General features: G+C 42.1%; 51 protein-coding genes (2 of these 51 running past the window's edge). 22 read left to right on the forward strand and 29 right to left on the reverse strand.

The annotated features are described in order from the left end of the window. From NAF19_RS17760 to sppA, 8 genes are all read right to left on the reverse strand, one after another. Nucleotides 1-34 carry the 5' end (the start) of a SixA phosphatase family protein gene (locus NAF19_RS17760; protein ID WP_252791637.1) on the reverse strand. Its footprint begins 443 nt before the window's first position, so only the first 34 of its 477 coding nucleotides appear in the window; the start codon lies at nt 32-34; its stop codon lies off the left edge, out of view. Nucleotides 35-186: 152 nt separating this feature from the next. After that, nucleotides 187-1,218 carry a glycosyltransferase family 9 protein gene (locus NAF19_RS17765; protein WP_252791639.1) on the reverse strand — a complete coding sequence of 344 codons (1,032 nt, stop codon included), beginning with the start codon at nt 1,216-1,218 and terminating at the stop codon, nt 187-189. Continuing rightward, entirely contained in the window at nt 1,219-1,824 is a 606-nt protein-coding gene (locus NAF19_RS17770; protein WP_252791641.1) for a DUF4254 domain-containing protein, read from the reverse strand. Between the two features lies 1 nt (nt 1,825). Next, complete coding sequence (gene rfaE2, locus NAF19_RS17775; RefSeq protein ID WP_252791642.1) at nt 1,826-2,329, reverse strand: D-glycero-beta-D-manno-heptose 1-phosphate adenylyltransferase; 504 nt, start codon at nt 2,327-2,329, stop codon at nt 1,826-1,828. 3 nt (nt 2,330-2,332) lie between these two features. After that, the gene (gene gmhA, locus NAF19_RS17780) at nt 2,333-2,887 is read right to left on the reverse strand and encodes a D-sedoheptulose 7-phosphate isomerase (RefSeq protein WP_252791644.1); all 555 of its coding nucleotides are present in this window, start codon (nt 2,885-2,887) and stop codon (nt 2,333-2,335) included. A gap of 96 nt (nt 2,888-2,983) precedes the next feature. After that, nucleotides 2,984-3,964, reverse strand: coding sequence for a D-glycero-beta-D-manno-heptose-7-phosphate kinase (gene rfaE1 / locus NAF19_RS17785; RefSeq protein WP_252791646.1), 981 nt, complete (start codon nt 3,962-3,964; stop codon nt 2,984-2,986). Nucleotides 3,965-4,041: 77 nt separating this feature from the next. Beyond that, the gene (locus NAF19_RS17790) at nt 4,042-5,727 is read right to left on the reverse strand and encodes a DNA polymerase/3'-5' exonuclease PolX (protein ID WP_252791648.1); all 1,686 of its coding nucleotides are present in this window, start codon (nt 5,725-5,727) and stop codon (nt 4,042-4,044) included. 74 nt (nt 5,728-5,801) lie between these two features. Then, nucleotides 5,802-7,577, reverse strand: a complete 1,776-nt coding sequence (gene sppA, locus NAF19_RS17795; RefSeq protein ID WP_252791651.1) for a signal peptide peptidase SppA — start codon at nt 7,575-7,577, stop codon at nt 5,802-5,804. Nucleotides 7,578-7,664: 87 nt separating this feature from the next. Between sppA and folK the strand changes: the two genes are divergently transcribed. Then, entirely contained in the window at nt 7,665-8,144 is a 480-nt protein-coding gene (folK, locus tag NAF19_RS17800; RefSeq protein WP_252791653.1) for a 2-amino-4-hydroxy-6-hydroxymethyldihydropteridine diphosphokinase, read from the forward strand. Nucleotides 8,145-8,167: 23 nt separating this feature from the next. Continuing rightward, complete coding sequence (locus tag NAF19_RS17805) at nt 8,168-8,536, forward strand: Hpt domain-containing protein (RefSeq protein WP_252791654.1); 369 nt, start codon at nt 8,168-8,170, stop codon at nt 8,534-8,536. 119 nt (nt 8,537-8,655) lie between these two features. On the opposite strand, the gene purS is transcribed toward NAF19_RS17805, so the two are convergent. From purS to rho, 3 genes are all read right to left on the reverse strand, one after another. After that, nucleotides 8,656-8,910 (reverse strand): phosphoribosylformylglycinamidine synthase subunit PurS, encoded by a 255-nt coding sequence (gene purS / locus NAF19_RS17810; protein ID WP_252791657.1) that lies wholly within the window; start codon nt 8,908-8,910, stop codon nt 8,656-8,658. 33 nt (nt 8,911-8,943) lie between these two features. After that, complete coding sequence (pssA, locus tag NAF19_RS17815) at nt 8,944-9,687, reverse strand: CDP-diacylglycerol--serine O-phosphatidyltransferase (RefSeq protein ID WP_252791659.1); 744 nt, start codon at nt 9,685-9,687, stop codon at nt 8,944-8,946. An 88-nt stretch (nt 9,688-9,775) separates the two neighbouring features. Beyond that, nucleotides 9,776-11,401 carry a transcription termination factor Rho gene (rho, locus tag NAF19_RS17820; protein ID WP_252791661.1) on the reverse strand — a complete coding sequence of 542 codons (1,626 nt, stop codon included), beginning with the start codon at nt 11,399-11,401 and terminating at the stop codon, nt 9,776-9,778. A gap of 408 nt (nt 11,402-11,809) precedes the next feature. On the opposite strand from rho, the gene pyrF reads away from it, so the two are divergent. After that, entirely contained in the window at nt 11,810-12,640 is an 831-nt protein-coding gene (pyrF, locus tag NAF19_RS17825; protein WP_252791729.1) for an orotidine-5'-phosphate decarboxylase, read from the forward strand. A gap of 81 nt (nt 12,641-12,721) precedes the next feature. Here the strand turns inward: pyrF and NAF19_RS17830 are convergent, their stop codons facing one another. The 8 genes from NAF19_RS17830 to trpS form a co-directional block, all read right to left on the reverse strand. Next, the gene (locus NAF19_RS17830) at nt 12,722-13,258 is read right to left on the reverse strand and encodes a pyridoxamine 5'-phosphate oxidase family protein (RefSeq protein ID WP_252791662.1); all 537 of its coding nucleotides are present in this window, start codon (nt 13,256-13,258) and stop codon (nt 12,722-12,724) included. A gap of 228 nt (nt 13,259-13,486) precedes the next feature. Next, complete coding sequence (locus NAF19_RS17835; RefSeq protein ID WP_252791664.1) at nt 13,487-13,672, reverse strand: hypothetical protein; 186 nt, start codon at nt 13,670-13,672, stop codon at nt 13,487-13,489. 279 nt (nt 13,673-13,951) lie between these two features. After that, entirely contained in the window at nt 13,952-15,319 is a 1,368-nt protein-coding gene (locus NAF19_RS17840; RefSeq protein ID WP_252791667.1) for an exonuclease domain-containing protein, read from the reverse strand. A 195-nt stretch (nt 15,320-15,514) separates the two neighbouring features. Beyond that, on the reverse strand, nt 15,515-17,374 hold the full coding sequence (gene yidC, locus NAF19_RS17845) for a membrane protein insertase YidC (protein ID WP_252791669.1): 1,860 nt from the start codon (nt 17,372-17,374) through the stop codon (nt 15,515-15,517). A 21-nt stretch (nt 17,375-17,395) separates the two neighbouring features. Continuing rightward, nucleotides 17,396-19,006, reverse strand: a complete 1,611-nt coding sequence (gene pyrG / locus NAF19_RS17850; RefSeq protein ID WP_252791671.1) for a CTP synthase — start codon at nt 19,004-19,006, stop codon at nt 17,396-17,398. Between the two features lie 182 nt (nt 19,007-19,188). Continuing rightward, nucleotides 19,189-19,920 carry a 3-deoxy-manno-octulosonate cytidylyltransferase gene (kdsB, locus tag NAF19_RS17855; RefSeq protein WP_252791672.1) on the reverse strand — a complete coding sequence of 244 codons (732 nt, stop codon included), beginning with the start codon at nt 19,918-19,920 and terminating at the stop codon, nt 19,189-19,191. A 78-nt stretch (nt 19,921-19,998) separates the two neighbouring features. Next, nucleotides 19,999-20,613, reverse strand: coding sequence for a deoxynucleoside kinase (locus tag NAF19_RS17860; RefSeq protein WP_252791673.1), 615 nt, complete (start codon nt 20,611-20,613; stop codon nt 19,999-20,001). 221 nt (nt 20,614-20,834) lie between these two features. Beyond that, entirely contained in the window at nt 20,835-21,830 is a 996-nt protein-coding gene (trpS, locus tag NAF19_RS17865; protein WP_252791675.1) for a tryptophan--tRNA ligase, read from the reverse strand. Between the two features lie 37 nt (nt 21,831-21,867). On the opposite strand from trpS, the gene NAF19_RS17870 reads away from it, so the two are divergent. The 7 genes from NAF19_RS17870 to NAF19_RS17900 all read left to right on the forward strand — a co-directional run bounded on the left by NAF19_RS17870 (nt 21,868) and on the right by NAF19_RS17900 (nt 26,294). Continuing rightward, nucleotides 21,868-22,620: a lysophospholipid acyltransferase family protein gene (locus NAF19_RS17870; RefSeq protein WP_252791677.1), complete on the forward strand. Its 753-nt coding sequence runs from the start codon at nt 21,868-21,870 to the stop codon at nt 22,618-22,620. Beyond that, complete coding sequence (locus tag NAF19_RS17875) at nt 22,617-22,988, forward strand: hypothetical protein (protein ID WP_252791679.1); 372 nt, start codon at nt 22,617-22,619, stop codon at nt 22,986-22,988. The genes NAF19_RS17870 and NAF19_RS17875 overlap by 4 nt, the downstream gene beginning before the upstream one ends. After that, on the forward strand, nt 22,989-23,177 hold the full coding sequence (locus NAF19_RS17880) for a hypothetical protein (RefSeq protein ID WP_252791682.1): 189 nt from the start codon (nt 22,989-22,991) through the stop codon (nt 23,175-23,177). A 132-nt stretch (nt 23,178-23,309) separates the two neighbouring features. Next, nucleotides 23,310-24,299 carry a hypothetical protein gene (locus tag NAF19_RS17885; RefSeq protein WP_252791684.1) on the forward strand — a complete coding sequence of 330 codons (990 nt, stop codon included), beginning with the start codon at nt 23,310-23,312 and terminating at the stop codon, nt 24,297-24,299. Nucleotides 24,300-24,359: 60 nt separating this feature from the next. Further along, nucleotides 24,360-25,091, forward strand: a complete 732-nt coding sequence (locus NAF19_RS17890) for a lysophospholipid acyltransferase family protein (protein ID WP_252791686.1) — start codon at nt 24,360-24,362, stop codon at nt 25,089-25,091. Next, nucleotides 25,088-25,378: an Asp-tRNA(Asn)/Glu-tRNA(Gln) amidotransferase subunit GatC gene (gene gatC / locus NAF19_RS17895; RefSeq protein WP_252791689.1), complete on the forward strand. Its 291-nt coding sequence runs from the start codon at nt 25,088-25,090 to the stop codon at nt 25,376-25,378. The genes NAF19_RS17890 and gatC overlap by 4 nt, the downstream gene beginning before the upstream one ends. A gap of 190 nt (nt 25,379-25,568) precedes the next feature. Further along, complete coding sequence (locus NAF19_RS17900; RefSeq protein ID WP_252791691.1) at nt 25,569-26,294, forward strand: ABC transporter ATP-binding protein; 726 nt, start codon at nt 25,569-25,571, stop codon at nt 26,292-26,294. A gap of 4 nt (nt 26,295-26,298) precedes the next feature. Here the strand turns inward: NAF19_RS17900 and NAF19_RS17905 are convergent, their stop codons facing one another. Both NAF19_RS17905 and NAF19_RS17910 read right to left on the reverse strand, forming a co-directional pair. Next, a complete protein-coding gene (locus tag NAF19_RS17905) occupies nt 26,299-26,916 on the reverse strand; it encodes a hypothetical protein (RefSeq protein ID WP_252791693.1) in 618 nt (205 codons plus the stop codon). 34 nt (nt 26,917-26,950) lie between these two features. Continuing rightward, entirely contained in the window at nt 26,951-27,574 is a 624-nt protein-coding gene (locus tag NAF19_RS17910; RefSeq protein ID WP_252791695.1) for a hypothetical protein, read from the reverse strand. 198 nt (nt 27,575-27,772) lie between these two features. Here NAF19_RS17910 and NAF19_RS17915 point away from each other — a divergent pair, with 198 nt between their 5' ends. Then, entirely contained in the window at nt 27,773-29,125 is a 1,353-nt protein-coding gene (locus tag NAF19_RS17915) for a M48 family metallopeptidase (RefSeq protein ID WP_252791697.1), read from the forward strand. Nucleotides 29,126-29,143: 18 nt separating this feature from the next. Then, the gene (locus NAF19_RS17920; RefSeq protein WP_252791699.1) at nt 29,144-30,685 is read left to right on the forward strand and encodes a DUF6770 family protein; all 1,542 of its coding nucleotides are present in this window, start codon (nt 29,144-29,146) and stop codon (nt 30,683-30,685) included. Nucleotides 30,686-30,803: 118 nt separating this feature from the next. Here NAF19_RS17920 and NAF19_RS17925 read toward each other — a convergent pair whose 3' ends face one another. Further along, nucleotides 30,804-31,787 carry a chitinase gene (locus NAF19_RS17925; protein ID WP_252791700.1) on the reverse strand — a complete coding sequence of 328 codons (984 nt, stop codon included), beginning with the start codon at nt 31,785-31,787 and terminating at the stop codon, nt 30,804-30,806. A 197-nt stretch (nt 31,788-31,984) separates the two neighbouring features. Here NAF19_RS17925 and NAF19_RS17930 point away from each other — a divergent pair, with 197 nt between their 5' ends. The 3 genes from NAF19_RS17930 (at nt 31,985) to NAF19_RS17940 (ending at nt 33,264) form a co-directional block, all read left to right on the forward strand. Continuing rightward, a complete protein-coding gene (locus NAF19_RS17930; protein WP_252791701.1) occupies nt 31,985-32,533 on the forward strand; it encodes a cob(I)yrinic acid a,c-diamide adenosyltransferase in 549 nt (182 codons plus the stop codon). 245 nt (nt 32,534-32,778) lie between these two features. Further along, nucleotides 32,779-33,000: a DUF2795 domain-containing protein gene (locus NAF19_RS17935; RefSeq protein WP_002996718.1), complete on the forward strand. Its 222-nt coding sequence runs from the start codon at nt 32,779-32,781 to the stop codon at nt 32,998-33,000. A 117-nt stretch (nt 33,001-33,117) separates the two neighbouring features. Beyond that, nucleotides 33,118-33,264, forward strand: a complete 147-nt coding sequence (locus NAF19_RS17940) for a lmo0937 family membrane protein (protein ID WP_252791702.1) — start codon at nt 33,118-33,120, stop codon at nt 33,262-33,264. 131 nt (nt 33,265-33,395) lie between these two features. On the opposite strand, the gene NAF19_RS17945 is transcribed toward NAF19_RS17940, so the two are convergent. Together NAF19_RS17945 and queA are read right to left on the reverse strand one after the other, a co-directional pair. Beyond that, the gene (locus NAF19_RS17945; protein WP_252791703.1) at nt 33,396-34,085 is read right to left on the reverse strand and encodes a 2-C-methyl-D-erythritol 4-phosphate cytidylyltransferase; all 690 of its coding nucleotides are present in this window, start codon (nt 34,083-34,085) and stop codon (nt 33,396-33,398) included. 106 nt (nt 34,086-34,191) lie between these two features. After that, on the reverse strand, nt 34,192-35,241 hold the full coding sequence (gene queA, locus NAF19_RS17950) for a tRNA preQ1(34) S-adenosylmethionine ribosyltransferase-isomerase QueA (protein WP_252791704.1): 1,050 nt from the start codon (nt 35,239-35,241) through the stop codon (nt 34,192-34,194). 306 nt (nt 35,242-35,547) lie between these two features. On the opposite strand from queA, the gene NAF19_RS17955 reads away from it, so the two are divergent. Next, complete coding sequence (locus NAF19_RS17955) at nt 35,548-36,795, forward strand: ABC transporter permease (RefSeq protein WP_252791705.1); 1,248 nt, start codon at nt 35,548-35,550, stop codon at nt 36,793-36,795. 122 nt (nt 36,796-36,917) lie between these two features. Here NAF19_RS17955 and NAF19_RS17960 read toward each other — a convergent pair whose 3' ends face one another. Next, nucleotides 36,918-40,184 carry a PAS domain S-box protein gene (locus NAF19_RS17960; protein ID WP_252791706.1) on the reverse strand — a complete coding sequence of 1,089 codons (3,267 nt, stop codon included), beginning with the start codon at nt 40,182-40,184 and terminating at the stop codon, nt 36,918-36,920. Between the two features lie 152 nt (nt 40,185-40,336). Here NAF19_RS17960 and NAF19_RS17965 point away from each other — a divergent pair, with 152 nt between their 5' ends. Then, entirely contained in the window at nt 40,337-41,626 is a 1,290-nt protein-coding gene (locus NAF19_RS17965; RefSeq protein ID WP_252791707.1) for a citrate synthase, read from the forward strand. A 254-nt stretch (nt 41,627-41,880) separates the two neighbouring features. On the opposite strand, the gene NAF19_RS17970 is transcribed toward NAF19_RS17965, so the two are convergent. The 3 genes from NAF19_RS17970 to NAF19_RS17980 all read right to left on the reverse strand — a co-directional run bounded on the left by NAF19_RS17970 (nt 41,881) and on the right by NAF19_RS17980 (nt 47,708). After that, nucleotides 41,881-42,924: a SusE domain-containing protein gene (locus tag NAF19_RS17970; RefSeq protein ID WP_252791708.1), complete on the reverse strand. Its 1,044-nt coding sequence runs from the start codon at nt 42,922-42,924 to the stop codon at nt 41,881-41,883. A 73-nt stretch (nt 42,925-42,997) separates the two neighbouring features. Beyond that, nucleotides 42,998-44,602, reverse strand: coding sequence for a RagB/SusD family nutrient uptake outer membrane protein (locus NAF19_RS17975; protein WP_252791709.1), 1,605 nt, complete (start codon nt 44,600-44,602; stop codon nt 42,998-43,000). A 31-nt stretch (nt 44,603-44,633) separates the two neighbouring features. Then, nucleotides 44,634-47,708, reverse strand: a complete 3,075-nt coding sequence (locus tag NAF19_RS17980) for a SusC/RagA family TonB-linked outer membrane protein (protein WP_252791710.1) — start codon at nt 47,706-47,708, stop codon at nt 44,634-44,636. 349 nt (nt 47,709-48,057) lie between these two features. Between NAF19_RS17980 and NAF19_RS17985 the strand changes: the two genes are divergently transcribed. Then, nucleotides 48,058-49,191, forward strand: coding sequence for an alpha/beta hydrolase (locus tag NAF19_RS17985; protein ID WP_252791711.1), 1,134 nt, complete (start codon nt 48,058-48,060; stop codon nt 49,189-49,191). Between the two features lie 72 nt (nt 49,192-49,263). Here NAF19_RS17985 and NAF19_RS17990 read toward each other — a convergent pair whose 3' ends face one another. Then, nucleotides 49,264-52,500, reverse strand: coding sequence for an amidohydrolase family protein (locus tag NAF19_RS17990; RefSeq protein WP_252791712.1), 3,237 nt, complete (start codon nt 52,498-52,500; stop codon nt 49,264-49,266). A gap of 214 nt (nt 52,501-52,714) precedes the next feature. Here NAF19_RS17990 and NAF19_RS17995 point away from each other — a divergent pair, with 214 nt between their 5' ends. From NAF19_RS17995 to NAF19_RS18010, 4 genes are all read left to right on the forward strand, one after another. Continuing rightward, nucleotides 52,715-54,610 carry a RecQ family ATP-dependent DNA helicase gene (locus NAF19_RS17995; protein WP_252791713.1) on the forward strand — a complete coding sequence of 632 codons (1,896 nt, stop codon included), beginning with the start codon at nt 52,715-52,717 and terminating at the stop codon, nt 54,608-54,610. Between the two features lie 198 nt (nt 54,611-54,808). Next, entirely contained in the window at nt 54,809-55,525 is a 717-nt protein-coding gene (locus tag NAF19_RS18000) for a DUF4290 domain-containing protein (protein ID WP_252791714.1), read from the forward strand. Nucleotides 55,526-55,617: 92 nt separating this feature from the next. Further along, nucleotides 55,618-56,925 (forward strand): UDP-N-acetylglucosamine 1-carboxyvinyltransferase, encoded by a 1,308-nt coding sequence (murA, locus tag NAF19_RS18005; RefSeq protein WP_252791715.1) that lies wholly within the window; start codon nt 55,618-55,620, stop codon nt 56,923-56,925. A 112-nt stretch (nt 56,926-57,037) separates the two neighbouring features. Further along, nucleotides 57,038-57,671 carry the 5' portion of a glycosyltransferase family 39 protein gene (locus NAF19_RS18010; protein ID WP_252791716.1) on the forward strand. The gene runs 926 nt beyond the window's last position, so 634 of the gene's 1,560 nt are visible here — the first part of the coding sequence; it begins with the start codon at nt 57,038-57,040; its stop codon lies off the right edge, out of view.

The raw sequence follows: 57,671 nt of genomic DNA on the forward strand, positions 1-57,671 counted from the left end.
CCTTTGCATGTCTTACCAATAGTAATTTTTTCATGGCGATTTCAATTTAACCAGCCTTGCGGCCCATCCACTTGTATCTAATAAAAACGCTGCAAATTAACGTTTAATTGATATTTAAATGAAGGTTATTTTGATATAAATTGTTTTAATAAAAATATACCGGTGCAGAATTAGCAACGGCTGCATTTAGTTTATAAATCCGCTTAGTTTGGCAACAATAGTTTCGGGTTCAATGTTATAGAGGCAGGCATAATCCTTCCTGAAACAGGGCTTATTGCCATAAACAGAGCATGGTCGGCATTCAATATCGTCTGCAATTATGTTGTTTTCCGATTGCCCGTAGCCTAAAAAACCTGCATAATGGTGTGTTGCCCCCCAAACCGAAACTACCGGCACGCCCTCAAGCGAAGCCAGGTGCATTCCCGCCGAATCCATACTCATCATCACATCAAGGTTGCTGATCAAAGAAAGTTCCTGTTCTATAGTTAAGCGGCGTACCAGCGAGGTAGCGGCCGGATATTTTTGCTCCCATTGCAGGCAAATCTCTTCTTCCAGCAACGAGCCGCCAAATAAAAACAGTTTTACATTTTTATTATCTAACTGCTTAATAACTTCTTCCGTTCGCTCCAGCGGATAAATTTTGCCTTTATGTTTGGCAAAAGGGGCAATGCCGATCCAGATATTTGCCTTGTCGCCGGTTAGTTTTATAATCTCGCCGGTTAGTGGTTGTGGATTTTTTTTAAGCTGATGCTGAAGTTCTGTTTGCAATCCTAACCCTCTGAAAACATCGGCATAACGTTCTGTAGTCAGCTTAAGTGGTTTTAAAACCTTGTTTGGAAAGCGGGTCAAAAGCTTTTTTTCTTCCCTTCCTTTATCGATGTATGCATAAGGTAAGCCCGAAACCCGGAACATTTTTCTTAATATTTTCGAACGTAAATTGTCATGCAAATCGACAACGGCGTCAAAATTTGAAGTTTTTTTCAACGCCCGAAACAGCTTAAGCAGGCCGGTGAACCCTTTATACTCCAAATTTAAATCGGCCGCGAAATAGTTTAGTCGGGGGATACCCTTAAAACAACCTTCAAAATCAGGTCGCGAAACAAATGTTATTTCTAGTTCGGGATTTTGACTTAGCACCGCTTTTATAACCGGCACCGTCATAGCCACATCGCCCATGGCCGAAAAACGGAATACCAGTATATGCTTTGCTGCCGGCATTTATTTTTTGCTGTTGTACAAAACAGGATTAAGTTCCGGGTCGTTATACATTTTCATCTGGCGGTAAACCTTCATGTATTTTTCGCCACGTTGTATATCGTCAATCAGTTCGTCAATAGCTATTGAAAGGTCTGTTTGCTGCTGCAAAAGAATCCCAAGTTTTGCTTTACGCTGAGCTGAATCCGCATCGCTAATGTTTTTTCTCAGGCTTTCCTCGTGCATGTGATAAATCTTTAGCGCCAGTATTGAAAGCCTGTCGATAGCCCAGGCAGGGCTTTCTGTATTTATTCGCGCTGTAGGCAGGGGCTTAACATCTTTGTACTTATCTAAAAAATAGCTGTCAATTTCTTCCACTAAATCCGTGCGCTCCTGGTTGGATTTATCGATGCGGCGTTTCCATTTCAGGGCAACCACAGGGTCAATGGATGGATTTCGAATTTCATCCTCCATATGCCATTGGGCTGTGTCTATCCAGCATTTGGTGAATAACAGATTTTCAAACGAGCCCACCTCGTAAGGGTTTTCATGCCTCGCGTTGATATCATCATATAAATGATAATCATATATCGCCTTTAAAAATGCCTTGTTACAAAGTCCGCTTATCATTTTACTGTGCTTGTGCCTTTATTTTGTTAATAATAGATGTTGAGGAATAGCCCTCAACAAAAGTAATAGTTTTAACCTCGCCGCCGTTAGCAATAACTTCTTTGGCGCCAACAATATTATCTATAGTATAATCTGCGCCTTTAACCAGTATGTCGGGTAGTAAAGTACTTATCAAATTAAGCGGTGTATCTTCTTCAAATAATACCACACCATCTACAAAAAACAGCGAGGCCAACAAGGCTGCGCGGTTATTTTGGTCGTTTATTGGCCGGTCTTCGCCTTTTATCCGCTTTACAGAACTATCTGCATTTAAGCCGATTATCAGTTTGTCGCCCAATTCGGCGGCCTTCGCTAAATAAGTAACATGGCCTAAGTGTAATAAATCAAAAACACCATTTGTAAATACTACCTTTTTGCCTTCTTTCTGCCAGGTAGTAGTCGTGGCTTTCAACCGGGCTAAAGGCTGAATTTTATCTAAAAGCGTTTTTTCTAAGTCGGCTCTCATTTGTTAAAATAAATCGTCAACGGCTTTACACAATATGTGCCCAATCAAAATGTGCATTTCCTGTATGCGGGCAGTGATATCTGATGGTATTATCACATTTAAATCGCAAATACCGTTCATTTTTCCGCCATCCCGACCCGAAAGACCCAGTGTTTTGCAGCCAAATTTTGTAGCAGTGTCAAAGGCATTTAAAATTCCCTGGCTGTTGCCGCTTGTTGAAATACCTATAAATAAATCACCGGGCCGCGCCAATGCCTCAACTTGGCGCGAAAATACATGGTCATACCCGTAATCATTGGCAATGGCTGTTAGGGCCGATGTATCAGTTGTCAACGCAATTCCGGGTAAGGCTTTGCGGTGTTTCACAAAGCGCCCGCTTAACTCGGCAGCAATATGCTGGGCATCGGCAGCGCTGCCGCCATTGCCCGCTGTTAAAACCTTGTTGCCGTTTTGTATAGCAGTAATAATCATTTCGCAGGCTTTTTCAATATCGCCGCTAAGCTGTTCAATTACCTTGTTTATAAGCTGCTGATGATCTTTAAGTTCTTCAATAACCATTCTGTTAAATTTCGGAAGTCGGAATTTCGATTTCGGATTTATATTTAATTCGCCTGCAAATATACCAATGAACTAATGAACAAGTGAACCAATGAACTAAATCTCCATATCTTTAATAATTTCATCAATAGTTGTTGTGGCACTACCTACATGCCGTATCACTATGGCGGCGGCATGGTTAGCCAGGTCGCAGGCTTCTTCAACCGTAAAACCAAGGGCTAAAAAATAAGTAATGGCTGCTATTACCGTATCGCCGGCACCAGTAACATCGAATACCTCGGTAGCCTTTACCGATAATAATTTACTGCTTTCCGGAGTCAATATCGCCATTCCTTCTTCAGAAAGAGTAACCACCAGGTACGCAGTTTCGGTTTGCGCAAACACGGTTTTGGCCGCTTCCTGCAACTCGTCAATATTTTTTATCGATTCGGTTTTAGCTGCCTCAGCCAACTCTTTGCGGTTGGGTTTTATTAAAAAGGCGCCTTTGTATTTTTCGTAATTAAAACCTTTAGGGTCAACAATTACTTGCTTATGATGCACGGCTGCAATCTTTATTAGGCGTTGTGTAAGGGCCGGGGCAAACAAACCTTTGTTATAATCGGAAAATATAATGATATCTGCCTTATCAATGACCGAAGTAAGTTTCTCGGCCAGTTCGTTTTCCAAGTCCGCCGACAAGGGATCGGTGATTTCACGATCAACTCTAACTAATTGGTGCCGTCCGGCTAAAACCCGGGTTTTAATGGTCGTAGGCCGTGCACTATCTTTAATAATAGTATTGGTTTTTACGCCTTCGTTTTCCAGTATTTCAATAAGCTGAAGGCCGGTTGCATCATCGCCAATAACCCCGGCAACAGTAACAGTTGCACCCAGGGCAACCAGGTTTTGAACAACATTACCTGCGCCGCCAAGCGTAGACGACTCATTTTTTACGTTCACGATCGGCACCGGCGCCTCTGGCGACAACCGTGTGGCATTTCCCCAAATGTAATGGTCAATCATCAAATCGCCAATAACCAATATAGCAGGTTGTTTTTTGGTTGATTGTATGGAACGTACTTTATCCTTTAAGTTCATTAGTTCACTTGTTCATTAGTTCATTAGTTCATTTGGGGAAAGTTCACAGCCAAATTTTTCCATCTAACCTCTGATCTCTAACCTCTAACCACTGAAGTTTTTTGAGAAAAAAACTTCCCGATTTCCTGCAATGATAACGCATTTAAACATCTTTCTTTGTATAGGCCCCCTTTACGGGCGACCAATATACCGTAGTACATATCTAAAAAGCCTTCTTTGCGGTGAGCATCGGGGTTAATGGAGAGCCAAACGCCCTTTTCCAGCGCGTATTGATGCCAGCGCCAATCCAAATCGAGGCGTAGTGGGTTGGCATTTATTTCAATCACCACATTGTTGGCAGCACAGGCATCTATCACTTTTTTGTAGTTAATAGGGTAACCATTACGGCTTAATAATAAGCGGCCGGTAGGATGGCCCAATATGGTGGTATATGGGTTTTCAATTGCTTTTATCAGCCTTGATGTTGCCTTTTCTTCATCCATTTTCAGGATAGAGTGCACCGAGGCCACGATAAAATCAAATTTTTTCAAAATCTCATCCGGGTAATCCAGCGAGCCATCGTACAAAATATCCGATTCGATACCTTTAAATATATGGAAGCCATCCAGCTTTTTATTCAGATGGTCAATTTCTTCCTGTTGTTGTAAAACACGCTCGATGGTAAGACCCTTGGCGTAAAATGCGCTTTTGCTGTGGTCGCACATACCCAGGTATTCCAGCTTTAATTCATCGCGGCAGTATAACGCCATTTCTTCAACGGTGTTTATACCATCGCTCCAGGTACTATGGTTGTGCAACGTGCCTTTTAAATCGGCATGGTTTACCAGCTGCGGAAGTTTATTTGTTTCGGCCCGTTCAATAAACGTCGTGCCTTCGCGTAATTCAGGCTGTACATATTCAAGGCCCGATTTCCGGTAAATTAAATCTTCACTTTCAGGCTGATCAATCGGTTCAACGGTTTTGCTTAAAACGTCTTTAACATGCTCGTCGTCGCCGGTTTGTTCAAAAAGCTTTTTATAAAAATATCGCTTCTCCACACACACCACTTCAACCTTTAAACCATTAGCCAGTTTGCCTTTTACGTGATTTTTGTCCGGCTCCACCTCTCTCATTACTTCTGATTGCACCAGCGTGGTAAACGCAATTTCCTGGTCGCGGCAGCCCAATACAACTATAAGCTTATCTATAATCTCGCAGTACCGGCGAAATTCGCCGGCAAACTCTATCAACCCGTCCGGAAAAATGCCTTTCAGTTGTTCTAAAAAGTCTTTGGCCTCCTGCTCAACTTTGGCGTAAAGGAATTTGCCATGGCTGGCCATATTAAATTCAATTACATTCCGTATGTCTTCCTGTGTTTTAAGTCCGAAGCCTTTCGCTTCAACCAGGCGGTTTTCGTTACAGGCATAATATAGCTCGCCAATGTTCTCTATTCCCAGATCTTTCCAAATAATGGCCACCTTTTTCGGGCCGATACCTTTTATGCCCATCATCTCGACAACACCTTCGGGCGTCTTTGCAAGCAGATCTTCCATCTCGGTTATGGTGCCTTTTTCAAGCAGTTCAATTATTTTGCCGGCTGTACTTTTGCCAATGCCATCGACTTTTTCAAGCTCGGCAAAGGTCTTGCCGGCGGCCGGAAAAGGCAGCTTATCAACCTTAAAAGCAGCATTAGCCAGTGATTTTATCTTAAACGGATTTTCCTCGTGCAATTCCATCAATTGCGAGAGCAGGCGAAGCTTACGGGCTATGGGTTTGTTTTCCATAATTTAATTGAGGGTGTAAAAATACGAAAGCCACCCAATACAAGGCGGCTTTCCCATAAAAATATCGATAAAACTTAATTTATATCAATGTCATAAGGCATCCTCGCCTGCGGGGTGCGCATCATCATAGTTACGCCTTTTATTTGCTGGTAATATTTAAAATTATCACCCAGTTCCGATTTCACAAAATGCATTTTTAACTGGTCGCCGCCGAGGCCGAATTTATTCAGGAAGCTTTTTTGGTCGGGGTAGGCCACTATATTATACTTTTTGATATGGGCCTTTTTTGCAGCAGCCGCTATGGCATCATTTATATTGCCCAGCCTGTCCACAAGGCCTATTTTTACGGCTTGTTCGCCTGTCCAAACACGACCCTGGCCAATACTATTAATGTAAGCCTGAGTTTTGTTGCGGCCGGTGGCAACAGCTTTTGTAAAATCGTCGTACCCGCGGTTTACCTGGTTTTGCAGTATAGCCTTTTCTTTTGGTGATAACGGTCTGGTTAAATCGCCTAAGTCAGCATATTTGCCGGTTTTTACACCGTCGAAAGTCATACCCAGTTTGTCGGTAAAAAACTTTTGCATGTTGGGCAGCACCGCAAAAATACCTATGGACCCGGTAATGGTATTGGGTTCGGCAATTATCGAATCAGCTGCACAGGCTATGTAATACCCGCCAGATGCGGCCACATCGCCCATTGATACGATTATCGGCTTAACTTTTTTAGTCAGCATAACCTCGCGCCACATCACATCCGACGCAAGGGAGCTGCCACCCGGCGAGTTGATACGGAAAACCACAGCTTTAACTTTGTCGTCCTCACGCGCTTTACGTAAAGCTTTCGAAATTCTTTCGGAGCCTATGCTATTATCGTCGCCTTCGCCGCCAACTATATCGCCCGATGCATATACTATGGCAATATTGTTTTTCGAAGTTTCTTTTTTATCCTCTTTGGCCGACTCGCTTGTGCCGTACTCACTTAATTCAATGGTTTTTAAATCGTCGCCGGCATCAATTCCTGCGCGCTTTTTCAAATCATCTAAAATTTCATCCTTGTATTTTAAGCCGTCAACAAGGTGGTATTTAAGAGCGTCCTCAGGTTCGCGTATTTTCAATTGGTTGGCAATGGCAAATAACGAATCCTTGCTTATTTTCCGGCTTTGACTTATCCCGGTTAAAAAATGGTCATACAATGAGCCCAGGTACGAGTTTACCTGCAGGCGATTGGCGTCGCTCATTTTTGTTAAAAAGAAAGGCTCAACGGCGCTTTTATAGGTGCCTACCTTAATTATTTGTGCTTCTATTCCCAATTTATCAAGCGTTCCTTTCAGGAAGGTGATTTTTGAATTAAAACCTTTAAAATCAAAAAGGCCTTTAGGGTTGATATATACCTTATCGGCAACTGAGGCCAGGTAGTAGAAGCCCTGGGTATAAATTTCAGAGTAGGCAACTATAAATTTACCTGATTTTTTAAAGTCGATAAGGGCGTTGCGTATTTCTTCGGTAGTGGCCTGGCCGTTTAACAGGACGCTTTCATCCAAAAAAATGCCTTTTATGTTTGAGTCTTTTTTGGCCTTTTTTATATTGGCCAATATATCATTAAGGCCCATTGTTTTTTCCCCTTCTACGCCTAAAAAGCCAAGTGCAGCTAAAGGGTTATGTGGGGTGCGCTCGGTAATGGGGTAGTTTAGCTTTATTTGCAGCACCGAGTTTGGGGTTACATCAACGGTTTTATCGCTGTTGCCATCAACCAGGCCTGCTATAATGCCAATAACAATAATTAGCAACACCACACCTGCTAAAATAAAACCCACCATACTGGCGAAGACAAATTTGAAGAATTGTTTCATTAAATGTTATAAATCTTTTATCTATGCAAACTTAGCAATTCGATATCGTATAATATTAAGAGTGATATCCAAAATATTTGTTACAACATGAATAGGGTTTTTTTACTTCTCGGCAGCAACCTGGGCAACAGGCAGCAGCACCTGCAACAGGCAATCGAACTGATTGGTACCCATCTCGCCCCAGTTAAAAAAACATCGTCAATATATGAAACACAATCGTGGGGAAAAACCGATGCGCCCGACTATTTAAACCAGGTTGTAATATTAGAAACGGAAATACCGGCATCTGAAATACTGCGTAAAATATTGGATATTGAACTTATGCTGGGTCGTAAACGTGAAGAGAAGTGGGGCTCACGCACAATTGATATCGATATACTTTTTTATGGTGATGAAATAATAGACGATAAGAACCTGCAGGTTCCACATCCCGAATTACACAATAGGCGCTTTACATTGGAACCCCTTGCAGAAATAGCGCCCGGCCTGCTTCACCCTGTATTAAAAAAGACTATCTTAGACGTGAAAAATAACCTTAAAGATAGCTTGATTGTAAAAAAGTTATAATTTTGGAAAATATAAACCAAGATATGTCATATATATTCCCCGAGCATGACCTGGACCTATCGTTTTTATTTGAAATTGCCGACGGCAGTGACGAATTTATTGTAGAATCCATAGATATGTTCCTGCAACAAACCCCTGATTTGCTGCAAACCATTAATACGGCTATTGACAACAAGGACTGGACCCTTGCAGCACAGGCTGCACATAAACTGAAACCCAATCTTGGTTTCTTCGGTATGCCCATAAGCCAGGCCACTATACAGGAAGTTGAAATAATGGCCAAGAACGGCGCCCCCGAAGAAGGTCTATTGATATCTAAATTTACCGACGTGAAAAATCTCATCATCCCAAACTTAGACAGGCTGGCAACGATAAAGGCTTCTAAGGAATAGAGACCAGATATTGGAAATTAGATATTAGGAATACGAACGTCGGAGAATCGATTGGGGAATAGAAATTTGTGCCGCCCAACTAATCTCTAACCTCAAATTAACTGACCTCTATACAAGTACTAAACTTCAGTTACACTAAAGCTGTAGCTTTCCATTATTAAATTAGCCAGCAGGCTTTTGCAGGCGGTGTCAACTTTACTGTTTGCAGCTTCTTTGCTTTCTGCATCAATCTCCAAAGTGATGTGTTTGCCAATACGTACATTTTGAATTTCGGCTAAACCCAGGTTTTTCATGCTGCCGGTTACGGCTTTACCTTGAGGGTCGAGTATTTCTTTTTTTGGCATTACGTCAATTTCGGCCTGGAATTTTTTCATTAGTGTTTGTTTAAATATACCGGTAACGGTGTTTTAGCTGTCTTTTTGGGCGGTATTCATCATGCTTGCGCTCAAAAATTTGAACTGAATAAGCGATAAAGTGATATAAAACAATATCACCGCCGGAACTGCCGCAAATTTAAAAAATAGAATGAGTATTGCCGAGAACAACAGTAATAAATAACGCGAAATATTTTGGTTAAAATCGCGGTTTTTGAATTTCAATGACATCATGGGCACTTCTATAACCAATAAAGTACACATTACGACACATAACACCGATAACACCCATGGGTTTTGCAGTGGGGCGGTGAAATATTTGTTATGATGGTCGAGTATCAGCGGGAAAGAGGCGATCAGGATAGCATTTGCTGGTGTAGGCAACCCAATAAAGTTTTCGGCTTGCCGAGTATCCACATTAAATTTTGCCAGCCTTAATGCCGAAAATACGGGTATTAAAAACGCTATAAAGTTTAAATATTGACTGATATTATCTATCTGGCGGGCCTCCAGCAGCAACTGGTACATTATTACTGCAGGCAATACGCCAAAGCTTACCATATCAGCCAGCGAATCCAAATCTTTGCCTATGCCCGAAAACGATTTGAGAACACGCGATGCGAGCCCGTCAAAAAAGTCAAATATGGCCGATAAAAATATGGCGTACGATGCAGCTATCAACTCGCCCTTGAAGGCTAAAACTATACCTATGCAACCGCTGAAGAGGTTTGCACAGGTAATAGCATTCGGCAAGTGTTTTTTAAGACGATTCTTCATTCCGGTATGAAGGTATCAACATTTTATTAAATAAATATGAAGTTTACCATTAACTTTCTGCTAATATAACTTCACAAATTTTAATTTATTACGAATTCATCGAAATCAAAAACTCTTCGTTGGTTTTTGTGCCTCTTATCTGGGCCTGTAAAAATTCCATCGATTCCTGCGAGTTCATGTCAGCCAGGTGATTACGTAATATCCAGATCCTTTGTAACGTTTCGCGGTCAAGCAGCAAATCGTCGCGGCGGGTACTCGAAGCCGTGATATCAATAGCAGGGAATATGCGTTTGTTGGACAATTTTCTATCCAATTGCAGCTCCATGTTACCGGTACCTTTAAACTCTTCAAAAATAACCTCGTCCATTTTCGAACCGGTTTCTGTTAATGCTGTAGCGATAATGGTTAATGAACCGCCATCCTCGATGTTACGGGCGGCGCCGAAGAAGCGCTTAGGTTTGTGTAATGCATTTGCATCAACACCACCTGATAATATTTTACCGGATGCAGGAGCAACTGTGTTATAAGCACGGGCCAAACGGGTAATAGAATCCAGCAGGATTACCACATCATGACCGCACTCAACCATGCGTTTTGCTTTCTCCAGTACAATATTGGCGATTTTTACGTGGCGCTCGGCAGGCTCATCAAATGTTGATGATACTACTTCGGCGCGTACGCTGCGGGCCATATCGGTTACCTCTTCCGGGCGTTCGTCAATCAGTAATATAATCAGGTAAACTTCCGGGTGGTTTTTGGCAATGGCGTTGGCCACATCCTTCAGCAACATGGTTTTACCTGTTTTTGGCTGCGCCACAATTAAACCGCGCTGCCCTTTACCTATTGGCGAGAACAAGTCCATAATACGGGTAGAGTAATTACCGGCATCAGTAAACAGGCTCAGTTTTTCGGACGGAAACAATGGCGTTAAGTGGTCGAAAGGTACGCGGTCACGCACTTCGGCAGGTATACGGCCGTTAATAGCTTCTACACGTACCAGCGGGAAATATTTTTCACCTTCTTTTGGCGGGCGAATGCTACCGCGAACGGTATCGCCGGTTTTAAGGCCGAATAATTTTATTTGCGACTGTGATACATAAATATCATCAGGAGAAGTCAGGTAGTTATAATCCGACGAGCGTAAAAAGCCATAGCCATCAGGCATGATTTCGAGCACGCCTTCGTTTACTATTACGTTGTCAAAATCAAGGTTGATAGCAGGTTCCTGGCTTTTTTGTTGGGTGGTTTGGTTATTTACACGGCGCTCAAATTTTTGCGTGCGGCCTTCAGTCACAGTTTCTTCGTCCTTTGGCTCACCTTCGTCTGATCTTGATGCCGACACGGCAGGCATTATCGGTGTAGTGTTGCCATCTTCAGATTCGTCAACAGGTGCCTCGTCATCAGGCATATCAAAAAGGTTGGTATCATCAAGCGGGACCTCAACTCGTGGGGTATTGCTGTTTTTTACTACTCGGATGCGTTTGCGTGTTTTTTCGCCGGCTTCGGCGGCAGGGGGAGGGGGCAGTACAGCAGCATAATTGCTGGCAACGGTATCAGCCTGTGCGCGGGCTGCTTCAATTAGTTGTTCCTGTTCAACAATCCTCGTTACAAGGGCAGCTTTTCTAAGTTCGTCGGCTTCTGCAATACCTAAATTTTTGGCAATTTCGCGTAACTCAGAAACGAGTTTATCGTTCAATTCGTTTGTATCAAACATATTATGAATTATAATTCAAAGGGATTTTAATAATTTTTGTAGTCGTATTTATCTTCAATAGTACTATGGAGTCGTGATGTCTTACCCGGCAATTAAGCTATTTGCCCGGTAACGGGCTTTAATGTATTAACAAATTCTTTTTATACTTTATTAAACGGAGATGTTTTTATTACGAAAATATTAACTATGCAACTTGTTTTGCAACATCTAAACCCATGTAAATAATTTAATAAAATAACGTGGAGTTTTAAATTGTTTCTTTAGTGCAAGAAAAATTCAACGGAAAACACTGCAATTTTAGTCATTTAATTTAAATTATCAAACTATTTAAAAAAATATACTTTATTGGCCAACACTTCAACTAAATTTTAGTTTTTTTGGGCATTCAAAATTAAAACACCGCTCATGATATCGCGCCAATACCTCATAGAACAGATAAAACGTAAAAAATCATTTTTATGTGTAGGGCTTGATACGGATATTGAAAAAATTCCAGAATTTTTAAAAGAATATCCCGACCCGATATTCGAATTTAACAAACGGATTATTGATGCCACGCACGACTTATGCGTCTCCTATAAGCCAAATGCGGCTTTTTATGAAAAGCACGGTGTAAAAGGCCTGCAAAGTTTAATTGCTACCTGGAAATACCTTCCTAAAGAATGTTTAAATATTATAGATGCCAAGCGCGGCGACATGGGCAATACATCGGGCATGTATGCCAAAGCTTTTTTTGACGAGGCTGCGGCGGGGATGAGTTTTGATGCCATAACGTTATCGCCTTATATGGGGCACGATGCGGTATCGCCTTACCTTGAATATAAAGACAAATGGGTCATCATTTTAGCGCTAACCTCGTCGGCAGGCAGTAAAGATTTTCAATACCTGACCACCGAACATGGCTTTTTATACGAAGCTGTGATACAAAAGGCCAATACCTGGGCCAATGCCGATCGTATTATGTATGTAGTTGGGGCCACTAAAAGCACCGAGTTTACCAACATCCGCAAATATGCGCCCGATAACTTCCTGCTGGTGCCCGGCGTAGGCGCACAAGGCGGCAACCTGGCCGAAGTTTGCCATTATGGGATGAATAAGGACTGCGGGTTGATAGTAAATGCATCACGTTCAATAATATACGCCTCAAATGGGAAGGACTTTGCCGAAGCGGCAAGGGCCGAGGCGATGAAAATTCAGCAGGAAATGCAGGTGGAGTTGGAGAAGGCGGGGGTGATTTAAAAAAGACACAAGAAGGCAGGAGTCGAGAAGTTAATACTTTTTCTCTTGTTTCTTGACTCTTGATTTCTTGCGTCTTCCTCGTTATACTTCCAGCTTCCCTTCGATAGAATCGTCCAATGTTTGTCCGATAGCGGCGCCGACCAACATTTTTGCAAAGGCGATGGTATTGCCGTGTTTGTTGTCCCAGTAATAACCTTCAATAGGTTCAACTTTTATTATGGAAATGCGCGGGTCGTCTTCGCCGTCGGTAAACCAGGTTTTCATGATGGGTTCCCAAAGCTCTTTGATTTTCCCTCTATCTTCGTTAACCGATGCAATGCCATAAATATTCAGGAAATCGGAATGTGCCGAGCCCTGGAACAGTAGATGTACAAAAGGGTCGTGCGATACTTCGTCGTTTTTATGGCTGTCGTTTGAGCTCAAAAACCAAAAGTTGCCTTCGTCGTCAATTTGCTGTACTGCCATTGGCCTGGTAGTAAGCGGAATGCCGGTTTTAATATTGGTGCAAAAAAAGCAGGTTTTAGTTTTGTAGGCCAGTTCTCTTATTTTTTCAATGGCTTCAGCGCCATTAAGGTCCTTGGCGTTTTCTTCGGGTTGTTGTTGGTTAATGCTATCCATAACAAATTAATAACCAACCGGGAAAAGTATTGTTTAGGGAAACTAATTTAATTGATAAAACATGTAGTTGTAGGGAATGACTTAGATTGAACCTTTATCTTTCAGTCGTTTTATTACTGCATCGGCTTCCACTGTGTCAAATTCATTTTTAAGGTAAATTTCGGAAAGATATACCACCTCTTTAACCAATAACACACATGTAATTACCCTTGCACCACCTGACTTTCCTTAATTTGTACCGGAAATGGCCATCCTGATTTTGTAAACATTTTGTCCAAGATGTGTTCCTTTCGTCGGATTTTTTTCTAACTCGTCAATAAGTTTCGCGAGGTCACCCTTGGTGGCTTTGTGTTTTTTAGCTATTCGTTTAAATTCGTTGTCGAACAACGCCGAGACTTTGACATTATAACTCATCAAGTAAAGTCCTGGCGTCTTTTAACTCAATTTTACCTTCCTGATGTAACCTGATTTCTTCAAACGATTTCTTAAGGTTGTTATAAAGTCGTTGTTCGGCTTTATTTAAGGGCCGGTCCGTATCTGCTGGAGTTGCTTCTACATTATAACTCAAACCAAGTGCATCTAAAACAGCCTTTACTGCTTTTTCGGATTTTTTATTGTCGATATTTACCGTCAGCGTCGTAATAATATCAAAATTACAAATTTCTTTTAATATTTATTTTGATTTGTAAATCATCACACTGCAAACACCATCTTTCTATCCGGAAACTTCACTGCGTAATTATCAACCATATTCCTGATATAATCATTGCCAGGATAGGGAGTAAGGTGGTTTTTCAGCTGATCCAGGCTGTCGGCGTTAAAATAGTGCGAAATATAGCCCATGCCGTAAAACTTGCCTTTTTCGATCAGCAGGCAGCTGTGCTCTTCATCATTACGACCGGCATCGCGGATAGCAAATGTAGGCAGTGCTTTGTTCAATTCATCAATTGCCAGGCTTACGCGCTGGTTGTAGTCTTCAACCGACTCATGGCCCTCACAGGCACAACTACCCAAGTTAACCCCCGTGCATGCTGATGTGTTATTTTGAATAAAACATAGCTTCGGACAAAGCTGAAAAGTATCTATCAATTTCATTACAATGCTGCGACCCTCGAACAAGGTATTGCAGCTGTAAATTGCCCCGGTCATTTTACGGTGCTTATCAACAGCAAGGCGCAGGTAGCCGCGCTGGTCCTCAAATGCGTATAAGCTGTAGGCGTGCTCAAACCGTTTGAGTGACCGGTTGTATTTTGGCCATAGGCGTTTTATTTCAACAGCTTCCAGTACAAAGGCAACCAGTTCGGTGCCGCATGTTTGGAAAGTAATATTATGAATGTTGCGCAAAAACTCCTGGCGCTGCACCCCGGGGTTATTACCGGTAAAATGGCTGCATACACGCTTTTTTAAATTTTTGGCCTTGCCAACATATATCACCTTACCTTTTTGGTCGTGGAAATAATAAACTCCCGGCGACGGTGGTAAAGCTTCCACGTCCTTTTTCGGCAGGTTAGCCGGCAACACCTGTTCTTTGGAGTTTTGCTTTAATGCAAGCGGAATATGGTTGCCATTATCTTTTGCTAACAACATCGAGAATAATATCGATGTGGCCTCAGCATCCCCCGCCGCCCGGTGACGGCTTTCATTTTCTATCCCTAAATGTCGGCACAATTTACCGAGACTATAGGAGGGAAGACCGGGCATTATTTTACGCCCAAGGCGTACTGTACACAGCTTATTGCATTGCAATTCGTAACCTGCAGCAGCCAGATGGTAACGCACAAATGAATAATCGAAATTAACGTTATGCGCAACAAATGTTTTATTGTTAAGCAAGTGGTAAATATCATGTGCCACATCCTCAAACGGCGGTGCGTTTTGTACCATATCATTAGTGATGCCGGTTAGTGCACTTATATAAATAGGTATTTCGCGGCGGGGGTTAACAAGGGTAGAATAACGCTCAATAACTTTTTTTCCGTTATGTATACAAATAGCTATCTCGGTAATGCCGTTCGCGCTGGCATGCCCTCCGGTGGTTTCAATATCAACTATTGCATACATGGATGTAAATGTAGTAAGTTTTTGCTAATTTAATTAGTTTTTGTTGAAATGTTGTAAGGTTGAAATGTTGTAAAGTTATTTTTGAACGCTGCAAAAGTTTAAACAAAAAAATAACCCGGCAGATTTTACCGGGTTATTTTTTTATTTGAAAGGTCAACTTTTCAACCTTACAACATTTCAACTTTCCAACAAATATTATTTCTTTTTTGAAGGGGGCAATTGCTGCTGCTGTTTCTGGCGCATCATTTCTTCCATACGAGCCTGGAAACCGCTGGTTTTCTTTTTGGCATCAACAGGTTTCTTTTTGTTTTCCTGTATCTGGGCATGTATTTTTTTATCGTCAACCATTAGCCTGATGATGTATTGTTGTAAAAACGTCATCATGTTGGCCAAAAAGTAATAATAATTTAAACCTGCAGGGAAGCTGTTCAACGCGCCAAGGAAAATAATCGGGGTAATGTAGCCGATATATTTCATCTGACCCGAAGCGCCTGATATCTGGTTGTTAAAATAAGTGTAAATAAGCGTTGATATCGTCATCAGCACGCACATTAAGCTCAGGTGGTCGCCGACAAACGGAATATGCGGGAATGTGATTATCGAATCGTAAGTCGAAAGATCATGCATCCATAAAAAGCTTTGGCCACGCAACTCGAACAAGCTTGGGAAAAACCGGAAGAATGCAAACACTATAGGCATTTGTATCAGCAACGGCAAACATCCGCCGAGCGGGTTTACGCCTGCTTTTTTGTAAAGCTTTAAATACTCTTGCTGTAAAAGGGTTGGGTTGTCTTCGCCAACTTTTCCCTTTATTTCGTCCATCTCCGGCTTCAGCACGCGCATTTTAGCCATCGATAGGTATGATTTATAAGTAAGCGGTGATAACACCAGCTTAAGCACAAGTGTTAACGCAAGGATAATCAACCCGTAGTTGCTTGTAAATTGGCTCAGGAAATTAAACACCGGCAACACCGAAAACTTGTTGATATATGCCAGGAATCCCCAGCCCATGTAAACCTGTTTCTCTAAATGGTAACCCTGTGTTTTAAGGAAGTTATATTTAACCGGGCCGAAATAAAATTCCATCGGGTAGCTGCCATCGGTGCTTTTGGGTATCACCACATTGGCGCTCATTCTTTTTACGTCGACAGTATCTGTAACATCGGTCGTTACGCCCAGGCTTGATTTCGAAAACCCTTCTTTTGCAATTAACACCCCGGAAAAAAAGTGCGCTTCGAAAGATACCCATTGCATCTTTTTGTCGCTGATCTCCTTGGTGTCGTCTTTACTTTCGCTCAGGTAATCAACATCACGTTCGGTGTTCATGTAATAAACGGTAGTGTACCGGCGCTCCTGCTCCATGTCTTTTTCCTGCCTGCGCATGCTGGCTGCCCAGTTAACATTAAGTGTATTGGTATTGGCAATTACTTGGTCAAGCCCGGTGGCTTTAATCGTTAAACCAACTTTATAACCTGTTCCTTTTAACGAGTAAATATAATCGATGTATTGTGTGGCGCTGTAATTTAAGCGCATTGTTATGCTCGACGAATCTTTTTCAGCTACCTGTAAATCGCCGCCAGTCGGGGTAAAATAAAGTTTATCGGTATTGATACTGCTGTTGCCTGCAGCAAAGGTTAAACCAAAGCTGTTTTTATCGCCATCAAATAAAATAAGCGGCATTTTATTAGATGTCTTGTAATCCTTCAGCTCAACCGAGTAAACCTTGCCACCCTGGGTGCTTAGTTTTACCCGGATGTCTTTATTCTCGAGCGTAACAAACTTTTGCGTGCCGATTGTTGTTGCACCAAAAGGTGTTTTTAAAAGTGCTGAATCAACCTTTTTGTCGGTTGCAGCCGTTGCCTTAGCTTTTGAAGTATCAGTATATTTTGCGGTAGTAATAACACCGGGTGTTTTAATCAGCCCTTTTTTTAAAGAATCGGCATGCGCCACTATCCTTTCTTTCTTTAGGTCTGCTTCGCTGGGCTTCATCAAAAAGAACGAGGCGCCCATTATAATCATAATCAGGAATAACCCTGTAAAAGTATTTTTATCCATTTTAGTGTATCGTACAAAAAATTACTGCTTGCGGGCATAAGCCATTGAAGCGGCGACAAAGTTAATAAAAAGTGGATGCGGATTTGCAACTGTTGATTTTAATTCGGGGTGAAATTGTGCACCTACAAAAAACGGATGGTTTTTAAGCTCAACTATCTCAACCAGGTTGTTTTCGGGGTTAAAACCTGTTGGGGTTAAACCGGCATTTTCGTAATCTTTTAAATAGTCATTGTTAAACTCGTAGCGGTGCCTGTGGCGTTCGCTGATACGGGTTTTTCCGTAGAATTTCTCAGCCTTGCTGCCTTTTTTAATGTCGCAGGCATAAGCGCCGAGGCGCATGGTGCCACCTTTATTAACCACCTTTTTCTGCTCTTCCATCATGTTGATAACAGGATAAGGGGTTTCGGGGTTCATTTCGGTGCTGCTGGCATTTTCGAGTCCCAACACGTTGCGTGCAAATTCAACAACCGCACATTGCATGCCCAGGCATATACCAAAGAATGGGATATTATTTTCACGAACATAACGGATTGCTTCAATTTTTCCTTCAAAGCCACGCTCTCCAAAGCCGGGGGCAACTAAAACGCCGTGCAGGCCTTTCAATTTTTCAATGGCGTTACCGGGAGTTAACTGTTCTGACGGGATATATTCAACTTTTACTTTTGCCTCATTTTTGGCGCCGGCGTGTATGAATGATTCAACAATAGATTTATAGGCATCCGGAAGTTCAACATATTTACCTACCAGGCCTATGCGCACCTCGAAAGTCGGGTTTTTTAAACGGCCCAAAAAGTCTTTCCAGCTTTCAAGGTTTGGTTCGTTTTTATGCGGCAGCTTTAGTTTGGCTAATACCGTTTTGTCCAATTGTTCTTTCAGCATCAATAACGGCACATCATATATGGTTGATGCGTCTATCGATTCGACAACTGCATTAACGTTTACGTTACAAAACAAAGCTATTTTTTTTCGGATGTCGGTATTTAAATGATGTTCGGTGCGGCAAACCAGGATATCCGGCTGTATACCATATTCCAGCAACATTTTAACCGAGTGCTGTGTAGGTTTGGTTTTCAACTCGCCTGCAGCAGCCAGGAATGGGATAAGCGTTAAGTGAATAACCAATGAATTGCCGGACCCAACTTCCCACCTGAACTGGCGCACCGCCTCGATATAAGGTAATGATTCAATGTCGCCAACTGTACCGCCCAATTCGGTTATAATAATATCGTAATCGCCGCTTTCGCCAAGTATGCGGAAGTTTCTTTTTATCTCGTCGGTAATATGGGGTACCACTTGTACGGTTTTACCGAGGAATTTACCTTCGCGTTCCATATTTATCACATTTTGATAAATACGGCCGGTGGTAATGTTGTTTGCTTTGGATGTTGGGGTATTTAAGAAACGTTCATAATGGCCAAGGTCAAGATCGGTTTCGGCGCCATCCTCGGTAACGTAACACTCGCCATGTTCGTAAGGGTTCAATGTTCCCGGGTCGATGTTAATGTAAGGGTCGAACTTTTGGATGGTTACGCGATAACCGCGCGCCTGTAGAAGTTTAGCTAAGGAGGCCGAAATAATGCCTTTGCCTAATGACGAAGTAACGCCACCCGTAACAAATATGTATTTAGTCATGATTTTTGTGTGTTTGGCCCGGTTGTGAGGCCGGAACAAATTGTTTGTGTACGGGATACAAAAGTAAGAAAATTTTTGGGGTTAAGAGGGCGATTTGAAAATTTGATGATTCGACGTTTGAAAATTTGATGATTTGAAAATTTGAAGATGAAACAGCGGTATTTTATTTTCAAATCATCAAATCAACGCATCTTCAAATTAACCAAATCCTCCGGCGTATCTATCGCATAGGTTTCCAGTTCTGTTTCGGCAACTTTTATACGATAGCCATTTTCAATCCAGCGCAATTGCTCCAAACTTTCGGCTTTTTCTAAGGAAGATACCGGCAATTTTGTAATTTCCTGCAAAACATCCGCTCTATAACCGTAAATGCCGATGTGTTTAAAATAAGTAAAATGGCTCAGCCAGTTTTGCTGTTCCTGCCCGCGGATATGGGGGAGCGGCGAGCGTGAAAAGTAAACAGCCTCAGACAGTTTACTGATAACCACCTTTGGCGAGTTTACATTAAACAACTCCTGCTCATTCGCTACTTTTTTAACCAGTGTGGCAATTTGGGTGCCGGCATCATTAAAGCAAAAAGCAAGTTTGGTTATTTGTTCAGGGTCGATATAAGGTTCATCGCCCTGTATATTAATAATTACGTTGTATTGTGGATGCTGTCGGGCCACTTCGGCGCAACGGTCGGTGCCGCTTTGATGGTCGGCAGATGTCATGATGGCAACACCGCCGAAGGCAAGTACATGGTCATAAATACGAGTATCGTCCGTCGCTACTATAACTTCGGTAAGGTGTTCGCATTTTTTGGCCTGCTCATAAACCCGCTGTATCATGCTTTTGCCGGCAATATCAACCAAAGGTTTGCCTGGGAAACGGGTAGAAGCGTAGCGGGCGGGGATGATGCCGAGGATGGTCATGGGATTTATGATTTTAGATTTACGAATTACGATTTTTAAAAATTAAGCAATCGTAATTCGTAAATCGTAATTCTAAAATTAAAACAACCCGTTCAACTCCCGCTCAACCAACTGCACAATAGTGGCCAGGTCTTCGGTATTGTTGGCAAAATCGATGTTGTCTTTATCAATAATCAGCAGTTTGCCCAGTTTGTAACCTTTAATCCATTTATCGTACTTATCATTCAGTTTTGATAAATAATCAAGCCTGATGCCGCTTTCATACTCCCGACCACGGCGTTGTATGTTGTTTACCAACGTTGGTACCGATGCCTTAAGGTAGATAAGTAAATCTGGCGGTTTTATAAACTCCGTGATGTTGTCAAATATGGCTGCGTAGTTCTCGTAGTCGCGTGTTGTCATCAGGCCCATATCGTGCAGGTTTTCTGCAAAAATGTAGGCATCCTCATAAATGGTACGGTCCTGTATCAGATTGTGGCCATTTTTCTGTATATCGATAATCTGGCGGTAACGGGCATTTAAAAAATATATCTGCAGGTTAAAGCTCCAGCGCTTCATGTCGCTGTAAAAATCTTCCAGGTAGGGGTTGTTATCAACCGCCTCAAATAAGGGGTCCCAGCCGTAATTTTTTGCCAGTAATTCGGTAAGTGTAGTTTTACCGGCGCCTATGTTTCCTACAATAGCAATGTGCATATTCTTAGTTCATGGTTAATAGTTCTTGGTTCATAGCTGGAAGCTGATGGTCTGTAGTTTGTTCATGACCCATAATAAATGGCTCATGGTAGAATAGTTGATACATAATACCGTGCGTTGCAGAATGAAACCCGGCCTAATATACAGTTTGAAGTATGAACTATCAACTGTCAGCCTAATTTTTTCCGGCCATGAACGATGAACCATCAGCTATGACCCAATTAAAAACTCCTGAAACCGATAATCTCGCGTACTTCCTTAATGGTTTTTGACGCACTTTCGCGGGCTTTTATGGCGCCATGGCGTGCAACCTGGCGCAGGTACGACGAATCCTGTGAAATGTCTTTAATCCTGTCGCGGATTGGCGCGGTAGCTATAATAATATCTTCGGCAAGTTGCTTTTTAAGATCGCCGTAGCGTATCTGGCAGGTGTTGTATAAGTTGTCGAAATGCTCATAAGTATCGGCCGATGAAACCACTTTGATAATATCAAACAGGTTTTGAATTTCGAGCGGTTTCTCCTGGTTTTCAGTGGTCGGCCCACCATCTGTAACGGCTTTCATTACTTTTTTACGGATAATTTCCGGCGAATCCGACAAATAAACGGCATTGCCTTCGCCTTCCGATTTGCCCATTTTTCCTTTACCGTCAAGTCCGGGTATTTTTACCAGGTTCTCACTAAAGTTAAAAGCAAACGGCTCGGGGAAATAGTCCTTGTTGTACAAACGGTTAAAACGGTTTGCAAACGTGCGCGCCATTTCAAGGTGTTGCTCCTGGTCTTTACCTACAGGTACTTTTGTGGCGCGATGTAGAATAATATCGGCGGCCATTAAAACAGGGTAAGTAAGCAAGCCTGCGTTAACGTTATCAGGGTTTGCGCGCACTTTATCTTTAAAAGAAGTAGCACGTTCAAGTTCGCCCAAATAGGCATTCATGTTCAGGAAAAGGTAAAGCTCTGCAGTTTCCGGTACGTCCGACTGCAGGTAGATAGTAGCCCTTTCCGGATCAATACCTGCCGCTAAATACTCTATCAATACCTGTTTTACGTTTCCGTGCAGGTCGGCAGGGGTAGGGTGGGTAGTTAACGAGTGTAAATCGGCAATAAAAAAGTAGCAGTTATACTCATGCTGCATTTTTACAAAATTCTGTATTGCCCCGTAATAATTTCCAAGGTGTAAGTTCCCGGTTGAACGTATACCACTAACAACAGTTTCCATGGCGCGAAAGTAAGGAATTTTTATATTTTTGGTGGAGATGAAATTGATATTGAAAAAGGTGCACGTCTATCTTTACGTTTTTAGTGTTGCGCTTTCGTATTTTTTATTTTGGCCTTTTTTTAAGTTTTTTTCGCTTAAACCCAGCCGTTATCGCAACATGAACCGCTTTCGCAGGTACTGGGCGATAATAAGCTCGGCACTAGTAGGTTTCTTTTATCGGTTTACTTATGAAGTACCCGTCGACTGGAGCAAAACCTATTTAGTTTGCCCGAATCATACCTCAAATCTCGATATCTCGGCCATGTGTGTACTGGTTAATACCAACTGTAGTTTTATGGGTAAGGAGGAACTGAAGGACGCCCTTGTAACCGGATTGTTTTTCCGCACGGTTGATATACCTGTAAATCGCGACAGCAAAATGTCATCGTACCGGGCGTTTAAAAAAGCTACTGAGAAATTACAGGAAGGGATTACGCTTATAATTTTCCCCGAAGGGAAAATAAGCGACGATTATCCGCCAACTTTGCATGAGTTTAAGAACGGTCCGTTCCGTTTGGCTATCGAGCATAAAATTCCTATTATCCCGGTATCATCATCAAACACCTGGCTTAAGCTTTGGGATGATGGCACTAAACATGGTACGCGCCCGGGCATATGCGATATTTATGTGCACAAACCCATAGAAACCACAAACATGACTTTAGATGATGCCGATAATTTGCGCGATAAGGTTTACAATATAATAGCCCAAAAAATTGGAAGCGAAGGGATAGCAGCTGCAATGGTATGAACAAGACAATAACCTACACAAAAATTATTTTGATGGCAGCCATCCCACTGATGGTTATTGCTAAAATATACCAGCTTAATAAAACCGATTTTGATATGGATTTGCTGGCTAAACAGCTAACCCCTTTGCAAAGTCACATAAAACCAAATTGTACAGTCGGTTTTTACAACAATAGCAATGATCCGGCCTTGTTTGTCGAGATGCAATATGTTATGGCACCCCAGGTTATCAGCAATAAAATTACGCCGGATACCTTGCTGGTAATACAATTTAACAACAAGCCCCTTAATACATTCACTAATTACCGTGTCATTGCGCACAACCAGGATAACAGCAGACAGATATCACTAATAACTAAAAATAACTAGATGGTGCTGATAATAACTTTTGTTAATATACTGTTGCTGTATGGGGGCATTTACGCGTTTGTGAAAAAAGTTACAATCGGCGATAGCAGGGCATTAACGATACTTACATCCGCAATTAACCTGCTGGCAGCATTAAGTTTCATGTATTACTTAATGCTGGTGTTAAACCAGAGTTTTGTTGTGCTTTAAGTAATGCTAAGTGCTATTAACCTTGCCCATATTTATTTTACCAGGCATTTTTTTAAAAATTATCGGCTCAAATCACTAAGTAATAGCCACGTTTGGGCTCTGGCAGCAGCGTTTTTTTTAACCTGCTATTTCATGTTATATGCTAGTAAATATGGCAACTGGGACGCTTTTGCCATGTGGAACCTGCACGCAAAGTTTTTTTACCATCCGGAGTTGTGGAAACATCTTTTTACAAGTAAACTAAGCTACTCCGCGCTTGATTACCCGATGATGCTACCAACAATAGTTGCTTTTTTTTGGAACGCAGTGGGTTCAATGTCGCCTTACGTGCCCTTACTTTTTGCATATGGGGTAATGTTAACCATCCCCTTATATACTTATTTCGCATTGCGCGACGAAGGGTTAAAGTGGCTGTCGCTTATTGCACTTGTGATATTTGTAACGGATAATAATTTTAAACAAATAGCAACTTCACAATGTGCTGATAGTTTGCTTTCGTTGTTGATTTTGATGGTTTTTGTTCAATATGAAAAGCTCAAAGGCTTGATTAATAACCGGGCGTACTTGCTGGGGTTTATTTGCGCATCATGTGCATGGGTAAAAAACGAGGGCCTGGTATTTTACGTTTTATTTACAGTCGGGTTTATTCTCAGCAATTACAGACTTCTCCCGGTTTTGAAAAAGTATTTGACAGGGGCAATTGTCCCAACGCTGGCGCTGGTGTCGTTCAAATTATTCTTTGCCCCTGCAAACGATTTAATTTCGGCAGATAACAAGCAATTATTCTCGCTTTCGGTGGTATTAACAGATTGGAGCCGGTATGCCACAATTTTTAAATTTTGGCTTAATACGTTGTTAAGCAATTATATATACGCTTTGATTTTAGTTTTCGCTGCTTTTGTTGTGAACCGGCGGCTTTTTGCATCAATGCCAGCTATAATTATAGCTTTGCTGCTGCTGGGCTATTTTATAATATATCTGGTAACCCCGCATGATTTAAACTGGCACCTATACACTTCATTGTACCGTATAATTCAGCACGTCTATCCGGCTTTAATATACCTGATTTTGCTTGACTTTAAAGGACCACAAACACGCCAACATCTGGCGTTGCTGAGTTAATAACCAATTCAATCTAACCCATCATGATCAAGTAGTCAAATTTTTCTATTTTTGGCAACCATGAAACTCGTGATAAAAAAGATTCATACGCACTTTTACCGGTATAGTGTGGCGTTGTTTTTTTTGCTTGTTTGGCCAATTTTATATTTTTTATCGCGCAGGCAGAGCCGCTTTAAGCACATTAATGGCATAAGGAGGTTTATCATTTTTTGCAGCACCGTTATTTCGGGAATATTTTTTAATATCGATTATGAAACAAGTGTAGACTGGAAGCGCACGTATATTATTATTGGCAACCATACTTCGAACCTCGATGTGTCGGCTATAAACCTGGCGGCAAAAAATAATCATTGCTTCATAGGTAAAGAAGAACTGCTGAGCAACCTGGTGCTGGGTTTCTTTTTCAGGACGATTGATATTACCGTTAACCGGGATAGTAAAATTTCATCCTTTCGGGCCTTTAAGACAGCCGCCGAAAGGATAAAGAATGGTGTAAGCGTTGTTATCTTCCCCGAAGCTACCATTCCTGACGATTATCCGACAACTTTATACCCGTTTAAAAATGGCGCGTTTCGCCTTGCTATTGAACTGAAAGTACCCATTATACCTATAACATCGCTTAATACCTGGAAAGTTTTGTGGGATACCGGCAGCGAATTTGGCAGCAGGCCGGGTATTTGTGATATATTTGTGCACAAAGCCATTGAAACGGCGCATTTAACCGTTGACGACGCCGACACGCTGCGGGATGAAGTACATGAGATTATTAAACAGAAATTAGCAACAGCATGACCATTGATAAAGAAACCGTTGATAAAATAGCACATCTTGCCCGCCTCGAACTTAGTGCCGGCGAAACCGACGAGATGATAAAGGACATGAGCAAGATACTGGATTTTATGGCCAAGCTTAATGAAATTGATACATCGGGTGTTGAGCCGCTTGTTTATATGACGGATGAGGTAAACGTGCTGCGTGAAGATGTGGTGAAGCAACAAATTACCCACGAGGAAGCTTTGTTGAATGCACCTAAGCATGATGATGACTATTTTTTGGTGGCAAAAGTGATAGAGAAGTAAGTCCGAAGTCCGAAGTCCGAAAGTCCGAAAGACGCTGCGCTGCTTTGATAGACTGTTTATTTGATATTGACTTGCCGATCCCAACTTTTTTCTGTCTTTGCCGTCTTTTCGGACTTTACTGACTTTCCTGACTTTTCTGACTTCAAACTGTAACAAAACCTACCTTACCATAGTCAAACAACAAAAACACATGCAACCACTTATTAGTCTTACAGATATCGGGCGTAAATATGTTATTGGTACTGAGATAATTCATGCCTTAAAGTCTGTAACATTAACTATTAATAAGGGGGAATTTGTTGCGTTGATGGGACCTTCCGGTTCAGGTAAGTCAACGCTGATGAATATATTAGGTTGTTTAGATACGCCCACCAAAGGCGAGTATATTTTAAATGGAATTAATGTTAGCCACATGACGGATAACGAACTGGCTGAAGTACGTAATACCGAGATCGGCTTTGTTTTCCAAACGTTTAACTTGCTGCCGCGTAACACCGCACTTGACAATGTGGCCCTGCCATTGGTTTATGCCGGCATTAATAAAGAAAACAGGCAGGCGCGCGCCAAAAAGAGCCTGGAAAACGTAGGACTTGGCAACCGTATGGATCATAAACCTAATGAGCTGTCGGGTGGCCAGCGCCAGCGTGTAGCTGTAGCCCGCGCATTAATTAACGATCCATCCATTATACTGGCCGATGAGCCCACCGGTAACCTTGATACCAAAACATCTATTGAAATTATGGGGTTATTGGAAGATATACACGCCAAAGGCAATACTATTATACTTGTTACGCACGAAGAAGACATTGCCATGCACGCCCACCGTATAGTGCGCATGCGCGATGGTTTGGTGGAAAATGATTACGCTAATCCGAATGTTATTACTGTTGACAGGAGTAAGGTAGTGGCGGAGTAAAGTGTTAGCAATTTGATGCCAGGCTTAATATTACATTGGCCTGTTCAACTACTTCGTCAACAAATAAATCATTGTTCCCTACAATTAGCACGTTGTTTGCGGCTTCGATAACCATGTTTTCGCTTTTTATGTTCATTATGGCGTTCCTGAAGGTCCAGTTCATCGCCAACAGCGCCTTTTGTTCGTCATTGGTACAAACATAAAACTTATGATTAAATGGTTTATCATCCTCAAAATCGAGTTCAACATGATGTACGAGGCTGATTATTCTGTCGGAAAAATTTTCGCGGCGGATAAGTATCCTGCCAAAATCTTTTTTCGATTTAATACAGCCATATACCCGGTAGTTGTAGTAATCATCTGCGTGGCCATCCCTTGTATAGTAAACCGTATGAACTTTAATAAAAACAAGGTAACAGGCATTGGCTGGATGGTTTAATTGCAGTATTCCGCCAATGGTTTTATCAGGATGACAATTAAAAAGGTCGAAATCGCCTAATGACAATTCAACATCGTCGGGTACGGTTACCTTGAATTTTGCTGTAAGGGCGGCGTAAATCTCTTCTAGCGCCTGTAATTCTAAGCCGCTAATTTTGAGTGTTTCAAATGGTAACTTATGCATCAGTATTGGTGACTTGCTATTAAAGATAATCTCTTCAGCAATGTGAACAAATGCGTGTTATAAATTCGGCCAGTTGGAGTGTTTTTTCGGCTGATATAGGTTCATGGTTACCTACGATAAGGGTATGTTCAACTATTTCAATCAAAAAATGGTCGTGCCTGATATCCATAACCGCGTTACGGAATCTACGGTCGACACCTTTGAGCGCCTTTTCGCGGTCGTTAACCAGTACGTAAAATGTATCGCTAAATGCTTTGTCTTCAGCAAAATCCAGTTCAACCGGGTGTGCCAGCTCAATAATTTTATCCGCCAGGGTCTCACGCCGTATCAGCATTCGGCCAAAGTCGGCTTTTAAAAATGCAAGAGCCCATATTTGATAGTCCTTGTGGCCGGACACCTTCCCTTGTCCCGGATGACGGGATTCGGTTTCAACAAAAAGAATATAACAATCGTTATTATTATCCTGTTTGATAACAAATGAATCACGGACGGTAATTTCAAGATAGTTTTTAAAAACTTCAAACAATTCCAGGTGGAAATCGATTTCGCCGGTAGATTCTAAATTGAATTTTGATTTAAGAATAGTATACGACTTGTAATAACTTTCTATTTCTTCGTCGGTAAGTCCGTTGGTATCAAAAGGGTAGTTGTCCATCACTTAATTAAAACGCCAAATTAACTTGTTTTATTTATTAGTAAATATAAAATTTCATTTTTGAGTATTAAGCTCATCTCGAGTACATTGTTCCTGATTGATGAAATAATAATTTCAAGTATTAAGGAGGTGAAAAATAAATTTTGAATTAGTTAAATAAATTAGTAAAAGTATTGCTGAAATAAATATTTTTGTTGGTAAATGAAAAATATACAATCCAGGTATTTTTCATCATTAATGCGGAAAGAAAACCTTAACTATTACAATTTTTACCTTTTTATATTTTTTATAACAATTGCGCCTGCAACTGTTTGTGGTCAGTATGAGTATAAAAATGTCGACAGCTATAAATCATTCCTGCAAAAAAATACGGTTCAAAATACTCTGCAATTAGATAAAAAAATACAAAAGCAGTACAGTAATATTATCGACGAAAAGAATAACGAACTGATTGAACGGTTAAAATCAAAGGATTTTCTGTTCGATACCGTAGCCTATCCTTACCTGAATTCGATATTTAACCATGTACTGTTATCCAATTCGCTGGATAAAAACCGGTTTCATTTTTTTATCGACCGGACTTTTGATGTAAACGCTTATAGTTTTGAAGATGGCACGGTTGTGTGTAACCTGGGCTTGTTGGGCGGGATGGAAAACGAAAGCCAACTGGCAATGGTTTTTTGCCACGAGATTGGGCACTACTTGCTTATGCACAGTAATAAATCAATAATTAGTCAGCTTAATAAATATAATTCGCACGAGTTTTTAACCCAGATAAAGCAAATAAAGAAACAGGAGTATAATACCAAAAAGCAGCTGGAGGATTTATTGCTTACAGATGTTTTTGACAGGAGCAGGCACAGTCGCGGACAGGAAAAAGCTGCCGACTCACTCGGTATGATATTGTTCAGCTATACAAACTATGGTGCTAAAACTGTGCCCGCTATTTTTGATTATCTCAATTCGGCCGAAGGGCTGCTGAATGCTATTACAATCCAATCTTTTCTTGGTAAGGAAAAAATTACGATAGATGATTTTTCGGTCGCTGCCCCCTCAAAAAGGATGCACTTCGGTACTACTGAGAAAAAGGAAATAATTGATTCCCTGAAAACCCACCCCGATTGCGATAAGCGAAAGCTACAAATGCAAAGCTTTTTCGGGCTGAACCCTAAGCCAGGTGTTGATTTTATTACCGGGAGCAAACAGGACCTGGAGAAAATAAAAAAATACGCACTTTTTGAAGAAGCCAAATATTCGAAGGACAAAGGCAACCTGGGCCTTTACCTGTACCAGCTTATTCAAATAGACGCGATGTTTCCTGCAGACAAGTACACTAAAAGCTGGATTTACAACACACTAACATCGTTATACACGCATCATAAAGCGCATACTTTTCATGAGGTGGTAAATGCTGTGTATATCCCGAAGAATGATAAAGACCAATATGCTACGCTTTTAAAATTATTGGATAACCTGAGCCTGGAAAAATTAGACGAAATCATCAACGCGTATTACGCAAATAATAATTCATTTATCACAATTACTAAAAATTAACAAATCCCTAATTAAATCATGAAGTTTAAACTATTACTAATCATTTTCCTGGCCATTTCTGCCACGCAAAGCTTCGCGCAAAATGCTGTGAAGGCTTTTAGCGACGTGAAAAATGTTACCGTCCGCAACGTCGGAATTATTAAAAAAAATAACATCGTAAAGGGGTATTTTACTTTTTACGAGTACGACAAGGCCGACAAAAAGAATCTTATTTACAAACTGAACCTGGTTGACGAAAACTTGAACGACCTGGGCACGAAAGAAATTACCGGCCCCAAAGACTGGGAACTGGTAAGCAGCGGCTTTGATGGCAATAACTTTTGTTTTAAATTTTACGATGATAAAAAACGCACATTCGAACTAAAAGTATATAACCAGGATGGTGTAGAAGTGGCCTCAAACCCGTTGAAAATAAATTATAAGCCATCGAGTAATTCGAAGTACGAGATGTACCAGCAAATGACAAGCCCGGAGCTAAATATTGTTGAAAACAACGGCTTTGTTGACTATACTTTTAATGACCCTAATGATGCATTTATCATCAGTTATGTCAATGGCGGTTCGAAAAATACCTGGCAACAAACTTATCAGCCTGAGGGTAAATCGAAAGTTATGCTGCCAACATTTTTGAACGGGAACGATGAAGTGATTTTAACAGCCGTGACCCGTATTGAAAAAGGTATGTATAATACCAAAACACAGCATACCGTATTGGCAAGCAGTGCAAAAACGGGCGCCCAGCTGTTTGAGGTATCAACAGAAATTGATGATAACCATGTAGTACCGATTAACGCAATTTTTGAAAATGGAAATATTGTAGTGATTGGATTAAACTATAAGTCGACCAAAACTCTTACTTCCCCGCCGGATGGCATGGCTTTTCTGATATTTGATAAAAATGGCAAGCTAGTTAAAAGTAATTTTAAAACATTTGAGGAAACTTTAGGTAAGTTTTTGCCAATGGAGGATCACAAGTTAAAAGACGGCTATTACCTGTACATACATGACATGGTGCGGACGCGTAAAAACACCAACCTAGTTGTAGCCGAAAAGTTTAAAAAGGCTGTCGATGCAGGCGGGCTAGCACTATCATTATTCAGCAATAAAGCCGGTCCGATAAAATTGCAACTTGAAAATATGGTAGTTATGGAATACGATTTGGACGGCAACCTGTTGCAGGCCAAAGAAATACCAAAAGCTAAAGGGAGCACTGGTGTATTCCCATCCTACACAGGCTTTCTGACGCCGTACCTCTTGGCGACGGTAGCTGATATATTTGGCTGGATGGACTATATGTACACCGTTAAGAGCGATGACAATGGCGATATAACCTTTAGCTTTGTTGATTATGACAGGCTTGACGCCGGCGCCAAAAAAACCGAAAATTTTGGACAGATAAAATACCACGATGGTAAAATAACTGTCGACAAAATTCCTGTTAAAAACGAGAAAGCAACTTTTTCGCGTTTAATGAGAGCCAGCACAAATCATGTGTTGCAGGTAAACTATTTTAAAAAGGAAAAGAAACTTACCATGGATATGATTAAGCTGAACAACTAAATGTTTAGCAAAAAAGCCCGATATGGCAAACTGCATTTTAGTTTGCCATATCGGGCTTTTTGTAATGGACGCGTGTAGCTGATTTCGCTGGCTCCATTTTATTTGAAACAGCCTAAACTCAAAATGCCTTCATCTTCCCGCATGAGCAGGCGCAATTGGTGTCATCAACTCCAAAACTCTTCAAAAAATGTTGGTAAAACCCTATCCGGTCGTTCATGCTGAATATGTTTTCGCCTTTGTTGCATTCAATTTCGCCGTTTATAATATTGATCGTCATGCCAAAACCAGGGACGCGGTTTGCCGCCTTATCAGCTGCATTTGGCTGCCATTTGCCAATCATCACATCATGTGCCGCTGGCCTGGCGGGTTGCGTTGTCATCCAAAAATAAATAGCCGTTTTAAAAGCGGTCACCGCATCGGTTTCTACCTGCTCGGGGTTGTTTAATAATATTTTTTTATCGCCAAAAATACAGTCAGATGCATAGCCGTAGTTGCCATTGTAGCTGATTTGCAAAGGCCCGCGGCCGTAGTATTTTTTACCGGCAACGGCAGGGTAGGTGTCGTTTTCCGAAATATAAGGTAATGATGTGTTGTTTTCGTGTATAAACATCAACCCGTCTGTGTAAGTTCCATTTTCGCCATGACGGGTTTCGTGGGCTATGTTTGCAAAAAAGGCAGCCAGCTCTTTTTTGTTGGTTTGCAGGTCTTTTTCGGCGCAAAAGTCTCCGTAATTAATGGTGTAGCTGCTGTCGGGTTTCTTTTTTGCCCAATCTTCATTCCAGTCGGGGTCCTGCCGCACTACATCAGCTTTGCCAGTGGCCTTATCGGTACGCACAATCTGGTAAACAGATACAGCGCGCCGGGTTATTTTTACCGATATGTTGCCCATTTCTTTTATAGCCCTGGCAAATGCCGCATAGGTGTAAAACTTATCACGCATCGCGAATAAGGCATTAAACTGCGCTTCGTTTAAAAAGCTGGTTACTGCGGGTTTGGGTTGCTCAACAGCTTTTTGGGGGCTTGCCGGTCCGGCGCATTTCACGTTTGATAATATTGTTGCGGCAAATAATAAAATGGTTACAATAAGCAGGGGCTTTTTCACGATAGTATGTTTTAATTATAAATGCAGCGGCTATTGGGCCGCTGGTTTTGTCAAAATTGACAATAAAATTTATATAACGCCTAAAACCGCATAGTGTTTCTCTAAAAAGCCATGGAAAAATTTTAGATTGAAATGAGATGGCATCCCGATTCAAAATCCTAAATTCGGCATCCAACATTAGAAATTCGAAATTTCACATGAAGATTTATACAAAAACCGGCGACAAAGGCCTTACCTCGTTAATCGGTGGTACGCGTGTTGCCAAACATCATATCCGCATTGAAAGTTATGGAACTGTTGACGAACTCAACTCATACATTGGTTTAATAAGCGACCAGGATATTTCTGTTCATGATAAACAAGTGCTAAAACAAATACAGGATAGGTTGTTTACTATAGGCTCGTCGCTTGCTGCCGATCCTGAAAAATCAAGGATGGTAATACCCGATCTTAATATGACGGACGTTGAATTACTTGAGAACGAAATGGACGTAATGAATGAACAACTGCCGGAATTAAGGCATTTTATTTTACCGGGGGGCAGCAACGCGATATCATATTGCCATATTGCCCGCTGCGTATGTCGCCGGGCCGAGCGAATTACTGTGCATCTTGCTGAAGAAAGCACTGTTGATGAAAAGGTGACCATTTATTTAAATCGCCTGAGTGACTATTTATTTACGCTCGCCCGCAAGATAGGCCATGAAAACAATATACCTGAGAATAAATGGATGCCAAGGGGTTAATAGTTAATAGTTCATAGTTCATAGTAGTTGCGATGTGCAAATTAGTGGCAGTAGCAGTGTTTAGTAGCAGTTGTTAATATTTGATTTCAACTGTGTTTATTGTCGCTAAAAGGTCTTTTTTACCATGAACTATGAATCATTATCCATGAACCACGACTAAATGAAAAAAAATATTGATAATCAAATAAAAAATATTATACTTTTGCGAAAATGTTAATTTACCGATAAAATAAATTATATAGAATATGTATTGGACACTAGAACTGGCATCACACCTTGAAGATGCACCCTGGCCTGCAACAAAAGATGAATTGATTGACTATGCCATCCGTTCCGGAGCGCCTGTTGAGGTTATTGAAAACTTACAGGCATTAGAGGATGATGGTGAGCCGTACGAAAATATTGAAGAGATATGGCCTGATTACCCTACAAAAGATGACTTCTTTTTTAATGAAGACGAGTACTAAAACGCTTGTAACCTATAAAAAACCCTGCTAAACAGGGTTTTTTTATTTGTACTCTTTTTTGGAATGGGTTTTGGTATTGATGAGCGGTAACATTTATCAACTAAAACTTTACAAAAAATGAGAAGTATTCTTTATTTAATCGCCGTTGTCCTGGTAATCTTGTGGATACTGGGATTTGCCAACAATTATGGAGGCGGCCTGATCCACATTCTTTTAGTAATTGCAGTTATTGCGGTCCTTTTAGGAATTATTAGAAGAGCATAAGTTTTTTAGTTCATGGTTGATGGTTCATAGTTCATGGCAGCGCACATTCGCCCTGGCTATGAAAACGAAATATCAACCATGAACTTTCTTCAATATTTGATTGCAGTTCAGCCTTGTTCGTCTATGAACCATCAACTATCAACTTTCCTCAAAATCGCCTCTGCAATGGCAATATCTTCCGGGAAGGTTATCTTAATGTTTTGGTGGCTTCCTTCAAACAAATTAATCTTCACGCCCGTTTCTTCAACTACACTTGCGTCGTCGGTAAATTTGGGGTCGTAAACCTGCTCATAAGCCTTTTTTATTTGTGCCGATTTAAAAGTTTGTGGTGTTTGCACCAGGTAGACGTCATCGCGTACCAAACTTCGCGATACTCCTGCTTCCATCAACCTTACAGAATCCCTGCTTTTAACGACTGTGACGGCATTGCCATGTTCGGCGGCATACTGGTAGGTGTTTTCAATTATCGTGCGGCTAATGAGCGGCCTTACAGCGTCGTGCACTGCTATAACTACATCTGTGTCCGGAATTAAATCAAGACCATTTTTTACTGAATGAAACCGTGTTTCGCCGCCTGTTATCAATTGATGCGGCAATTTAAAGTGATATTCAGCGCATAACTCTTTCCAATAGGTATGATAGTCGGCCGACAGAACTAAAATAATCGCGGGGTTAGCTGCTGAAGAGTGAAAAGCTTCGATGGTGTGCATTAAAACCGGTTTGCCTGCAAGCAGCAAAAACTGTTTCGGCACGGCTGCCTGCATTCGGGTGCCAGTGCCGCCGGCAACTATTATCGCAAAAAACTTGGGGTTTAACGTCATTGTCAGCCAAAGCTATAAATCAATCGGCATTAAAAATAAAAAAGCCCCTTTAAATTTTAAAGGAGCCTTGTTTTTTAAATCAGGAATCGAAAATCGAATTTCGAAATTATATGATCAGCATGGCATCGCCGTAGCTGTAAAAACGATATTTTTCTTTAACTGCCACTTCGTAGGCATTCATTACGTTTTCATAACCGCCAAAAGCACAAACCATCATCAATAAAGTTGATTCGGGCGTATGGAAATTGGTGATCATTGAACTGGCAATGCTAAAATCATACGGTGGGAAAATAAACTTACTGGTCCAGTCGTTTGCCGGCTTAAGTGTTTTATTTGCCGACACCGCCGATTCAATTGCACGCATTGAAGTTGTACCAACAGCACAAATTTGTTTTTTACGTTCGATGCCGCGGTTTACAATATTTGCCTGTTTTTCTTCTATAATGAACTGTTCCGAGTCCATTTTGTGCTTGGTAAGATCTTCAACCTCAACAGGGCGGAAAGTTCCAAGGCCAACGTGCAGGGTAACTTCGGCAAATTCAACACCTTTTAGTTCAAGGCGTTTCATCAGCTCGCGACTAAAGTGCAAACCGGCAGTAGGGGCAGCAACAGCACCTTCGTGTTTTGCAAAAATGGTTTGGTAACGCTCTTTATCCTCGCTGGTGGCTTTACGTTTAATGTATTTTGGTAGCGGAGTTTCACCTAATATTTCCACATTCTTGCGGAATTCTTCGTCGGTACCATCGAATAAAAAGCGGATGGTACGGCCGCGCGAGGTGGTATTATCAACAACCTCGGCAATTAAAAGATCATCATCGCCAAAATACAATTTGTTGCCAACACGTATTTTACGGGCAGGATCAACTAAAACATCCCACAGGCGAAGTTCTTTATTCAACTCACGCAGTAAAAAAACTTCAATAGTAGCGCCGGTTTTTTCTTTGTTACCGTACATGCGTGCCGGGAATACTTTGGTGTTGTTAAGGATCATTACATCCTTATCGTCAAAATAATCCAGTACGTCTTTAAATATTTTGTGCTCAATTTTGCCTGAATCGCGGTGTAATACCATTAAACGTGCTTCGTCGCGCGTGCCTGCCGGGGTATGGGCAATTAATGATTCGGGCAAGTTAAATTTAAATTGAGATAATTTCATGCTAAAAATATATGAATTTTCAAGGGCGCAAATGTACGAAATAAATTTTATTTTTTCGGATTACACCGATTTTAAAAACGATTACACCGATTAGGTGATTTTATGATCACACCGATTGATTATGAACTACAAAAATTATTAATATAAGTTTGAAATAATGTAACTTAAACAAATGCCTGTCGTCTAAAATTATCAACCGGGAGGTAGCATCGCTTTAATCGCGAAATCCAGGTAGTCAAATCGGTGAAATCATTCGATAATCGGTGAAATCACAAAAATTATAATCGGTGTAATCAAAAATACGATATGATATTTTTAAAACTCTTTAGGGAAAGCTTTCTGTTTGCTTATGATGCCTTAAGGCAAAATAAGCTTCGCACGTTCTTGTCGCTGGTTGGCGTTACCATAGGCATATTCCTGATTATCTTTGTTTTTTCGGCGGTTGATACCCTGAAAAACAACCTGCAAAAGAGTGTTAATAAGCTGGGCAGCAACAGTATTTATATACAAAAATGGCCATGGGTAAATAACGAGGATTCGCCCTGGTGGAAATACCTGCAGCGCCCCACACCAAAATTGCGCGAGTTTGACGAACTGCAAAAACGCAGTCAGACTGCGCTTGCTGTATCGTACGAAATCAGCATAGACAACCGTATAGTAAAATACCAGAGCCACACGGTGGAAGGTGCACAAATTGATGCCACATCGCACGACCATGATAAAACCTGGAACTTTGACTTTGAAGATGGACGCTATTTTACCGAAATGGAATCGCGGTCGGGCAGCCCGGTTACGGTAATAGGCCATGATATTGCTGCCGATCTTTTTCCCGACGGAGGAGCCGTTGGTAAAGCCCTTAAAATAATGGGCCGCAACGTTACGGTAATAGGTGTATTTAAAAAAGAGGGAAGTGATATTTTAGGAATATCGGACGACAAGGAAATTTTATTATCCTTGAATTTTGCCAAAAACGTGATTGACGTGCAAAATGCGAGCTATAACCCGCAAATAGTTGTACGGGGTAAAAACGGTTTAAGCGATTTGGAGGTTGAAAGCGAGGTGCGGGGGTTAATGCGTTCCATCCGGCGTTTAGGGCCTAATAATGAAGATAATTTTGCGCTAAATAAAACTACCATACTTTCTAATCAATTAGATATAGTGTTTAACGTTTTAACCAAGGTTGGCGGCTTTATCGGCTTGTTTTCAATATTGGTTGGCGGGTTTGGCATTGCCAATATTATGTTCGTATCGGTTAAGGAACGCACCAATATTATAGGTATCCAAAAGTCATTGGGTTCAAAAAATTACTTTATTTTACTTCAGTTTTTAATTGAGTCTATCGTTTTATGCGTGATGGGGGGCTTATTTGGGCTCGGAATGGTTTTGGCGGTAGCTGCACTGGTAAAAGCAGGCACTGACGTGCAAATTGTACTCGATATTAAGAACATCATCCGCGGCATATCTTATTCAATAATTATCGGGATGCTTTCGGGAATTATTCCTGCCTATTTTGCGGCCAAGCTTGACCCTGTTGAAGCGATCAGGTCGAATTAAGTCCGAAAAGCCCGGAAAGTCAGTAAAGTCCGAAATATGGATTTTAGTAATTGACCATGATTATTCGAATTTTTGCGATTTCCAAACAGCTGCAGCTTCTTTACCGACTTTCCGGACTAGTCTCATCCCTCTGCTTCCACGGCCAGGTAATGCCCTGCTATCTTTTCATATAGCGTATCAGGCACAAAGGGTTTGGTTAAATAATTACACATACCCGCAGCGAGGGCCTTGGCGTGGGTTTCGGGCATGGCGTCGGCGGTAAGCGCGATGATAGGGGTGGAGGTATTTGTTTGGCGAATTATGCGTGTAGTTTCAAACCCATCCATTCCGGGCATTTGCAGGTCCATTATTATCAGGTCGTAGTAATTGTCGTTTACCATCTCGACAGCCAGTTTCCCACTAATAGCTTCCTCCGCCTGTACCTGCCATTTTTTAAGGAATTTAGATGCTATCATCAAATTCATTTTGTTATCGTCAACAACAAGCACCCGCATGCCCTGCAGGTTGCGTTCGGTATTGGCTGTAGCAGGCGTTGAAAGGTCGACTGTTTGAACCTGCCTGGCAATGCTAAACGTAATTTCGAAAACAAACTGGGTACCTTTTCCCGGCTCGCTTAAAACTGAGATATTGCTTTTATGCAGTTCAATTAAACGTTTGGTAATAGCAAGCCCCAGCCCCGTACCACCATAATCAACTTCATGATTTTGCGATTCCTGCATAAAAGGGTCGAATATCAGCGCCAGGTTTTCAGGCGCAATACCAATCCCCGTATCGGCTACAGTGAATTTAATGGTGACGTGGTTGTCATCGCACATTTGTTTATTAACCAACAGGCTTACTTTGCCCTCGTGCGTAAATTTGATGGCGTTGCTTAACAGGTTATTAATTACCTGTCCAAGCCTAACCTGGTCGCCTACTAAATATTCCGGGATGCCTGCGTCAACGCCAAGTTCAATTTCAAGGTCTTTTTCGGCTGCCCTTGCATAAAATGACTGCTTTATTTTTTGAGCGAGGTTTATAACACTAAATGGCTGCACATTCAGTTCGAGTTTGCCGGCTTCAATTTTGTTATAGTCTAAAATGTCGTTAATTATGGCCAGCAGGTTCTCGCCCGAGAATTTTAAAATATTTAAGTATTCAAGTTGCTCGGGCAGCGGGTTTTCGCTAAGCAGCAGGTTGGTGGTACCAATTACCGCATTCATCGGCGTCCGTATCTCGTGGCTCATTATCGAAAGGAACTCCGATTTGAAGTGCGACGATTTTTCGGCTTGCTCTTTGGCCGAGATAAGCGCCTGGGTAGCTCTCTGGCGGTCGGTAATATCTTCGCCAATGCCTGTGATTTCTTTTATTTTGCCGTTTTCATCGTAGCTCACGGTATTCTGCCAGCTGATGATGCGCTCCTCGCCATTGCGGCATAGTACCGAATTTATAAATTGCGCATCAAACTTGTTATTTCTGAATGATTCGGCCAATGCTTCTCTTTGGTTTTCCGGTACAAATTTTTCAAGCCAGTTTAACCCTAGTATTTCGTTTTGGTCGTAACCCAGTATTTGAGCCATCTGCTTGTTGCAAAAAATCAAGCTGCCTTTTTTATCTATCGATACAGCAGGGAGGTTAATAGTCTCCAACACCAGCTTATATTTATTTTCGGTGCGCTGATAATCTATCTCCGCCTGCTTTCTGTCGGTTATATCCTGTATGGTACCAATAACTTTGCGCACTGTTCCGTCATCGCGCCTTAGAAGTTTCCCAACTATTATACTCAGGTATTTTACATTGCCGTTTGGCGTAACTATCCTGTACTCGTACGATGTGTTGGTGATGTTCGAAATATCTTTTAAATGCAGTTTAAGAATATGCCTGTCATTAGGATGGGCATATTTTACCAACATCTTTACGATGCTGTTTTCGTTAACCGCGCCCGGTTTGAGTTCGAAAATGTTGTTTATCTCTTCGCTCCAGGTAAGCTTGTTTAATATAATGTCCCAGTTCCAATTTCCTATTTTGGCAATTATTTGTGCCTCAACCAATTCGGCCTGGCTTACCTTAATCCGTTTTTCAGACAGGCGGGTTTCGGTAATATCCTGCAAAATGCCAATAATACGTTTTAAGCTGCCATCACTGTTTTTTATCAGTTCGCCTTTTAATACCTTTATGTACTTCAGTTTACCACGAGGCGTGATAATTTTGTGCTCGAATTCTCCTTTGCCAATATCCTGTATGTTTGTAAAATAAGCATATGCAGTTTCGCGGTCATCAGGATGGATCAAGCTCAGGTAATAATCAAATTTCTCTATTCCTTCTGGTACACCCTTAACTTCAAGTATGCTGTAGAGGCTTTCAGACAAATGGGTTTCACGTGTTGCCACATCGAAATACCAGTTGCCAATTTTGGCTATTGATTGTGCTTCGAGCAACAGACTTTCATTCTCCTCTAATGCATCAGCATACTTTTTTTGCTCGGATATATCACTTACAGAAGCAGATATGCGCGAAGTGTATTTTCCGTTCCTGTCAAAAACGGGGCTTATTTTGGCAACCAGCCATTGTCCTGTGCCGAAATCACTTTGATAGGTAACGGAGGTTGGCTCATGGGTTTTTATAACATAATCTAAAGCATCGTCAAATTTCTTCGCCTTTTCATCGCCCAAAACCGCGCTCAATCTTTTTCCCACACAGGTTTCGGGGTTAATCACTCTGCCTTCAATCCGCCTGAACCAGGTATTCAGGCAAACTTTATCTTCATCAAACTCAAAAATTACATCGTTTAGCGAATTAATAAGCGCGTCAAGCTTTTTACCGCTCTGACGCAGCTCTTCGTCGTTAATTATAAGGCTTTTATTAAGATCGATAACGTGGGCAAGGGCTTTCTTAAATCTTAGCTTATAAGCCATCATTACCAGGAACGACACATGCGCAATACCGGTAAACGTGATTAACAGCAGCACCAGTGTGGTAACGGAGATATACAATTTAGGCGCGGTAATGTAAGCTATAATAGAGGCAACGATATTAGCGGAGCATAACGCCACGAACTCCCAGCGCTTTTTACAAAAAAGGGTGAGCGCTATAAAAATGGTGATTGCGCTGAACAGGTAAACGTGTTCGAAGCCGTTTTTACTGAGTAATATCCCGTTATTAATTGCTAAAAACGAAATGATTGTCAGGTACTGACTTGCGGTGTCAAATAACCTAACCCGGTATAACGAAAATGCCAGGGCCGCCGCGCATAACCCGCTGCACACCAGGCGCAGCCATAGCGGATCGTACGAATTATAAAAGCACAGATAGTGGAGTGAAGGACTGGCAATAAACAATCCTATCAGTAGTAACTGATAAATGGTATTATCATTTTGAACAAATAACAGCAACCTGCTTTTGAAAGACATACTAACCAGTTTTTTTAATTGTGAATAAGTGGATTGTTTATCAAATTTTGAGACTTAAGTAATACAGGCATGAAAATTTTACAATTGTGAACTATCTTAAGGGCTATTAATACGCAGATTTCGTTACATTTGTTGCAAATAAATATTTTCCTATGTCGGCTACTGCGCAATTAAAAATTGGCGATACAACTTACGAGCTTCCGGTAATAGAAGGCACCGAAGGCGAAAAAGCAATTGATATTTCGAAATTAAGAGACCAATCAGGGTATGTAACTTTTGATACCGGCTACAAAAATACAGGCGCAACAAAAAGCGCCATTACTTTTTTAGACGGTGAAAAAGGCATACTCAAATACCGCGGTTACCCCATAGAAGAGCTTGCCGAAAAATCGAGTTTTATTGAGGTTGCCTACCTGCTTATCCATGGCGAATTGCCAACGGAGAAGGAATTGGCCAACTTTCAGTACGAAATAAGCCGCCACACGCTGGTACACGAGGACATGAAAAAGTTTTTTGACGGTTTCCCGTCAAAAGCGCATCCAATGGGGCAACTGTCTTCACTTGTTTGTGCACTGTCGGCATTTTACCCGGAGTCGTTGAAATCGGTACAGACCGAGCAGGAACTGCATTTGAGCATTATCAAGATGCTGGCCAAAATGGCAACTGTAGTTTCGTGGATCTATAAAAAGTCATTGGGCCACCCGCTTATTTATCCGCAAAACAAATACGATTACGTAACCAATTTTCTGTATATGACCTTTGGCCAGCGTACGGAGCAAATTGAGATTGACCCGGTAATTGTGAGCGCGATGAACACGTTGCTGATATTACACGCCGATCACGAACAAAATTGTTCAACTTCGACTGTACGTATAGTAGGTTCGTCCGAATCAAATATCTATGCATCTGTTTCAGCCGGTATTTCTGCATTGTGGGGACCACTGCATGGTGGTGCAAACCAGGCCGTAATTGAAATGCTGGAGAAGATAAAAGAGGATGGGGGAGATACCGATAAATGGATTGCCAAAGCAAAAGATAAAAACGATCCTTTCCGTTTAATGGGATTTGGTCACCGTGTTTACAAAAACTTCGACCCACGTGCAAAAATTATCAAAAAAGCATGCGACGATATTTTAGAGAAACTGGGTATTGATGATGAAGTGCTGGAAATAGCTAAAAAGCTTGAAGAAGTAGCCCTGAAAGATCCATATTTTGTTGAGCGTAAGCTTTATCCTAACGTTGATTTTTATTCAGGTATTATCTATCGTGCCCTTGGCTTTCCAACCGATATGTTTACCGTACTGTTTGCCCTTGGCCGTCTTCCCGGCTGGATAGCACAGTGGAAAGAAATGAAAGAAAACAAAGAGCCAATCGGCCGCCCGCGCCAGATTTATGTAGGTGCGGTCAATAAGGAGTATATCGATATAAAGAACCGTTCATAGTTGAGTGGGTTCATAGTTGATGGTTCATAGTTCATAGTAAGAAGGATTTAGCTTGGCTATAATAACATAAGGTCCGCAGTTCATTTAGTGAGCTGCGGACTTTTTTTATTGGGATTAAGCCCATTAATAAAAATGATTATACCGATCGTTACTAATCAGTGTAATCATCTTGCAATCGGTGAAATCATAAAAATCAAAAAAGCCCGCTGGTTATTAACCAAACGGGTCTTTCAATCAATCCAATCAAATCTGTTTTATTGTTTTATCAGGCTATAGAAGTAAAACGCCGGATGAGTTAAATCAAGCGTCACCTTATAGTCGCCGGTTACTGTAACCGGAATATTTTCGCCACCGTATTTTAGTATACCGTTAGCTGGCTTGTTGTCGCCAAGGTTAATGTCCCAGGCATCGTTGGCTCTGAATTTGCAGAAACCACCGGCAGTTAAATGAATAGTGCCGCCCCATGTTTGGGTTGCTGAATCAAAAGTAAGTGCAGTACTTGCACCCCAGCCGCCTGGTGTAGCATCGCCTATTATACCCCATTGGGTTTTAGTTACCGACCAGGTATTGCCTGTTAAATCCGCTTTTAATAAGTAATAGCCCGTAGATGGAACTGATAAATTACCACCGCTTGTGCTTAATTTTCCGCTGCCCGCATCACCATAGTTGGTGTGGTTCCAGTCGGGGTCGCTGGTATATTTAAATTCCAGAGAACCAGCATCTGTATAGTTTACATAGCCTTCGTACAGCTTGTTATCGCTTGGCGATGAAATACGCATTGCAGTAGCCGGCGACCATCCCTGGTAAGCTCCCGGTACATACAACGATGCATAAAAAGGAATATCAAAATAAGGCGTAACGGTTAATGTCAAAACATTTGAATAAGTGGTTTGAACATTTGTTGCCAGTTCTGATTTAATGCGGGTTTCCAACTGTGCAGGGTTACCGGCAATAAGGCCCATGGAAAGTAACATGGTATTTAAATCGGCACCAGTGTACGCTTTTGATTTAGCTGTTAAACCAATATCCTTACTGTTTGCAAAATTAGCGCCTTTTAAAGCTATCTGTAAGGTATAAGTAACTGCAGATTTGAAGCCATAGTCGGTTGGTGTATAGCTAAAAGAAACTGCGTTATCACCAGCGGTAGCACTGGTTAATACAATTGTTGTTGCCGAAGCAGTTAATGCACCGGGGGTGCCGGGGGTAGCCGTTACCTTCACTCCATCCTTTTTACAGGATGCCAGCATCAGCAGGGCTATACTGCCGAAGGCAAGGAATTTTGTTAAAACTGTTTTCATTTTTAGTGTTTTTTAATTTAACTCACTTATTGATAAAGAGCGCTGAACTATATGTTTTAAATTGTTTTAATAATTAGTAACCAGTGTTTTGTTTCAGGTTAGGGTTAACTGCCCTGTCCTGGTCGGGTATTGGGTACAGGTTGCGGAAATCGCCAACGCTTGCACCATTTTTTACGCCACCTTTAAACGGCCACACATAAGTTGCAGTTGTAAATAATCCGTAACGTATTAAATCCGAACGCCTGAAGCCTTCCCAGAAAAGTTCACGTCCACGCTCATCTAAAATAAAGTTGGCTGTCAACTGCCCGCTGGTGATATTACCGCTGGTATTGCCATAAGCACGAGTGCGTATGGTGTTAACGTAAGTTAAAGCACCCGGCAGGTCAGTATTGCTTCTAACAGCAGCTTCGGCATAAATCAGGTATTGCTCAGCTAAGCGGAAGATCGGCATATCCACATCCGAAAAATCTTTACTGCTTGCATCCGTACCATTGGCATTTAAGTTCCTGAATTTGGTAACCGAGTAACCATCTGTAAACGAAGTGATGTCGTTTATAGCGAGCGTTTGGCCCTGTGTCCAGAATTCGGCCCTGGTATCAGGATTGCCGTTATTTGGGAACGATGTTGTTGAATTAGCCGGGAACAAGGCAACTAAAGCGCTTGTTGTGCGGATACCACCCCAGCCACCACCTATACCAAAGCTTGAAGCTGGCATTGAACCGCCTACTGAAGCGTGGGTCATGAAAGTTGTACCACCATAACCTTGAGTTTTAGCACCATTGTAGTTAATGGTAAATATAAACTCCGAAGTATTAGTGTTGTTATCGGCAGTCATCAGGTTATCATAGTTATTGATAAGTGTGTAACCTGCGCCTATTACTTTTTTCGAATATGTCATGGCGTCAGCATACCGTTGGGTGCCTGTGTAAACGCCTGCATTTAAGTAGATACGGGCCAATAGCGACCATGCTGCAGCTCTGTCCGCACGGCCATATTCATTTGCCTTGGGATCAACCAATAGTGGGTCAATTGCTTTAAGTTCGCTTTCAACATAAGTAAACAATGTTTTACGGTCTGTTTGCGGGGGCAATATTGAACCTACAGCATTAGCATCGGTTACAAACGGAGGGTTTGCAAACAAATCCATCAACACAGAGTACTGGTAAGCGCGTAAGAAACGTGCTTCGGCTGCGAAATGGCGGATATTATCAGCATCAGCACCTGTAAAACCACGTTTCGAAATCTCCGCGTCAGTCGACTGGCGGATAAAATCATTTGCCAAAGTAATCTGGTACATTGAGCGGTAGTACAAACCTGTAAGGATCACGTTACCTGATGACCAGTTCATGTTGTGAAAGTCCGGAACCCCGGGGTCACCCCAGCCTATTACAGCTTCGTCGGTGGGAAGTTCCTGTGCGTACCATAGCAGACGGAAAAAGTCAGATGTGCCTTCGTCAATCCCCTGGATGTCGCCCTGGCCTGCAGGTCCCTGGTTACCGGTTAAAGCAAAACTGCCATAAACCTTCGCCAGTGATTGTTTGTAACCGGTAATGGTGCTGTACACCGTCTCGGACGTTACCTCGTAATTAGGTGCAAGAATTTTGTTTTTGTTGCACGATATTAAGCTGCTGGCAATCAGGCCTGCAGTTAATACAATTTTTAGTGAATTTCTTTTCATATTAATGTCGTTTACAATTATCAATCTCAAATTATTTCAAAGCCAGGTTTAAGCCCAATGAATATATCCTTGGCCTTGGGTAAAAATTATTATCCAAACCATTTGATACCTCGGGGTCAACGCCTTTATATTTTGTAATGATAAATACGTTTTGAACGTTTCCGCTAATCCTCAAGTCGCCGGCACCGCTAAACAGTTTGCCGAAATTGTAACCAATATGTACGTTATCCATCCTGAAGAAAGATGCATTTTGAATCCAGTAATCTGATAATACGTCTTTATCTGAATTGCCGGTTAAACCACTGTTTAACACGTCGCTCGATCCGTTGTTGATGATGGTTAACGGGTTTATAAAGTTACGTTGTACGCCTGTGCTCGATGCTACGTTATTGTACACATAATTGCCAAGGCTTGCACGGGCAACGAAACCAATGTTCCATTTTTGGTACCTAAAATCTGAATTTAAACCAAAGAAGGCTTTAGGGTCCGGACTGTGATCGTGCAGTTTGTCTTTATCATTGATTATGCCGTCACCGTTTTGGTCAACAAATACACCGTCAATAGGCTTGCCATTTGCTCCATAGACCTGCTGGTAATCAAAGAAAGTATTCCTGGAATAGCCCGGCTGATCAATCGCTATGTTGTTACCTGTACCGCCAGCTACACCCAATGTTGCAATGCCTGGATAATTTGGATTAGGTATGGTTGTAAGATTGGTGATTTTGTTTTTGTTGTAGGTTACGTTAAAGCCAACAGTCCAGCCAATATTCTGGCTGTTAATGATCTTATCATTAATTGAAAATTCAACGCCTTCGTCCGTCATGTCGCCTACGTTACCAACAATAGTATTACCGAAATTTGTGCCCGCAGGTTGCCCGATAACCACTAATAAGTTTTTAGTCTTCCTGTAGTAGTAATCAACCGAACCTGTTATACGATCGTTAAGAAAACCGTAGTCAAAACCTGCGTTAGTTGTTGAGGTTTGTTCCCAGGTACGACCTGGGAAATAAGCACCCGGGCGGTATAACTGGTAAAACTGGTTACCTAACTGGTATTGAGCAGTGCTGTTACTTAAGCTGTACTGCGACAGGTATTCATAATCGCCAATACCTTCCTGGTTACCGGTTACGCCGTATTCAAGACGTAATTTAAGGGTTGAAAGCGTTGGGTTATTTTTAAGGAAGTCTTCATTGTTGATCTTCCATGCTAAAGCAACAGAAGGGAAGTTACCAGTACGAATGCCCGGAGCAAATTTAGTTGAAACATCACTACGGAAACTGGCAGTTAAATAATACTTCTGATCGTAATTGTAATTCAACCTTCCGTATAACGAGGTGAGTTGAGATTCGTTTATGTAAAATGGATAGTTTGAAGCTGAATTAGGATTTACTGTACCGTCAGCAAATTTGCTGCTATAAGAGAAGCTGCTGTTTGGCAGTGTGTAGAAGTTTACATAGCTGGTGTTTTTAAAGTCCTGCCATGAATAACCTGCAACCACGTCGAAGTGGCTCTTTATGCTTTTAATATCTTTAAAGTAGCTAAAGAAACCTTCAAATAAGCTATTGCCGGTAACAGATTTGTATTGACTGTCGTTACCACTGTAATACTTGCCTGTGCCAGGGTCTTTGTAGCTATAGTAATTTGATGCTGCGTCGCCAGGAATTTCATCAAAACCAGTGCCCCTTGAGCCGTCGTACGAAACGTTTACATTAGCATGCAAATCGGGGAAGAAATGGAATTTATAGTCTAAGGCAAGGCTGGTAATTGCCCTGTAAACTTTACTCTCATTGTCATTTTGCTCTAACAAGCCAACCGGGTTAAGTGGGGCTAAGCTTTTAAGGCCGCTCGCACTGGTTGGATCAGGATCAAGTGGCTGGAAATAACCACCGTAACGAGAAAATTTTGCGTCGTCTGAGCGAACCGGTACGGTAGGGTTGAAGTTAACCGCGCTGCCTATGGCGCCTTCATTAGCAAATCTTTGCTTTACCTGTGCACCTTTAAAATTGAAATTAATCTTCAAATGGTCGGTAAACAGGCTTGGGCTAAGGTTTACATCGGCTGTGTACCTTTTTAAGGACGACGTTCTTAAGACACCGTTTTGATCGGTATAGCCAACAGATACACGATAAGGTAATTTACCTGCAGTGCCAGCCAAACTTAAGTTATTGTCAGATCCTATGCCAGTGTGGTAAATTTCTTTTTGCCAGTCGGTATTAGCAGTACCTAACAAATTAACATACCTTTTGTCGGTAGTATTGTCATTTGCTTTGATGTACGCGCGAAATTGGTCCGGATTAAGCACAGGAGCCTCTTTTGTTAACTTTGAAACAGAAAATAAGGAGCTGAAGTTAACGATTGGTTTGCCTGCCTGGCCCTTTTTGGTGGTGATTAATATTACACCGTTTGATGCCCTGTTACCGTAAATAGCAGCAGATGATGCATCTTTTAATATCGAAAAACTTTCGATATCATTAGGGTTTATCATATCAAGCGGGTTAGCAGCACCTGCAATACCCTCATTACTTAGCGGAACGCCATCAATTACAATCAAAGGGTCGTTGCTGCCGTTTACCGAAGCGCCGCCGCGTATGCGGATTGTGCTACCGGCGCCAGGGGCACCACTGTTTGATATAATAGAAACACCGGCAACTTTACCCTGTATTAATTGCTCAGGAGTGGTAACGGACCCTGTATTGAAATCTTTTGCCGTAACTGTGGCAATTGATCCTGTAAGGTCCTTGCTTTTTGCACTACCGTATCCGATAACTACTACCTCGTTCAAATTGGTGTTTTGCGGTTTTAAAGCGAAATCAACTGTAACTACGGAGTTGCCTACTGTTACGGTTTTTTGAAATGCAGTATAGCCTAAAAATTTTGCGGTAACGGTATAGTTACCTGGTTTTAACCCGGTAATGGTGTAGTTACCTGCACCATCGGTGGTGGCACCCATGGTGGTTCCGTCAATACTAACGGACGATCCTGGTAAGGGAAGATTGGTTTCATCAATCACCTTACCTTTTATGCCGCCAGATTGCGCAAATGCCATAACTGACATCATCAGGAACGCGCACAAGAGGACATACTTTTTTGAGTAATTTTTTCTCATATACTTAATAGTTTTTAAATTAAAAAAGGGCATTAATATGCCGCGTACAATTGGTTTGTTATTTTTGCTGAACCAGCATGTGCCTAATTTACACTTAGAAGTAATAAAAGCAAATATTATATAAAAGATAATTTTAATGACCTTAATTCAAGCAAATTTAACTTTAAAGAAACATTAAAACGATACTATTTATTTTAAGAAATTTTCAATTTTTACGCATAATTTTGAAAGAAACAAAGTTTTTAATTTACTAAAGTGTCAAAATTACACAATTGGCAATTTTACTAATATGTAACCCATTTCCGGGAACGTTCCCGGAAAATAACTGTTAAGTATACATTTATTACCGATGAAAAAAAATATTTTCTGCGCGTTTTTGCTTTTTGGCCAAAGTTTTTTGTTGTTTGGGCAGCAAAAAGTAACCTTTAAAACAGGCATTTTAGCACCTTTAAAAGCTACTTCTCAACACCTGTTTTTGGCAGGCGATTTTAACGGTTGGAACCCCGGAAATAAGGACTGGGAAATGGTGGCTGACGGACATGGGGCATACACCCTTGTTAAGGACATACAGAAGGGCCTTTATCACTTTAAAGTAACCCGCGGAGACTGGAAAACAGTTGAATGCCCGAAAGATGGTAAGTCCACTGATAACCGTACTGTTAGAATTGCAAACGATACCACCATCGTTGTCGATATTGCAAACTGGCAGGACTATTTCGTAGCCACATCGCAAGCCCATACCGCCAGCGCGCAGGTGCATATTATCAGCGAGAAATTTGAAATACCGCAGCTTGGCCGCGAGCGCAGGGTTTGGATTTACTTGCCGGCAGATTATCAATCAACCCAAAAGAAATTCCCTGTAATTTATATGCACGACGGGCAAAACCTGTTTGATACCTCAACTTCAGGCTATGGGGAATGGGGCGTGGATGAGATTTTAGATAAGCTTCCCGGCCAAAAAGAGTACATAGTTGTCGGTATTGATCACGGTGGCGAATACCGCATAACCGAGTACGATCCGTACGATTCGAAATACGGGAAGGGAAGGGGCGATGATTACATTGAGTTTATGGTAAAAACGCTTAAACCCTATATCGACAAAAATTACCGCACAAAAACTGATGCAGCTAATACTACCGTGGCTGGCAGTTCAATGGGCGGACTGATATCGATGTACGCCGCATTAAAATACCCTAAAGTATTTGGCAGTGCCGGCGTATTTTCGCCTGCGTTTTGGATTGCTCCCGATATATACAAATATGCTGAACAACAAAAACTGACATCAAAATCGCGCTTTTATTTTGTTTGCGGCGATGCTGAAAGCGACACCATGGTAGCCGACATGCAAAAAATGGCTGCCATCATCCGCAGTAAAATATCAAATGAAAACAACTCGCCCGTAGTAATAATAAAAGGAGCCAGCCATAACGAAAAGCAATGGAACGGCGATTTTCCTGCGTTTTATGAGTGGCTAATAAACTAAGATTTATTGGATTAATAGGATTAAAAGATTGGGTTCGAAATCCTAAAGTCTTTTAATCCTATTAATCTTAGTTTAATCTCCGTCCTGTACAGTAAATTGGTAAGTTTCCGTATTACCTACCGGTAAATCAGATATCGCGCCGCGGTTTAGTTGCCACCAGAAACGTTGTCTTGGCTTTTCGCGGTTGCCGATTTCGTTCATCGAGTTGGCATCGTACAACCGGCCGTTAACCATTACGTATTTTATTCTTTCGCTGTTCCTGATATCGACAAGCGGGTTAGCATCCAATACAATCATATCGGCAAGTTTGCCTAATTCAAGTGAACCAATTTCTTTGTCCATACCAAGATATGATGCGCCGTTCATTGTTGCACAACGGATGGCCTGCAGTGGTGTCATTCCGCCTTGTGCCAGCATCCATAGCTCCCAATGAGCGCCCAGGCCCTGTAACTGGCCATGTGAACCCAAGTTTACTTTCGTGCCGCCATCAGCAATTTGTTTTACATACTTGGATACCTCGATGTGGCCGTAATCGCCGTATTCTGATGTGCTCCTGCGTCTCGACCGTGCATCAACAATTGATTGGGGCGTAAAATTCAGCAAATGTTCGTTTTTCCAAACCTCGGTGCGGTCGTACCATAATGTTTCGCCAAACTGCGTGCCATAGGCAACGATAAGGGTCGGCGTATAAGCCGTTTTGCTGGCGTTCCATAAGGTTTTTACGTCTTTATAAATTGGCCAAACCGGTATGTTGTGCTCAATGCCGGTATGCCCGTCTAATATCATACTCATATTGGCAAAAAATGTGGAGCCGCCTTCGGGCACAACTTCCATTTGCAACTGGCGGGCGGCTTCAATAATCTGCTGGCGCTGCTCACGGCGTGGCTGATTATAGCTTTTTACCGAAAATGCCCCTACCGCTTTTAAACGACGGATGTTGGAGAGTGCATCGTCAAAACTATTTATTACAGCCTTAAAGTCGCCATCGGCTCCATATAGTATGGTACCTGTTGAGTAAACCCTGGGGCCAACCATGTTGCCGGCCTTTAGCATTTCGTTTTGGCTAAATACCATTTCGGTATTGCTCGACGGGTCGTGGGCGGTGGTTACGCCAAAAGCCAGGTTGGCATAATAACGCCAATCCTGCTGCGGCGAAATGCCATCGGGGCTGGTGCCCAGGTGGCCGTGTACATCGACGATACCCGGCATAATGGTTTTGCCTGCAAGATCGTAGACTTTCGCGCTATCAGGTACCGCAATAGCATCCGATTTTCCTATCGCAGTTATTTTGTTCCGGGTAATAATGATGGTGCCATTTTCAATCACCTCATCACCCTTCATGGTAATTATCCTGGCATTTTTAAATACGATAACGCCGGCGGGTAAATCGGTTTTTAGCTTCAGGCCAATTTCTGTACCAACTGTATCAACAGGCGGGGTTTTATCCGTTCCGCCATCAACAAAGGGGAATGCATTCCTTATGTCACGCACAAAATATTTTGGGCCGAGCGTCCACATTAGCTTCTGGCTGTCTTTGCTCCAATGGAGGTAGGTGCCCGCATCGCGAGTTAACTTGCTTAAAGGGAGCGCTTTGTTGCCGGCCGATAACTCTTGCGGGCTGCCGGTATAAATCATTGGGGTGATGTAACAGTTAAACAGCTCGGTAAAGGCCATCCATTTACCATCGGGGCTTGGGTTAAATTGCGTTGCATATTTGGAGGTATACAAAACCCGCTGGTTAGCACCGGTGGTGTCCATCACCTTATAGGCTTTTTTATCGCCCTCATAACTTTGATAGTATAATTTCGAATCATCAGCCGAGTATTGCGGCTGAATACCGTTGTCGATTATCATTTTTGGCGTGCCGCCATTTGCCGGGATGGTGTAAATGCCCGGGTTTTTGCCAAAAGTATAACCGGAGGTGCCATTGCCTTCGCCTTTCCTGAAAACTATCTTATCGCCTTTGTTTGAAAATTTGGGCGAGTAGTAGTAGCCTTTTTCTGCAGTTAACCTTGTAACCTGGCAGGTGGTAAGATCTATTTTATTGACGGATGCTTTTAGCTCGTCTGTCCAGTCAACATAAACTAATGATTTACCATCCGGACTAAAGGCAGGCTCGTATTCAAAATCGGGAGTGGCGGTAATTCGGGTTGGTATGCCGTCGGGGAGGGCTTTTATATAAATATACCCGGCAGCATTAAAGGCAACAACTTTACCATCCGGCGATGTTGTCAGCTGCCTGATCATTTTCACCGTAAAATCGTCCTGGAAAACTTTCTGCTGAAAATGAAGGGCGTCGGTAATTGATTGCGTTGAGGTTACTTCGAACGGTATTTGGGTTGCATTAAGCGATGTTATATCCAGGTTCCAGATCTTGCCTTTCGCATAAAAAATAAGGCTGTTGTTATCCGGCATCCAGTTAAAATTAGGGTATACGCCAAAAATAGCCCAGGTTTCCTGTTGGTCGTGCGATAAGCCGTCGTATACCGGCCATTCTTCGCCGGTGGCCAGGTTGTGGATAAACAGCACTGATTTTAGCCGTACACGTTTTACAAAGGCCAACAGCTTTCCGTCGGGCGATATCTGCGGACGGCAGGCGCCCCCGGCACCTCCTGAAACGGTTTCTATGTCGCCGGTTTGGCGGTTCAGTCGTTGTATGGCGTAAATGCCCTGGTAAGGGTCTTTATTATATTGGAATGATGGCCCGGGCGTAACATCTTCGCTCCAGTAAACATATTTGCCATCGGGCGAAATTATTGGTTCACCTGCGTCCTGCTGGTCGTTTTTGCGTTTGGTTAGCTGTATGCCTTCACCGCCGGTTTTGTGGTAAAGCCACATTTCGCCTGCACCTAACGAGCGGAAGCCGGTAAAATGTTTGCGGGCAACCAAATATTGTCCATCGGGCGACCAAGACGCATTATTTAGCAATCTGAAGTTTTCTTTGGTGATGGAATGCTTGCCACTGCCATCGGCGTTCATTATCCAGATGTTATCTGCGCCTTCCTTGTCGCTGGTGTAGGATATGCTTTTTCCGTCCGGGCTAAATCGTGGCTGCACCTCCCATGCTTTGCCGCCAGCCAACAGGGTAGCTTTGCCGCCAGCAATAGGTATGCTGTAAATATCGCCAAGGAGATCAAAAACTATTGTTTTGCCATCGGGGCTAACATCGAGGTTCATCCAGGTGCCTTCATCGGTGGTAATGGTTGCCTTTTTTTGCGGGGCACCCTGGGCGGATTCGATGTTCCATTTTTGGGCGAATAAACTTATCGAGATGAGAGAAAACAGTAGGGTAGTGTAAATTATTTTCATTTGGGCCGGTGTTACAGCCGCGAATTTACACGATTTACACCAAGATTAAACTAAGATTTATAGGATTTGAGGATTATAGGATGCATGCAGCACAATACTTAAAAACAAGAATCTTAAAATCTTTTCATCCTATGAATCTTAGTTTATCTTTACCAACTTCGGATAATTCGATTTTAAAATCCGAAATCGAACATCCGATATCCGAAATCAAACGATGACGCTACAGGAAATATTAAAACAGTACTGGAACCACGATACTTTCCGCCCGATGCAGGAGGAGATCATCAAGTCTGTTTTATTAGGTCATGATACGCTGGCGTTATTGCCGACAGGCGGGGGCAAATCGGTTTGTTTCCAGGTGCCGGCTTTGGCAAAGGAAGGGATTTGTATCGTCGTATCCCCCCTGATTGCGTTGATGAAAGACCAGGTGGAAAACTTGCGGGCCAAAGGAATTGAAGCGGTGTCGATCGTTTCCGGCATGAGCAAGCGCGAAATTGATATGGCGCTTGATAGCTGTATTTATGGTGGGGTGAAGTTTTTATACTTGTCGCCCGAGCGTTTACTGTCTGACCTGGCCCGCGAGCGCATCAAATACATGAATGTGAACCTGATAGCGGTTGATGAGGCGCATTGTATTTCGCAATGGGGATATGATTTCCGGCCGCCATACCTGCACATTGCCGATTTGAGGGAATTGCACCCGGATGTGCCGGTGTTGGCATTAACGGCAACGGCTACCGCCGAAGTGCGCGAGGATATTCAACAAAAGCTGCAGTTTAAAAACGCGGTTGTTTTCCAAAAAAGCTTCGAACGGAAAAATATCAGCTACGTGGTGCAAAACACCGAGGATAAATTGCGTAAGCTGATTGATATTGCGAAAGGCGTTAAGGGCAGCGGGATTGTTTACGTGCGTACCCGCAAGGAAACCGCCGAAATAGCCAAATTTTATACCACTAACGGCATTAAGGCTGATTATTACCACGCGGGCCTTGAGGCAGCCGTACGGTCGAGAAAACAGGAAAGCTGGAAGACCAATAAGACGCGAATAATTGTGGCCACAAACGCCTTCGGGATGGGGATTGATAAACCGGATGTGCGTTTTGTAATACACAAAGATATGCCCGACAGCCTGGAAGCCTATTACCAGGAAGCCGGGAGGGCAGGGCGGGACGAACATAAAGCCTACGGCGTATTGTTATATAATTACGCCGATAGGCTGAGGCAGGAAAAAAAGTTTGAATTAAGTTTCCCAACGGTTGCTGAAGTAAAGCAGGTTTACCACTATTTAGCTAATTACTACAGCTTAGCCTACGAGGCAGGCGAGGGGACCAGCATGGACCTTGACCTGGGCGATTTTTGCAGCCGGTTTAAGCTTGATGCCATAAAAACGCTGAATGCTTTGAAGTTTTTAGAGCAGGATGACTACCTGTCATTCAACGAGAGTGTGTTTTTGCCGTCGCGGTTTCGGTTTGAGGTAGGGAATGAGGAATTGTATAACTTCCAGATACAAAACCCGGGGTGGGACCCTTTTATTAAAACGATATTGCGCTCGTATGGCGGCGCGTTTGATAATTTTGTAAATATCCGCGAATTTGACCTTGCCCGGCGCAGCCAGATGAGCGCCCAGCAGGTGATCGAGGGGCTGAAGCAGCTTGATGAATACCATATTTTAAGCTACAAACAACAAACCGATAAGCCGCAGGTTACCTGGCTGAAACCCCGCCAGCATAACGAATCGCTATACATCAACAAAAAATTGATTGACGATCGTAAGGCGACCTACCGTAAAAAAATGGAGGGCGTTTTTGCTTACGCCGAAACGAAAAGATGCCGCAGCCAAATGCTGCTTTATTATTTTGACGAGCGCAATGCAGATAAATGTGGTGTTTGTGATGTTTGCCTGGAAGAAAAACGCCAAACCAGCGCTGCCGAAATATTTGATGACATTACAAACGAACTGATAGAGTTGTTAAGTACCTCATCGCACGATATTGCCACGCTGGTAACCACAGCCACCATCGGCACCGAAAAAGAGCGGATAGATACGGTAAGGCAATTATTGGATGCAGGGAAAATTAAGTTTGCGGGGGAGAAGCTGGTAATCAGTTAGAAGTTTTGAGTTGGCATTGGGCAGTCTGAAAAGTCTGAGAGCTTAATATTTTGCAATTCCACACAAAATGCTTTATATTTGCGTTACTACTTCGTACTAAATTCAACTTTAGCCTCTAATTCCCACCCTTACCGGGAAAAATGTCTGCGCTAATTTTAAAAATCTTCATAAAATATTAACTAACAGGCTTATAAAACTATGCCCCAAGAATTTGATTATAACTCAACCAGGAATAAATTAATCCTGTCTGAGTATGGCCGCAACGTACAAAATATGGTAAAATATATTGTTGCGCTGCCTACCAAAGAAGAACGTAACCGTTATGCCCAGGTTGTGATTGACCTGATGGGTTTTTTAAACCCGCACCTGCGCGATGTCGCCGATTTTAAACACAAGCTGTGGGATCACCTGCACATTATTTCTGATTTCCAGATTGATGTTGACTCGCCTTACCCAAAGCCGTCGATGGAAGCCATCCATTTAAAGCCCGAGCCATTAAAGTATCCGCATCAGCGTATAAAATACAAGCACTATGGCAAAACAATCGAGCTGATGATTGAAAAGGCCAAAAGCATTGACGATCCCGACCGTAAGCGCCACATGGTGCAGGCTGTTGCCAATTTTATGAAAATGGCCTATGTGCAATGGAACAAGGATTCGGTAACCGACGAAATGATATTGAACGACCTGTATATGTTGTCGGGCGGCACACTTAAACTGGAAGAAAATGTTAATCTAAACAAGGTCGAATATCGCGCCAATACACATAGCAACAACAACCAGAACAACCGCGGCCGCACCAATAATAACAACCAGAATAACCGCGGTCGTACTAACAACAATAACAACAACCCGCGTAACAACAATAATAACCAAAACCGCAACCGTAACAACGGGGGGGCTAAAAAGTATTAATAAATTGTTTCATAGTTTATGGTTGATAGTTCATAGCCGTTTGTGCTCCAACTAAAAGCCATGAACCATGATCTATGAACCATGAACTACTTATGACTAACGCATTTGAAATAATTGGCGGAACGCCGTTAAAGGGCGAAATAATACCTCAGGGCGCTAAAAACGAGGCTTTGCAAATTCTTTCGGCCGTATTGTTAACGGCGGAGAAAATAACCATCAGCAACATACCTGACATTAAGGATGTAAATAAACTGATTGAATTGTTGGGCGATATGGGCGTGATAGTTGAAAAGCTGGCGCCTGATACCTACAGCTTTGAAGCAAAAAATATCGACCTGGATTTCTTCCTGTCGGATGCTTTTAAAGAAAAGGGTGGCGGTTTGCGTGGTTCTATTATGATAGTTGGCCCACTGCTGGCACGTTTCGGCAAGGCATCGATACCTAAACCGGGCGGCGACAAAATTGGCCGCAGACGTTTGGATACCCACTTTCTTGGATTCGAAAAACTTGGTGCACAGTTTAACTACAACCCGTCAAACGGCTTTTTTAATGTAGATGCATCAAACTTAAAAGGCACTTACATATTGCTTGATGAAGCATCGGTAACCGGTACAGCCAATATTGTGATGGCAGCCGTACTTGCAAAAGGTACTACCACCCTTTACAATGCCGCCTGCGAGCCTTACCTGCAGCAGCTTTGCAAAATGCTTAACAGGATGGGCGCTAAAATCAGTGGCATAGGTTCAAACCTGCTAACCATTGAAGGCGTTACCGAACTTGGCGGAACAGAACATCGTTTACTGCCGGATATGATCGAGATAGGTTCGTTCATCGGCCTTGCTGCGATGACGGAATCGGAAATTACCATTAAGGATGTGCATTACGAGGAACTTGGGATGATACCTGATGTGTTCAGGCGCCTGGGTATAAAAATGGAATTGCGTGGCGATGATATTTATATCCCTGCACAAAAGCATTACGAAATTGAGACGTTTATCGACGGCTCTATTATGACTATTGCCGATGCACCATGGCCGGGCTTTACGCCCGATTTACTAAGCATTTGCCTGGTGGTTGCCATACAGGCCAAGGGTTCGGTACTGATACACCAGAAAATGTTTGAAAGCCGCCTGTTTTTTGTTGACAAACTGCTTGATATGGGTGCGCAGATAATACTTTGCGACCCGCACCGCGCTACCGTTATCGGCCTTGACAAGCAGGTACAACTGCGCGGTATCTCCATGACATCTCCCGATATACGTGCAGGGGTGTCGTTGCTGATAGCAGCCTTATCAGCAAAAGGCAAATCAACCATCTACAATATTGAGCAGATAGAACGCGGTTATCAGAATATAGATAAGCGTTTAATTGCTTTGGGAGCGAATATAAAGAGGATATAAGTTAGTGATTGGAGGTTAGAGATGAGAGATTAGTTTTTTTTCTAATCTCTAATCTCCGGTCTCTAATCTCTAAACTAATTTTTACCTTTATCGCAAACCCTAAGGATCAAACATGCCCTACCAAAACCGGAGATCGAGTTACGCCTTTTTCATTTTGATATTTGTTGCCATTAAACTTGGGTTAAACCTGCTGGCGATAGCGCATTTTGGTTTTCACCGTGATGAGTTTTTACATCTTGTTTTAGCGGATCATTTGGATTGGGGGTACAAAGAAGTACCGCCGTTTATAGCTATCGTGGCTAAAATCAGCTCCGTAATTTTTGGTGACTCGGTTTTTGCGGCGCGCATTTTCCCCACTATTGCAAGCGGATTTATTGTTTGGTTTACCGGTTTAATAGCCGTTGAGCTTGGCGGCCGTAAGTTTGCAATAGCGCTTGCTTGCCTGGCGCTGATATTTGCGCCCGCGTTTGCCGCCAGCGGTTACCTGTTTCAGCCCGTGGTATTCGACCAGCTTTGGTGGGTAATGGCAGTTTGGCTGCTTACCAAATATTGTAATACATCGGCGGTTAAATACCTGTATTTTTTGGGTTTGGTGGTTGGCGTTGGCCTGCTGACCAAGTACACTATGGCATTCTTCACCTTTGCACTAATTATAGGCCTGGTATTCAGCAAAAACCGCAAACTGTTGCTGAACAGGCATATGATTGGCGCGGCATTGCTTGCTTTGCTTATTTTTCTGCCAAATT

The sequence above is a fragment of the Mucilaginibacter flavidus genome (assembly GCF_024055575.1).
Lineage (GTDB): Bacteria > Bacteroidota > Bacteroidia > Sphingobacteriales > Sphingobacteriaceae > Mucilaginibacter > Mucilaginibacter flavidus.

Excerpts from the sequence above, each read along its gene's own strand:
- NAF19_RS17765 (WP_252791639.1), bottom strand. The coding sequence starts at position 1,218 with ATGCCGGCAGCAAAGCATATACTGGTATTCCGTTTTTCGGCCATGGGC.
- NAF19_RS17770 (WP_252791641.1), bottom strand. The coding sequence starts at position 1,824 with ATGATAAGCGGACTTTGTAACAAGGCATTTTTAAAGGCGATATATGAT.
- rfaE2 (WP_252791642.1), bottom strand. The coding sequence starts at position 2,329 with ATGAGAGCCGACTTAGAAAAAACGCTTTTAGATAAAATTCAGCCTTTA.
- gmhA (WP_252791644.1), bottom strand. The coding sequence starts at position 2,887 with ATGGTTATTGAAGAACTTAAAGATCATCAGCAGCTTATAAACAAGGTA.
- rfaE1 (WP_252791646.1), bottom strand. The coding sequence starts at position 3,964 with ATGAACTTAAAGGATAAAGTACGTTCCATACAATCAACCAAAAAACAA.
- NAF19_RS17790 (WP_252791648.1), bottom strand. The coding sequence starts at position 5,727 with ATGGAAAACAAACCCATAGCCCGTAAGCTTCGCCTGCTCTCGCAATTG.
- sppA (WP_252791651.1), bottom strand. The coding sequence starts at position 7,577 with ATGAAACAATTCTTCAAATTTGTCTTCGCCAGTATGGTGGGTTTTATT.
- folK (WP_252791653.1), top strand. The coding sequence starts at position 7,665 with ATGAATAGGGTTTTTTTACTTCTCGGCAGCAACCTGGGCAACAGGCAG.
- NAF19_RS17805 (WP_252791654.1), top strand. The coding sequence starts at position 8,168 with ATGTCATATATATTCCCCGAGCATGACCTGGACCTATCGTTTTTATTT.
- purS (WP_252791657.1), bottom strand. The coding sequence starts at position 8,910 with ATGAAAAAATTCCAGGCCGAAATTGACGTAATGCCAAAAAAAGAAATA.
- pssA (WP_252791659.1), bottom strand. The coding sequence starts at position 9,687 with ATGAAGAATCGTCTTAAAAAACACTTGCCGAATGCTATTACCTGTGCA.
- rho (WP_252791661.1), bottom strand. The coding sequence starts at position 11,401 with ATGTTTGATACAAACGAATTGAACGATAAACTCGTTTCTGAGTTACGC.
- NAF19_RS17830 (WP_252791662.1), bottom strand. The coding sequence starts at position 13,258 with ATGGATAGCATTAACCAACAACAACCCGAAGAAAACGCCAAGGACCTT.
- NAF19_RS17835 (WP_252791664.1), bottom strand. The coding sequence starts at position 13,672 with ATGAGTTATAATGTCAAAGTCTCGGCGTTGTTCGACAACGAATTTAAA.
- NAF19_RS17840 (WP_252791667.1), bottom strand. The coding sequence starts at position 15,319 with ATGTATGCAATAGTTGATATTGAAACCACCGGAGGGCATGCCAGCGCG.
- yidC (WP_252791669.1), bottom strand. The coding sequence starts at position 17,374 with ATGGATAAAAATACTTTTACAGGGTTATTCCTGATTATGATTATAATG.
- pyrG (WP_252791671.1), bottom strand. The coding sequence starts at position 19,006 with ATGACTAAATACATATTTGTTACGGGTGGCGTTACTTCGTCATTAGGC.
- kdsB (WP_252791672.1), bottom strand. The coding sequence starts at position 19,920 with ATGACCATCCTCGGCATCATCCCCGCCCGCTACGCTTCTACCCGTTTC.
- NAF19_RS17860 (WP_252791673.1), bottom strand. The coding sequence starts at position 20,613 with ATGCACATTGCTATTGTAGGAAACATAGGCGCCGGTAAAACTACACTT.
- trpS (WP_252791675.1), bottom strand. The coding sequence starts at position 21,830 with ATGGAAACTGTTGTTAGTGGTATACGTTCAACCGGGAACTTACACCTT.
- NAF19_RS17870 (WP_252791677.1), top strand. The coding sequence starts at position 21,868 with ATGAAATTGATATTGAAAAAGGTGCACGTCTATCTTTACGTTTTTAGT.
- NAF19_RS17875 (WP_252791679.1), top strand. The coding sequence starts at position 22,617 with ATGAACAAGACAATAACCTACACAAAAATTATTTTGATGGCAGCCATC.
- NAF19_RS17880 (WP_252791682.1), top strand. The coding sequence starts at position 22,989 with ATGGTGCTGATAATAACTTTTGTTAATATACTGTTGCTGTATGGGGGC.
- NAF19_RS17885 (WP_252791684.1), top strand. The coding sequence starts at position 23,310 with ATGTTATATGCTAGTAAATATGGCAACTGGGACGCTTTTGCCATGTGG.
- NAF19_RS17890 (WP_252791686.1), top strand. The coding sequence starts at position 24,360 with ATGAAACTCGTGATAAAAAAGATTCATACGCACTTTTACCGGTATAGT.
- gatC (WP_252791689.1), top strand. The coding sequence starts at position 25,088 with ATGACCATTGATAAAGAAACCGTTGATAAAATAGCACATCTTGCCCGC.
- NAF19_RS17900 (WP_252791691.1), top strand. The coding sequence starts at position 25,569 with ATGCAACCACTTATTAGTCTTACAGATATCGGGCGTAAATATGTTATT.
- NAF19_RS17905 (WP_252791693.1), bottom strand. The coding sequence starts at position 26,916 with ATGCATAAGTTACCATTTGAAACACTCAAAATTAGCGGCTTAGAATTA.
- NAF19_RS17915 (WP_252791697.1), top strand. The coding sequence starts at position 27,773 with ATGAAAAATATACAATCCAGGTATTTTTCATCATTAATGCGGAAAGAA.
- NAF19_RS17920 (WP_252791699.1), top strand. The coding sequence starts at position 29,144 with ATGAAGTTTAAACTATTACTAATCATTTTCCTGGCCATTTCTGCCACG.
- NAF19_RS17930 (WP_252791701.1), top strand. The coding sequence starts at position 31,985 with ATGAAGATTTATACAAAAACCGGCGACAAAGGCCTTACCTCGTTAATC.
- NAF19_RS17935 (WP_002996718.1), top strand. The coding sequence starts at position 32,779 with ATGTATTGGACACTAGAACTGGCATCACACCTTGAAGATGCACCCTGG.
- NAF19_RS17940 (WP_252791702.1), top strand. The coding sequence starts at position 33,118 with ATGAGAAGTATTCTTTATTTAATCGCCGTTGTCCTGGTAATCTTGTGG.
- NAF19_RS17945 (WP_252791703.1), bottom strand. The coding sequence starts at position 34,085 with ATGACGTTAAACCCCAAGTTTTTTGCGATAATAGTTGCCGGCGGCACT.
- queA (WP_252791704.1), bottom strand. The coding sequence starts at position 35,241 with ATGAAATTATCTCAATTTAAATTTAACTTGCCCGAATCATTAATTGCC.
- NAF19_RS17955 (WP_252791705.1), top strand. The coding sequence starts at position 35,548 with ATGATATTTTTAAAACTCTTTAGGGAAAGCTTTCTGTTTGCTTATGAT.
- NAF19_RS17960 (WP_252791706.1), bottom strand. The coding sequence starts at position 40,184 with ATGTCTTTCAAAAGCAGGTTGCTGTTATTTGTTCAAAATGATAATACC.
- NAF19_RS17965 (WP_252791707.1), top strand. The coding sequence starts at position 40,337 with ATGTCGGCTACTGCGCAATTAAAAATTGGCGATACAACTTACGAGCTT.
- NAF19_RS17970 (WP_252791708.1), bottom strand. The coding sequence starts at position 42,924 with ATGAAAACAGTTTTAACAAAATTCCTTGCCTTCGGCAGTATAGCCCTG.
- NAF19_RS17975 (WP_252791709.1), bottom strand. The coding sequence starts at position 44,602 with ATGAAAAGAAATTCACTAAAAATTGTATTAACTGCAGGCCTGATTGCC.
- NAF19_RS17980 (WP_252791710.1), bottom strand. The coding sequence starts at position 47,708 with ATGAGAAAAAATTACTCAAAAAAGTATGTCCTCTTGTGCGCGTTCCTG.
- NAF19_RS17985 (WP_252791711.1), top strand. The coding sequence starts at position 48,058 with ATGAAAAAAAATATTTTCTGCGCGTTTTTGCTTTTTGGCCAAAGTTTT.
- NAF19_RS17990 (WP_252791712.1), bottom strand. The coding sequence starts at position 52,500 with ATGAAAATAATTTACACTACCCTACTGTTTTCTCTCATCTCGATAAGT.
- NAF19_RS17995 (WP_252791713.1), top strand. The coding sequence starts at position 52,715 with ATGACGCTACAGGAAATATTAAAACAGTACTGGAACCACGATACTTTC.
- NAF19_RS18000 (WP_252791714.1), top strand. The coding sequence starts at position 54,809 with ATGCCCCAAGAATTTGATTATAACTCAACCAGGAATAAATTAATCCTG.
- murA (WP_252791715.1), top strand. The coding sequence starts at position 55,618 with ATGACTAACGCATTTGAAATAATTGGCGGAACGCCGTTAAAGGGCGAA.